The organism is Marinomonas phycocola (genome assembly GCF_047525455.1).
Classification (GTDB): domain Bacteria; phylum Pseudomonadota; class Gammaproteobacteria; order Pseudomonadales; family Marinomonadaceae; genus Marinomonas.
Window position 1 is genome coordinate 1 of the sequence record NZ_JBLIXL010000017.1, and the last position, 57,671, is coordinate 57,671.

At 40.0% G+C, this 57,671-nt stretch carries 50 protein-coding genes and 2 pseudogenes (1 of these 52 running past the window's edge); 34 read left to right on the top strand and 18 right to left on the bottom strand.

The annotated features are described in order from the left end of the window. The 5 genes and pseudogenes from tnpB to ACMUMJ_RS12165 all read right to left on the bottom strand — a co-directional run. Positions 1–138, bottom strand: a 138-nt coding sequence (tnpB, locus tag ACMUMJ_RS12145) for an IS66 family insertion sequence element accessory protein TnpB (protein ID WP_414679179.1), incomplete at its 3' end; no start/stop codon positions are given. A 518-nt stretch (positions 139–656) separates the two neighbouring features. Then, on the bottom strand, positions 657–1,268 hold the full coding sequence (locus tag ACMUMJ_RS12150) for a DUF8309 domain-containing protein (RefSeq protein WP_414679116.1): 612 nt from the start codon (positions 1,266–1,268) through the stop codon (positions 657–659). A gap of 54 nt (positions 1,269–1,322) precedes the next feature. Next, the gene (locus tag ACMUMJ_RS12155; RefSeq protein WP_414679117.1) at positions 1,323–1,793 is read right to left on the bottom strand and encodes a hypothetical protein; all 471 of its coding nucleotides are present in this window, start codon (positions 1,791–1,793) and stop codon (positions 1,323–1,325) included. Between the two features lie 372 nt (positions 1,794–2,165). Then, positions 2,166–2,855 (bottom strand): Imm43 family immunity protein, encoded by a 690-nt coding sequence (locus ACMUMJ_RS12160; RefSeq protein ID WP_414679118.1) that lies wholly within the window; start codon positions 2,853–2,855, stop codon positions 2,166–2,168. Further along, positions 2,855–3,112: pseudogene (locus tag ACMUMJ_RS12165) on the bottom strand (AHH domain-containing protein); the annotation flags it as partial. The gene ACMUMJ_RS12160 and the pseudogene ACMUMJ_RS12165, both read right to left, overlap by 1 nt. A gap of 402 nt (positions 3,113–3,514) precedes the next feature. On the opposite strand from ACMUMJ_RS12165, the gene ACMUMJ_RS12170 reads away from it, so the two are divergent. Beyond that, positions 3,515–4,027 carry a hypothetical protein gene (locus ACMUMJ_RS12170; protein WP_414679119.1) on the top strand — a complete coding sequence of 171 codons (513 nt, stop codon included), beginning with the start codon at positions 3,515–3,517 and terminating at the stop codon, positions 4,025–4,027. Positions 4,028–4,033: 6 nt separating this feature from the next. Continuing rightward, entirely contained in the window at positions 4,034–4,429 is a 396-nt protein-coding gene (locus ACMUMJ_RS12175) for a hypothetical protein (protein WP_414679120.1), read from the top strand. A gap of 82 nt (positions 4,430–4,511) precedes the next feature. Here the strand turns inward: ACMUMJ_RS12175 and ACMUMJ_RS12180 are convergent. Further along, positions 4,512–4,682: pseudogene (locus ACMUMJ_RS12180) on the bottom strand (transposase); the annotation flags it as partial. 99 nt (positions 4,683–4,781) lie between these two features. After that, positions 4,782–8,726: an ATP-binding protein gene (locus ACMUMJ_RS12185; protein WP_414679121.1), complete on the bottom strand. Its 3,945-nt coding sequence runs from the start codon at positions 8,724–8,726 to the stop codon at positions 4,782–4,784. 260 nt (positions 8,727–8,986) lie between these two features. On the opposite strand from ACMUMJ_RS12185, the gene ACMUMJ_RS12190 reads away from it, so the two are divergent. The 5 genes from ACMUMJ_RS12190 to ACMUMJ_RS12210 all read left to right on the top strand — a co-directional run bounded on the left by ACMUMJ_RS12190 (position 8,987) and on the right by ACMUMJ_RS12210 (position 13,595). Continuing rightward, entirely contained in the window at positions 8,987–10,537 is a 1,551-nt protein-coding gene (locus ACMUMJ_RS12190; RefSeq protein ID WP_414679122.1) for a response regulator, read from the top strand. Between the two features lie 511 nt (positions 10,538–11,048). Further along, entirely contained in the window at positions 11,049–11,795 is a 747-nt protein-coding gene (locus ACMUMJ_RS12195) for a carbon-nitrogen hydrolase family protein (protein ID WP_414679123.1), read from the top strand. A 129-nt stretch (positions 11,796–11,924) separates the two neighbouring features. Further along, complete coding sequence (locus ACMUMJ_RS12200) at positions 11,925–12,524, top strand: LysE family translocator (RefSeq protein ID WP_414679124.1); 600 nt, start codon at positions 11,925–11,927, stop codon at positions 12,522–12,524. A gap of 205 nt (positions 12,525–12,729) precedes the next feature. Next, the gene (locus ACMUMJ_RS12205) at positions 12,730–12,852 is read left to right on the top strand and encodes a hypothetical protein (RefSeq protein ID WP_414679125.1); all 123 of its coding nucleotides are present in this window, start codon (positions 12,730–12,732) and stop codon (positions 12,850–12,852) included. A 227-nt stretch (positions 12,853–13,079) separates the two neighbouring features. Further along, on the top strand, positions 13,080–13,595 hold the full coding sequence (locus tag ACMUMJ_RS12210) for a P-loop NTPase family protein (protein WP_414679126.1): 516 nt from the start codon (positions 13,080–13,082) through the stop codon (positions 13,593–13,595). A gap of 172 nt (positions 13,596–13,767) precedes the next feature. On the opposite strand, the gene ACMUMJ_RS12215 is transcribed toward ACMUMJ_RS12210, so the two are convergent. The 3 genes from ACMUMJ_RS12215 to ACMUMJ_RS12225 form a co-directional block, all read right to left on the bottom strand. Next, entirely contained in the window at positions 13,768–13,977 is a 210-nt protein-coding gene (locus ACMUMJ_RS12215; protein WP_414679127.1) for a hypothetical protein, read from the bottom strand. A 354-nt stretch (positions 13,978–14,331) separates the two neighbouring features. Beyond that, entirely contained in the window at positions 14,332–15,579 is a 1,248-nt protein-coding gene (locus tag ACMUMJ_RS12220; RefSeq protein WP_414679128.1) for a glycosyltransferase, read from the bottom strand. Between the two features lie 83 nt (positions 15,580–15,662). Continuing rightward, positions 15,663–16,424 carry an FCD domain-containing protein gene (locus ACMUMJ_RS12225; protein ID WP_414679129.1) on the bottom strand — a complete coding sequence of 254 codons (762 nt, stop codon included), beginning with the start codon at positions 16,422–16,424 and terminating at the stop codon, positions 15,663–15,665. A 380-nt stretch (positions 16,425–16,804) separates the two neighbouring features. On the opposite strand from ACMUMJ_RS12225, the gene fabV reads away from it, so the two are divergent. Both fabV and ACMUMJ_RS12235 read left to right on the top strand, forming a co-directional pair. After that, complete coding sequence (gene fabV / locus ACMUMJ_RS12230) at positions 16,805–18,007, top strand: enoyl-ACP reductase FabV (RefSeq protein ID WP_414679130.1); 1,203 nt, start codon at positions 16,805–16,807, stop codon at positions 18,005–18,007. A 132-nt stretch (positions 18,008–18,139) separates the two neighbouring features. Then, positions 18,140–18,748 carry a hypothetical protein gene (locus ACMUMJ_RS12235; protein WP_414679131.1) on the top strand — a complete coding sequence of 203 codons (609 nt, stop codon included), beginning with the start codon at positions 18,140–18,142 and terminating at the stop codon, positions 18,746–18,748. A 78-nt stretch (positions 18,749–18,826) separates the two neighbouring features. On the opposite strand, the gene ACMUMJ_RS12240 is transcribed toward ACMUMJ_RS12235, so the two are convergent. After that, positions 18,827–20,506: a methyl-accepting chemotaxis protein gene (locus ACMUMJ_RS12240; RefSeq protein ID WP_414679132.1), complete on the bottom strand. Its 1,680-nt coding sequence runs from the start codon at positions 20,504–20,506 to the stop codon at positions 18,827–18,829. A gap of 266 nt (positions 20,507–20,772) precedes the next feature. Next, positions 20,773–21,672, bottom strand: coding sequence for a LysR substrate-binding domain-containing protein (locus ACMUMJ_RS12245; RefSeq protein WP_414679133.1), 900 nt, complete (start codon positions 21,670–21,672; stop codon positions 20,773–20,775). 163 nt (positions 21,673–21,835) lie between these two features. Here ACMUMJ_RS12245 and ACMUMJ_RS12250 point away from each other — a divergent pair, with 163 nt between their 5' ends. The 3 genes from ACMUMJ_RS12250 to ACMUMJ_RS12260 all read left to right on the top strand — a co-directional run bounded on the left by ACMUMJ_RS12250 (position 21,836) and on the right by ACMUMJ_RS12260 (position 24,012). Further along, positions 21,836–22,276, top strand: a complete 441-nt coding sequence (locus ACMUMJ_RS12250; protein WP_414679134.1) for a DoxX family protein — start codon at positions 21,836–21,838, stop codon at positions 22,274–22,276. Positions 22,277–22,338: 62 nt separating this feature from the next. Further along, positions 22,339–23,292, top strand: a complete 954-nt coding sequence (locus ACMUMJ_RS12255) for a glutathione S-transferase family protein (protein ID WP_414679135.1) — start codon at positions 22,339–22,341, stop codon at positions 23,290–23,292. A 9-nt stretch (positions 23,293–23,301) separates the two neighbouring features. Beyond that, positions 23,302–24,012 (top strand): pirin family protein, encoded by a 711-nt coding sequence (locus ACMUMJ_RS12260; RefSeq protein WP_414679136.1) that lies wholly within the window; start codon positions 23,302–23,304, stop codon positions 24,010–24,012. A gap of 413 nt (positions 24,013–24,425) precedes the next feature. Here the strand turns inward: ACMUMJ_RS12260 and ACMUMJ_RS12265 are convergent, their stop codons facing one another. The 4 genes from ACMUMJ_RS12265 to ACMUMJ_RS12280 all read right to left on the bottom strand — a co-directional run bounded on the left by ACMUMJ_RS12265 (position 24,426) and on the right by ACMUMJ_RS12280 (position 30,444). Continuing rightward, entirely contained in the window at positions 24,426–27,206 is a 2,781-nt protein-coding gene (locus ACMUMJ_RS12265; RefSeq protein ID WP_414679137.1) for an insulinase family protein, read from the bottom strand. Between the two features lie 306 nt (positions 27,207–27,512). After that, positions 27,513–28,274 (bottom strand): YciK family oxidoreductase, encoded by a 762-nt coding sequence (locus tag ACMUMJ_RS12270; RefSeq protein WP_414679138.1) that lies wholly within the window; start codon positions 28,272–28,274, stop codon positions 27,513–27,515. 38 nt (positions 28,275–28,312) lie between these two features. After that, the gene (gene ubiG, locus ACMUMJ_RS12275; protein WP_414679139.1) at positions 28,313–29,035 is read right to left on the bottom strand and encodes a bifunctional 2-polyprenyl-6-hydroxyphenol methylase/3-demethylubiquinol 3-O-methyltransferase UbiG; all 723 of its coding nucleotides are present in this window, start codon (positions 29,033–29,035) and stop codon (positions 28,313–28,315) included. A 62-nt stretch (positions 29,036–29,097) separates the two neighbouring features. Continuing rightward, complete coding sequence (locus ACMUMJ_RS12280; RefSeq protein ID WP_414679140.1) at positions 29,098–30,444, bottom strand: TRZ/ATZ family hydrolase; 1,347 nt, start codon at positions 30,442–30,444, stop codon at positions 29,098–29,100. Positions 30,445–30,726: 282 nt separating this feature from the next. On the opposite strand from ACMUMJ_RS12280, the gene gyrA reads away from it, so the two are divergent. From gyrA to rpsA, 6 genes are all read left to right on the top strand, one after another. Continuing rightward, positions 30,727–33,417 (top strand): DNA gyrase subunit A, encoded by a 2,691-nt coding sequence (gene gyrA / locus ACMUMJ_RS12285; protein ID WP_414679141.1) that lies wholly within the window; start codon positions 30,727–30,729, stop codon positions 33,415–33,417. Between the two features lie 71 nt (positions 33,418–33,488). Next, the gene (gene serC, locus ACMUMJ_RS12290) at positions 33,489–34,568 is read left to right on the top strand and encodes a 3-phosphoserine/phosphohydroxythreonine transaminase (RefSeq protein ID WP_414679142.1); all 1,080 of its coding nucleotides are present in this window, start codon (positions 33,489–33,491) and stop codon (positions 34,566–34,568) included. Positions 34,569–34,574: 6 nt separating this feature from the next. Next, positions 34,575–35,696 (top strand): prephenate dehydratase, encoded by a 1,122-nt coding sequence (pheA, locus tag ACMUMJ_RS12295; protein ID WP_414679143.1) that lies wholly within the window; start codon positions 34,575–34,577, stop codon positions 35,694–35,696. 61 nt (positions 35,697–35,757) lie between these two features. Continuing rightward, the gene (locus tag ACMUMJ_RS12300; protein WP_414679144.1) at positions 35,758–37,986 is read left to right on the top strand and encodes a carboxyvinyltransferase; all 2,229 of its coding nucleotides are present in this window, start codon (positions 35,758–35,760) and stop codon (positions 37,984–37,986) included. Positions 37,987–38,005: 19 nt separating this feature from the next. Further along, positions 38,006–38,689 (top strand): (d)CMP kinase, encoded by a 684-nt coding sequence (gene cmk, locus ACMUMJ_RS12305; protein WP_414679145.1) that lies wholly within the window; start codon positions 38,006–38,008, stop codon positions 38,687–38,689. 230 nt (positions 38,690–38,919) lie between these two features. Continuing rightward, entirely contained in the window at positions 38,920–40,602 is a 1,683-nt protein-coding gene (rpsA, locus tag ACMUMJ_RS12310) for a 30S ribosomal protein S1 (RefSeq protein ID WP_414679146.1), read from the top strand. Positions 40,603–40,777: 175 nt separating this feature from the next. Here the strand turns inward: rpsA and ACMUMJ_RS12315 are convergent, their stop codons facing one another. Further along, positions 40,778–41,020, bottom strand: coding sequence for a hypothetical protein (locus tag ACMUMJ_RS12315; RefSeq protein WP_414679147.1), 243 nt, complete (start codon positions 41,018–41,020; stop codon positions 40,778–40,780). 19 nt (positions 41,021–41,039) lie between these two features. Further along, complete coding sequence (tsaA, locus tag ACMUMJ_RS12320; protein WP_414679148.1) at positions 41,040–41,768, bottom strand: tRNA (N6-threonylcarbamoyladenosine(37)-N6)-methyltransferase TrmO; 729 nt, start codon at positions 41,766–41,768, stop codon at positions 41,040–41,042. A 119-nt stretch (positions 41,769–41,887) separates the two neighbouring features. On the opposite strand from tsaA, the gene ACMUMJ_RS12325 reads away from it, so the two are divergent. From ACMUMJ_RS12325 to aguB, 16 genes are all read left to right on the top strand, one after another. Then, positions 41,888–43,147 (top strand): glutamate-5-semialdehyde dehydrogenase, encoded by a 1,260-nt coding sequence (locus ACMUMJ_RS12325; RefSeq protein ID WP_414679149.1) that lies wholly within the window; start codon positions 41,888–41,890, stop codon positions 43,145–43,147. Between the two features lie 36 nt (positions 43,148–43,183). After that, complete coding sequence (gene nadD, locus ACMUMJ_RS12330) at positions 43,184–43,846, top strand: nicotinate-nucleotide adenylyltransferase (RefSeq protein WP_414679150.1); 663 nt, start codon at positions 43,184–43,186, stop codon at positions 43,844–43,846. Between the two features lie 14 nt (positions 43,847–43,860). After that, complete coding sequence (rsfS, locus tag ACMUMJ_RS12335; RefSeq protein ID WP_414679151.1) at positions 43,861–44,214, top strand: ribosome silencing factor; 354 nt, start codon at positions 43,861–43,863, stop codon at positions 44,212–44,214. A gap of 12 nt (positions 44,215–44,226) precedes the next feature. Further along, positions 44,227–44,694: a 23S rRNA (pseudouridine(1915)-N(3))-methyltransferase RlmH gene (gene rlmH, locus ACMUMJ_RS12340; RefSeq protein WP_414679152.1), complete on the top strand. Its 468-nt coding sequence runs from the start codon at positions 44,227–44,229 to the stop codon at positions 44,692–44,694. Further along, positions 44,658–46,583, top strand: coding sequence for a penicillin-binding protein 2 (gene mrdA / locus ACMUMJ_RS12345; protein ID WP_414679153.1), 1,926 nt, complete (start codon positions 44,658–44,660; stop codon positions 46,581–46,583). The genes rlmH and mrdA overlap by 37 nt, the downstream gene beginning before the upstream one ends. A 23-nt stretch (positions 46,584–46,606) precedes the next feature. Next, entirely contained in the window at positions 46,607–47,701 is a 1,095-nt protein-coding gene (gene rodA / locus ACMUMJ_RS12350; protein WP_414679180.1) for a rod shape-determining protein RodA, read from the top strand. A 2-nt stretch (positions 47,702–47,703) separates the two neighbouring features. Beyond that, positions 47,704–48,768, top strand: a complete 1,065-nt coding sequence (gene mltB / locus ACMUMJ_RS12355; protein ID WP_414679154.1) for a lytic murein transglycosylase B — start codon at positions 47,704–47,706, stop codon at positions 48,766–48,768. Beyond that, the gene (locus ACMUMJ_RS12360; RefSeq protein WP_414679155.1) at positions 48,765–49,661 is read left to right on the top strand and encodes a septal ring lytic transglycosylase RlpA family protein; all 897 of its coding nucleotides are present in this window, start codon (positions 48,765–48,767) and stop codon (positions 49,659–49,661) included. The genes mltB and ACMUMJ_RS12360 overlap by 4 nt, the downstream gene beginning before the upstream one ends. 78 nt (positions 49,662–49,739) lie before the next feature. Continuing rightward, positions 49,740–50,888: a D-alanyl-D-alanine carboxypeptidase family protein gene (locus tag ACMUMJ_RS12365; protein ID WP_414679156.1), complete on the top strand. Its 1,149-nt coding sequence runs from the start codon at positions 49,740–49,742 to the stop codon at positions 50,886–50,888. A gap of 37 nt (positions 50,889–50,925) precedes the next feature. Further along, positions 50,926–51,240 (top strand): YbeD family protein, encoded by a 315-nt coding sequence (locus ACMUMJ_RS12370; protein WP_414679157.1) that lies wholly within the window; start codon positions 50,926–50,928, stop codon positions 51,238–51,240. Further along, complete coding sequence (lipB, locus tag ACMUMJ_RS12375; RefSeq protein WP_414679159.1) at positions 51,240–51,884, top strand: lipoyl(octanoyl) transferase LipB; 645 nt, start codon at positions 51,240–51,242, stop codon at positions 51,882–51,884. Before ACMUMJ_RS12370 ends, lipB begins: the two co-directional genes overlap by 1 nt. Position 51,885: 1 nt before the next feature. Continuing rightward, positions 51,886–52,845, top strand: coding sequence for a lipoyl synthase (gene lipA, locus ACMUMJ_RS12380; protein ID WP_414679160.1), 960 nt, complete (start codon positions 51,886–51,888; stop codon positions 52,843–52,845). Positions 52,846–52,982: 137 nt separating this feature from the next. Then, positions 52,983–53,834: a polyamine aminopropyltransferase gene (gene speE / locus ACMUMJ_RS12385; RefSeq protein WP_414679161.1), complete on the top strand. Its 852-nt coding sequence runs from the start codon at positions 52,983–52,985 to the stop codon at positions 53,832–53,834. Between the two features lie 124 nt (positions 53,835–53,958). Then, positions 53,959–55,854, top strand: a complete 1,896-nt coding sequence (gene speA / locus ACMUMJ_RS12390; RefSeq protein ID WP_414679162.1) for a biosynthetic arginine decarboxylase — start codon at positions 53,959–53,961, stop codon at positions 55,852–55,854. 22 nt (positions 55,855–55,876) lie between these two features. Next, positions 55,877–56,920, top strand: coding sequence for an agmatine deiminase family protein (locus tag ACMUMJ_RS12395; RefSeq protein ID WP_414679163.1), 1,044 nt, complete (start codon positions 55,877–55,879; stop codon positions 56,918–56,920). 2 nt (positions 56,921–56,922) lie between these two features. Next, positions 56,923–57,671: the 5' portion of an N-carbamoylputrescine amidase gene (gene aguB, locus ACMUMJ_RS12400; protein WP_414679164.1), read on the top strand. The gene runs 142 nt beyond the window's last position; only the first 749 of its 891 coding nucleotides appear in the window; it begins with the start codon at positions 56,923–56,925; the stop codon falls past the right edge of the window.

Consider the following 57,671-nt stretch of genomic DNA (forward strand, 5'->3'; position numbering starts at 1 on the left):
AAAGACAAAGAGATGTTCAGAACAAGGCTCCAACGCCAGATCATAAGCCACTACCTCACATAAGCCATTAATGGCTTTACGCATATCGGTTGGACCACAAATCAAGGTAATAGAAACTTGGGGTGAGGATGTAAACATAGAGTGATGATTCCTTAGACTAAAGAAATTATCACTCTATGTGAATCGAAATTTGATTGTTATGTGTGGTTTGCTGGACGCTTACCATTATCAACCTGTCCGTCCTCATATTTTGGCCTATTTTTTGGATCAGAATACGGAATTTTCTCTTCCTTATCCTTCGAACACCCAGCCAACCCCAACGGGTCCACCCAATCCTCAGAGTTATGTAATAAGCTTGGGGTCTGTGGTACTTGTCTGTACATAGGCTACTGTGTTGGCCTATTTGGGTCTATTAACCCTGAATTCAACCGCAAGCGTTCTGACCTCGATTGTTTTGGTTTTTTACTTTAAAGTAACTCTGGCTCCTTTTATTTGTATCGGTGGCGATTATAATATTGGCCCGATTCTATATCGAGTATTTGTCCGTAAATGTGTCATTATTCAGGTATGACACGTAAGAAAGACCGCTCACCTGCACCTGAAGTCACATCGTTAATGGGAGCAAAAGGTGTCATACTCATTATAATTTCAAAACATTATTCATATTTAGGCACACCTATATCCCACATTTCCTGAACTGTCTTAAGTGAATAGGGATCACTTCCATGAAACCAAATTTCTTTCAAAGGATCTATCGGCTTTTTATACTCAAGTGAAAGTAATAATCGACGAACAAATTCATATCCAGTGTTATATCCAGTTAGCTCACATTTATTATAAAATTGACTATCTGATGTGATATTTCTTTCTATTATTTTATTACCCATTATACCTTGATCACCTTCATTTGGATCTATTTCAACAATATTATAAATCAATTCCTCATCTTTCATAAAAACACCATACTGGCCTTTATCCTTACTTATAAACCTTGTCGGAATTACAATATTTTTATTGTTTTCAATATTTTTATTTTTAATACGTCCGACAGAAGTCTGTTTAAAAAAACTATTAAGCATCATTGTAACTATTAACGGATTTTCATTATTTAAATTATAATAATTATTACTCGTACAAAAATCTTTCTTACTTACAACACTAAAAAAGGCAGCGTAAGGCTTAGCCAACAATTGACTTATTATATATAAATCATTTTTCAATTTGATTGAGTGCAAATCGCCTTCTTTCCACGAAAATCTTTTGATCATTGTTATCCATATCCCTTACTGGTATTACTTTCAGTATTGGTTGTAAATTCGCGATTAAATTACAGCATTAAGCCATTCTTGGAATACATCTTCTAAATTATCAAACTCATCCGTTAATTTTCCTTGTTCATCGTCCCACTCGTAAATTTTTCCTGATTCCTTTCCTATTGCATAAACTCCAATACCTGCTTGATACATAAATGGGATTGACTTTTCTGGAAATAAAGGCTTCTGACCTTCAGCCCAAGTATTAAATTGTGCTAACCCTTCTACTACTTCTACTCCCTCTATAAACTTAGGTTCATTCAATGAAGAAATTTTAAAGGTACTTGAAAACAAATCTATGCGGTCAAAAGTAGTGTAAATATCTCCGATGCTTTTAAGAAAGCAGACTTCATCGGTATTGTTAACCGCTTTTTTGAATAAAACGGAATGCTCACCTGAGTCATGTGCAATTTCAAAACGATCATCAAACTCAGAAACGTTTCCTCGTCTATTATGGTTAATCCAATTTAATAATTTCATTGTCCATTTCCATTCAGATGGTTATTTTTCAGTTGAGACCGATTTAAGGAAGGTTGCCAGAAGATCCGGCTTGCGTTCCATTGTGATGATACTTTCTGACATGACCAGCATGACCACTACGTAACGGCCTAACATTATCAGCCACGGCAAGAGTATTATAAAAAATGAGCAGTATTAACATAGTTTAGAGCAAAAAATGTTCGATTGGTGGCATGGAATCATGCTCCCGAATAGACTTTATTGTTAAAAACATCTTTAGTGCGCAAATATCGAACAAATCACTTCAGTTTTAGACTATCAATAGCATTTATAATGCGCTAGCGGTGAATGCGGCCCCATTTATTCTAGTTGAAGTTGGCTGCGCGTCCTTTTTTAAGGTAAGTTTTTCTTTACTTTGGGGAGTAAGCTTTCTAATGAAACTTTATAATCTGTGCAATACTCTTCAAAAGCCTCATTCAAAGGGATAATTTTAATACCTTTAAAGTTTTTTTCTTCGATGTCCTCTTTTAATCTTTTACTAATAATTATTAAAATACTTAAACCATAAACTCTCCCAGATAATTCAAAGCAATCATATTTGTTCGCATTTTCCGTTAACACTATAGAACCTGTAGGTATGATCTCTTTTCGTTTACCTATTTTATATTTTGACTTTTCAACATCATAAAAAATTCTATCCTTATTCTTCTGAACTCCTTTTTCCCAAGTTCCTCGATCGAATGCAAAATAGTTAAATTTGTAGTCACTTTGTTTGCCTGCCATCCAGACTCTAAGATTTTTTTTATAATTAGGGGCCAAATTATATTCATTTATTAGTAAATAAAGTTCTTCTGATATGATGTGACCTTGGTCATGATAATAGTCACAGTCTAATTCTTCATTTTTATTGAAATTCCAATAAATTTCATCGTTTATAATTTCTTTTACATCATACGGGAAGGAAATTTTTGAACTACATATAGGTAGTTTATCTCCTTTAATAATGTCTAGTAATCCATTTATATGAGTGGGTTGATATGGGTTTTTAAAATCATTCATTAATACAAAAAAGTCATTTTTCATTAGTTCAACCTTACTTTACAATTTTTTGAAACTCGTCCATTCCAAATATTATTTTTAAGCTGAATTTGTTCGTTCCTAACAGCATTCCTAGCTTCTTTTTTATTCAATGATCCCTCGTCATAATCGTTTCTGATTTGACTTAATCTCTTTTGTACATCTGTAGAATAATTATTATGATTAGAACTGTGATAAACAGGCATTCCTTTACCAATTCCATCCTTAAACACACTTTCACTTTCCGGCATCAAAATACCATTTTCTACACTATCTCTGCGGCCCCTATGCCTATTTCGTTAAAAAAAGTGTCATTTTTGTCCCAAACTTCTACTGGGATAACATGATAATCTGTCTCCAGTTGTTGCCCCCATACTACGGTTCAGTTTCCCGCTATTCAACCTCAGCGGGTCCACCCAATCCTCAGGATTATGCACATACGCTTCCTCGCCATGCCTATGGGGTCGGTGTTGAAATACTGACAACTATCAGAATAATACAAGACACCCATTAACTTAGTAGCTATGATCTGATTCCTATATTTAGGTAAATTATAAGCGATAGACCCCTACAGAATCATTAAGCCATTACATACACAGATTGACAATAAAAGGTCACCTTGTGCTAAGATTAATAAATAAGTACATCAAGGTTAAGGCTTAGAAATGGATGAACAAATTAAGATAAATTTTAAGGACTTTTATGCTTTAGTGTTATGGGATCCAAAGCTTGTAAACTATGAAAATCCAAAGGGTATAAGCGCTAGCTTTTTCTTTAAGTGCTTGTATCAATTATCTAAGAGCAGTAACCGACCAGAAACAAAAACGTTACTGGAAAAGATCACTAAAGAACTAACTATTTTGGTTGATGCCATGCAAATAGAACGCACAGCTATTAAACAAAAGTTACCCAATGCTTGTATTCTAAATAATCCATTAACAACTAAGCCTAAAACAGTAGTCATTAATAGTGAAGACAGCTTATGCAAATCTAATGCATTATTACTCCGCACTATTGTTACATTTGATAATTTACTGCATTTAATTTATCAATCTTATTTATTGAATTGTGCTAAACAAAAGGAATATTACAAGTTAAGGCGACATTGGGGTAGACGCATTCGCTTTATACTTGAAACAGGCTTTTTTGAACTTCGACAGCTACATAAAGAATGGTGATTTTGTATGACGGCAACCCTACACCCTTTAGTGAAACAAAGTGATTACATTAAGTTAGAAGACGGTTCTTTTTCTCTTCCTGCAACGGACGATTATTTGCTTTTAGACGGCGCGTTTTGTGATGACCCGCAGCAAGGTGCATTAGATTACAATCGTGCTTTGATTAAATACTTAAAACGCAAAGCCAATAACAATTTTGGACAACAAAGATACAAACGGATTTTTACACAGTACGCAGATAATCGTAGAATAAAAAAAGTCATGGCCGTGTTGTCAGCGGCTCGAAGCCACAACGAAAGAGAGCAGGCCAAGCTATATAAAGAAAGCGGGGTCGACAGTATGCTAACCCGCCTAGAATCAATTTTATTCTTTTACATCCCTATTGAATACCTCGAATCTTAAAGATACCTTGGAGAAGTTACTTCCATTTGAGATCGGATAACATACCTAAATTCAGATAATAAGTACGACACCGCAAAATAGGCATAGACGTGATTTCATACATCGCATCCTCCATAGCAGAATTGTTCATGGTGTACCAATATTGCATGCAGTGAATACAGAGCATGGTTAATAGCGGGTAGGGCCTTTTGCCATTTACGGCTTTGGGGTAAAAAGGCTCAACCGCCTCTTCAAGCTGATGCCAAGACATCAACTCATGCGATAAAGGAAGGTCAAATGATAATCACATCTCATAACAACACCCTCAGTACTGCCACCATTAGCAGGTTGAGGGTGTTTTTTGAGTGTGAGTTTACGCAGGGTTGAGATCTGAATTCACTTTTTGTACTAAAGTGAGTGCCGTTTCAAAATTGTATTCTTCAATGGCCTCGGTAATCAGTGTCCATTGAGGGTTTGGCCCAGATAAAGCGATGAGTTTGTCTAAGCTGTTTAGCGCATCAGAATCATATTCTTCTAGCAATTGTATCAATTGCTCTAATGTGTCTTGTAACTCTGGGCTATTAACCAGAGGTTCTGCACTGACTTCTTGTTGTGTGTTTTCTTTGGGTTGCAGTGCTTTAATAGCACTGATAAAAGGTTCCAGTATGTGTGCTAGTTGAGTAAGGTCGGGCTGTTTATGTTGTTCTAAATGAGATTCTACTATTTGGGCTGCATGCTGAATGTTTTTAGCGCCAATGTTGGCGGCAACGCCTTTTAATGTATGTGCTAGACGTTCTGCTTCTTTCCATTGATTGCTTGCAATGCCAGTTTGTAACAGGGCGATGCAATCTTGTTGGGAGTCAGCAAACTTAAACAGCAATTTTCGATATAAGGTTTTATTCCCTTGCAGGCGGTTTATGCTCTCTTCGAAGGCTAAGCCGGGTATGGTGTGCAACAAACCATCGTCTTCTTCTGCGGCTGTTTCGTTGAAACCCTCAATAGGGCCATCGGTTATTGAGATAGGAGAGGATGACGCATCTGTAATGACCCAGTGTGAGAGCTTGGCGTGCAATTGTTCAGCCAAAATAGGTTTGGATATGTGGTCATTCATACCGGCTTGAAGGCACTGATCTTTGTCGGATTGCATGACATTGGCTGTCATTGCAATGATCGGGATAGATTGCCACAGCGGGTTTTGACGAATGGTTTTTGTCGATTCGTAGCCATCCATTATGGGCATTTGCAGATCCATCAAAATGGCATCATACGGGCCGTTTTCCATTGCTCGAATGGCTTCAACGCCATTACCCGCAATGTCTGCACTTATTTTGATGAAGTTCAGCATCTCCATGGCAACCTGTTGATTGATTTCATTGTCTTCCACGAGTAAGACATGCGCTCCGTGATAAGGTGGTTTTTCCTCATCTTGTGGATGGACAGAATGCACAGGAATGTCCAATGACAATGCTGTGTGAATTGCTTGTTGTAATGTGGTGGGGATGGTCGGGTTTTGCAGGAATGCATCCCAGTTGAGACCGCCAGTTACGTTATCCGGATGATCTTCAGGTAACGAACCTGTTGCAATAATAACGGCTCGATTTGCAGGGGGTTCTTGACTGTAACGTATCAAATCAGAGTGTTGCGCGTCAGCTAGATTCAGTATTAGCAATGCTGGACAAGAGTCGAGCAACGGCAGGAGCGCTTGCGTTGTATCGACTTGGGTTACAGACATGCCAAGTTGTTGTAAGTAGCGAGTTTGTAGTTGTGCTATTTTACTGTTGTGTTCGAGCAACACGACTTGCCCCGGCAGTTTTTTTGATAGATCTGGTAGCGCAACCGATTCGGATTGTTCATCTTTCCCTAGGCGAATGTTGAAGAAGAAACAGCTGCCTTTGCCTGATTCACTTTCTACGCCAATGGCACCGCCCATTAGCTCGGTGAGGTGTTTGCTAATGGTCAGCCCCAACCCTGTCCCACCGAATTTACGAGATGTGGAACCGTCGGCTTGAGAGAACGCTTGAAACAAACGTCCTTGCTGCTCTTCGGTGAGGCCAATGCCAGTATCTGTAATTGCAAATTTCAGCCAATGGTAATCGTCGTCTACGTCTTGTGTTGTGATGGTTAAGCAAACCTCACCTTCTTTGGTAAATTTGATGGCGTTATTCACAAGATTGATTAGAATTTGCCCCAAGCGCAATGAATCCCCAATGGCATAGTGAGGCAGATCCGACGGCAAATCGACGATTAAATCTAAGCCTTTATTCGCGGCGTTCATGGAGGTAATCATCGTTAAATTTTCAATGACCTCCTGAATACGAAACGGTGCGTCTTCTACATCCATTTTACCAGCTTCAATTTTTGAGAAGTCCAGTATGTCATTAAGAATGCTCAAGAGTAGATGAGAAGAGGTTGAAATTTTCGTGAAATAATCTCGTAATTTGGCATTCATTTCCGTTTTTAATGCTAAATGGCTCAAGCCAATGATGGCGTTCATCGGTGTACGTATTTCATGGCTCATATTCGCTAAAAACTCGGATTTAGATTGAGCGGCGCTTTCTGCCAGCTCTTTTGCTTCGTTTAGCTTGATTTCAAATCGGCGTTGTTCGGTCAAATCGATCATACCGATTACGCTAAGGTCTTCGAAAAACGTAGAATGAATTTGGAAAAGTCGTATTGTTCCTGTGCGACATACGAAATTGACTTCTATCGGTGGAGCCGCTTCTTCTTGTTCACTGTTGGAAAGAAGATACTGCTGCTTTACTAAGGTAAGAATTAAGTGCCGATAATCTTCGTCAGGCATTAACAGTCTAGCAAGTTGTTTCATATTCGATGCGTCTTGGATGGTGTAGCCTATCAAATGCTCAAATTGGGTATTCAGTGACAAAATATCCAATGTCTGAACATTTACGACCATCATTGAAATTGGAGATAGCCTGAGGATTTGCTGGGTCTGCAACTCTTGCCTTTCTGCTTGTTGTTTTGCGGTAACAAACTCTTCAGTACGTAGCTTAACCTTCAACTCCAGCGTTTCGTTAGCTTGAATCAGCTTATTTGTTGCTGAATCTAGGTTTATCCGCATGGTCTCATGAGAGCTAAACAGTTGTTGGATTTCAAAAATAGGGCTTTCCATCCCTTTTCGCGCGGATAAATCCATTCGTGCAATACGTTTGCTGTGGCCTAATAATTGCCTGAGTGGCCTAACAAATTTTTCGGCCATCTGGACAGTAACTAAAGTGGATAACAATAAGACTAGAACTAGTATGCCGATTAGCTGATAAGTACGCGAGCTGGTATTGGGTGAGAAGTCTGCAATGGGGGCCATTACCGCAGACCAAATTGTATTGGAGCCTATTTGAAAAGGTGTAAATTTGGCGGCCCAATCGCCTTGCTCTTCACTGTAACGAATAATGTCATTGGCTTTTTTGCCTGTCGCGGCCCAGTCCTGAGTAATGTTTAATAATGCACCTTCCAAGGATTCATCAATCGATTGAAGGATCAACTTCGATAGATCTCTTGACTGTGTTAGGCTGCTGGCTGGCAATCCCAACATAGTGAGGTCGTCTGTTAAGACCATGGTTTGTCCTTGCTTACCAAACGTTTGCGAAGAGGTAAAAGCAGATAAATTGTTAAGTTGGACGTCCAGAGCAAGAATTGCGTCTCGACCATCTTTAAGGCGCCAGCGTATCGACGCCGTGATACCTGGCGCTTGAGCGGTAAAAAAAATATAAGGTGCAGTCCAGTGTATTTGATTTTCAGGCATGGCGAGTGCACCTTTAAACCAAGGGCGTAAGGTTGGATCATAGTCATTCCGACCCCAACTACGTTCTGGTAGCTGATCTAAACTGTTCCATTTATTCCAGCGAGTAAACATTCCCCATTCAGGCAAATTTGTCATGCGAGTTGTCCAGTGACCGTTATCTTGCTTCATTAGGAACCATTCTGTGCCATCACTGGTGGCAAAGATAGCGCCTGAAATGATGTCTCGCTGCTTCAAAATTGGAGAGAAAAGGTGGTTAAGTTCGTCAATGTCTTCGGGGAGATAATTTTTATTGATAAGCCAATGTTCGCCTACTCGAAGTAGGTCTTCTACTTCATCAAATAGACCGTCCATTTTGAATTGTATTTGTTGGTTAACCAAATTGACTTGAGCACTCGATATTTCGTCGGCAGAGGGGTCAAGGATAAGGAGTTTGCTACCGAGAAAAAAAGTACTTAGACAAAGAGATAAAAGTATTAAGGTACGTAGGATTAAACTGGTGCGTATGGTGATGGTTCCGCGACGATCAAAATCTTGACTGGGAGTATTGTTCAGCTTCATGCTTGGCTCTCTCATATTAAGTATGACTGAGTGGCTATCCTTAGGTACCTAAAGAGGTTTTGTACTTGTAGATAGCAAAACTATTTTATTGTTCCGTTTACATATCTTAACATATACTTGTGTTATTAAATGGGCTTTGGATATTTTTTGTACTTTATAGGTATGACGTTCCTCTTATTTAGACGTCTTCAAAATACGCTGTCATACCATTTATTCCAGATGCTATACGGTAGTCTGAACAGAGAGACATGGGAGTTCTAATGGAGAAAATGGCGGGGAAAATTTGCCTAGTCGTGGATGATCAAGAAACAATGCGTCAGCTAGTCAGTCGGTCATTAAGGCAATTAGGCTGTGAACAGGTATTGGTGGCCTCTAATGGAGTAACGGCTTTGGGCATACTTGATAACCAGCATGTGGATATGATCATTTCAGATTGGAATATGCCCAATATGACAGGGGTTGATTTACTGAAAGCGGTTCGTGCTAACAGTGACACGGCGTCCATTCCTTTTTTAATGATGACAGCAGAAACCGACCGCCGCCGAGTGTCTGAAGTGATTTCATCCGGTGTGTCTGGCTTTTTGATAAAACCGTTTAACCTAAAATTGTTGCAACAAAAAATTGAACACAGTTTGTGTGTTGGTAATCCCGTATTAATGGCGGAGTTGGAGCGTTCTCAGGCAGAAGAGGTGGCTCCCAGCACAACAGGAAAAAAAGACGCTGCGACCTTGTTGGTTGTAGATGATACGCCCAGTAACCTAGATGTGATTGTGAATTTGTTTCGTAATGAATATCGAGTCAAAGTCGCCACATCAGGTGAGCAAGCACTAAAAATTTGTATGGGTGCGCCACCGGATTTGATTCTATTGGATGTGATGATGCCGGGCATGAATGGTTACGAAGTCTGTGAAAAACTGAATGAAAATCCAAAAACACAAGGTATTCCAGTCATTTTCCTTACGTCGAAAGGTGCGGCTACGGATCTAGCAAAAGGATTTGACGTCGGTGGAGTGGATTATGTGGTTAAACCTTCTGATCCAGTAGTCGTGCGAACTCGAGTTCGTAACCAATTGAAGCTTAAAGACGCTCGTGATGAACGTTCACAACAATTGGATTTAATGGTAGAGAACACACGCCTTAAGGAAGAAGTACAGTACCTTATGCGTCATGATTTAAAGACGCCTTTGGTTTCCATGTTGCACCATTTATCTGAAATGGCAGCGGATACAACGCTGGAAGAAGACAACCGAGACAGAGTTATTTTTGCGGAATCAGCGGCGTATAGAATGTTAGCGATGATCAATGGTTCTCAGGACATGCTGAAAATGGAAAAAGGCCAATATAAAACCAAAACACAGAAAGTTGATATCGGGCATTTATTATCAAAATTACAAAGAGAAATCGTAGGTATCTCTACCGAAAAATCCGTTACCGTCACAGTGCGTCACTCTGAGGCTGCATTAGTGACAGGAGAAGAGTTGCTTTGTTACACTTTATTAACTAATTTATTAAAAAATGCAATTGAAGCGGCACCTTCAATGACGGAGGTAAGTGTTGACACTAAGACAGTGAAAGACGAAGTAGTTGTGAAATTGAGCAATGTTGGTGGGGTTCCAAAAACAATTCAAAAGAACTTTTTCGATAAATACGTTACGGCAAACAAAGCTGGCGGCACAGGTTTAGGAACTTATTCTGCCAAGCTTATGGTGCAAGCGCAAGGAGGAACGATTCAGCTAGACTCCGCTGATACGGAATGTACGACAGTGTGTGTCCGTTTACCCAAATGGCAAAAAGAAGGCGTGTCTGCATAATAAAGCCTCTTTACGGTAGTGGATATAACTGGTGTATTAGTACTAGGCGCATCAACACTAGAACTTGGTTAACTTAACATTATAGGTGCTTGATGATGTAATGGTCTATTTTGAACAATTTAGACTGCCCATATTATTCTTCATTACAGGTGTTTGTGCCGTAATTTTGTTATCTAAGACAACGGCCAAACAGTTCGCAATAAACAAATTCTCAACGGTCGATTATCGTCATGATTATGCCGTTGTATGATCGCTTAGCCGTTAAACATCACCGTGAAAGGAGGTATATGAATCTCAAACAATTAGGTATAGATGATATTGAACAACTTAAAATTGGAGAGCATGTGTTTGAGAGTTTATTTATTGTAATGTACTGTATTGTCGTATATTGAAATGCAGGCAACATGATAACGCATTCAAAAAAACTGAATACATCAGGCCTGTTCGTCCCACTTAATTCTAGTCTATTAGATTGAGCTTTTAGCAACATGTTATGTTTTAAGGAGGAAACTTGAATACAGATGTCACTATAAGTTTGGCTCAAATTTCGGTCGTGAAAGGTGATTTGCAAGCAAACCTTGCTCATCATGTTACGGCAATTGAGCAATCATCTAAGAACAAAGCAGACATTGTGGTATTTCCTGAGTTATCACTGACGGGTTATGAACTCGAATTGGTTGCAGAATTGGCCGTTCATCCAACGGCTTCAAATTTTCAAGAACTCTCACTAGCGGCTGTTGAAAATGACATCATCGTTATAGCAGGGTGCCCTTTAAGCGTTCATGGCATCGCTAAGCCAACAATAGGTGCTGTAATTTGTTTTCTTGATGGCTCTGTTCAATTTTATTCAAAACAGTATCTACACTCTGGGGAAAATGAGTATTGTTCATTCGGCTCGGTTGGTTACCGTTTCAATGTAAAGGGGTATGAAATAGCATTGGCTATTTGTGCCGATTTTGCAGCTCCTGAGCATTCGAAGCAAGCTAGAGAGTCAGGCGCTGATATCTATATTGTAAGTGCGTTAATTTCTAATAATGGCTTTGATTTTGACGCTGGAATTTTATCTGGAATAGCATCTAGGTACGATTTTCCTGTCCTTTTGAGTAATCACATATCTGTCACTGGAGGCTGGGCAACTTGTGGTAAAAATTCAGTCTGGAATTCGACTGGTGAGCATGTTTTTAGCTCTGACTCCGTAGACAGTTGTTTGGTCTTATGTACGATTGCTGGCAACATGCTCGAAGTAACGAAAGTATAACAAGATGAGATGATGCCAATAACGAATTTTTAACTAAAGTGTCGTCTAATTGCCGTGTTATCCATTAGGATCAAGTTATGAATGTACGGGAGTTTCAGGATTTTAATTTAAGTTGTTTGGTTGAATTTAGTGATTGATTTACAAGGTTTTATATTAGCAATATTGCCAATAGCGCTTTCTCCTGGAGCCAGCTTTACTCTTGCGATATCGAGTGTTTCATCATCGGGTTTTCGAGGTGTGTTGAAGGTTATTGTAGGGACGGGGCTTGGTATTGTCGTTCACGGGATATTGGTTGGTTTAGGCGTTTCAAGTGTCATTGCAGAGAATGCGATGTTACTAAATGCCTTGACGTTGTGTGGTATCGCGTTTCTATTTTATCTTGGTGTTAAGCTTTTGGTATCGGGGTTTAATGCTCGTTCGGGGGCTTCCTTCGCAGTAAAAAAGATTGGTGTTAAAGACGCCTTTCTATTGAATATCTTCAATGTTAAAGCGTTATTGTTTTATCTCACTGTTGTGCCGATGTTTGCAGGTGCCGACTTTATACATTATCTATACCTTTCTTCGCTACATGTTTTTATCATGCTGGCATGGACAAGCGTGTGCAGTCTGTTGTTTATAATGGCACAAAAACAGTTAAGTTTTGCAAAGGTTAGTCTAGTTGTAAATGTTGCTGGTGGTGTGTGTCTGGTGTATTTAGCTTGCGTGTCTGCTTTTGCTTTCAATCGCTAATCGCTTTGTGAGTGAGATATGATGTGTAGGTAAGGACTATAGTGGCGTACTTAATTGAGTTTGAAGAATATAAAATGCATCGGACTCTCTTTCTCAGGCAGTGTCAGTGATGTATTCTCTGACACAATGGATATCACAGAACGTTCAGTTGTCAAACAATACAATCAGAGCAATAACGCTGTTGAATATTTAAAGTAGGCAAATCATGTCCAACATTGTTGAAGTAAGCCTCCCTACCAAAGCGTTGCCTGCGAGTTATCAGGAAGAAGGAGCATTTGCAGATTGTTATTATATGGATATTCCACGGGACGTTACGTTAGAGGAGTGATTTAAAGGTTTTTTCAGATCGTCATGTAAGACACTAGCGGTTGAAATTAATGCATTCAGCCACTAGGATAGAGGTATGAAAATACATCTTACACATCAGACAGCTCGAATTATTATCATTCCATAGGAATGGTGGTGTTTTGATGTGCTTTTACTTTGTCAAACCCGCCCAAGAGGCGGGTTTTCTATTTCTGCTTCATGGGATTGGTTTTAATCAATGGAGGCAGTATGAAAAAAGTAGCGGTTTTTGGCAAACCAGGAAGTGGTAAATCTACGTTAAGTAAAGGACTATCATCTGTGACGGGAATACCGTTGTATTCGCTAGATTCAATTGTGTATAAAGCCAATGGAGAGAAGGTTGATCGAGCCATGTACGATAGTGCGCATGGAGAGATATTGTCCTCAGACAGTTGGATCATTGACGGCCTTGGCCCGATTGCATCATTCTACGAACGGCTCGATGCGTCTGATACCGTGATTTATATCGATTTACCTTATGCGGTTAGTTATTGGCTAGTGACAAAGCGTCTGTTAAAAAGCGTGTTTGTAAAGCCCGAAGGCTGGCCAGATGGCAGCTCAATGTTAAAAGGAACATTGGCCAGTTATAAAATGCTGAAACTGAGCCCAACTTTTTGGAATGATGATTTTCTACAAAAGCTAGAGAGTCTGTCGACAGACAAAACCTTGCATGTGATTCGATCTGTTTCTGAATTGAATTGTTTTATTGGGAGGTGTGGACGTTAAGGCGTTCAAATAGTGACAATGAAGCTTTGGGTAGTTTTGAAAGGTGGAAGGTGCGCGTTGATGTTTTTATTCTAGCGCTTTCACCTTGGTGGTAAAGTAAGCTGTTTTCTAAGTGGATATTCTTTTAGAAAATCTTACCGTACCTCTCTTTTGTATCGTATCTGTTCAGTATTTAGGCTTGTTGACCTTTTGGCGACATGTGAGTCAGAACATTTTTGATGTTAATAGTGAATTGTTTGATGGCACGGACAGCAAAAATAATTCCGTCACTGATTGCTTCTGCACGTTCAGCGTTGGCAATTGCTTTGGCTTTTTCAAATTCAGACATGTAGTTTGTATCGATGTTTTCTAATAATTGCACAAGTGTTTTTTCAGTGTTCATTAGTAGTACTCCTAGGTTTTAGGTTAAGAACGTTCTCTCTTTCAGTGGTGTTATAGTAGAAACACTGGGTGGATAAGACAAACGATTAATAATACCCTGATAGGTGAATAAAACTAATCTATAAGAAGTGGAAGCTAAATCTAGCTCACATAATTTACTCGCTTTTTTACGTCGCTCAAATCGCCAAACTAGGGTTAGGTGGATTTTGATATGATTAAGCATCATTTGTCTGAAAATACGAGTACGAATTTTATTTTTTTATAGAACGTCTTAAAACAAGTGGGGATGTGCAACTATAAAAACCACTGACTAGAATGTGAGAAAATGGCTTTATAGTCTGTAGAGATGAGTTTTTTATTGTGTATTTTCCGTGATGTGTTTGTTTTTCGCTTCAATCCATTGTGACATGTACTGTGTGCTTTTAAGGCTATGATGACGGAGCATCATGCTCATAAAATTTTGTTTTCGTATGCTTGATAGTTCGCTTTTGTGCTGTAGTAAGCGTTGGATGAAAGGAGCTTCAAGCTGTGTTATGTCGTATTTCTTCTGTAATATGGCCTCACCATTTTTTTGGCATTCTTGCCATTTCCCTTGATCTTGATATAACGCGATGGCGGCATTAGCAAAATCGATAGGGTTATCTATTATTTCACCGTTCCAAGGAAGGTTATCGTGCATCGCTTCTGCTCCAATTTCCGTAGTTATGCTGGGAGTGCCCATTTCCATGGCTTCAACCAATTTCCCTTTTATACCGGCTCCAAAGCGGAGGGGGGCAAGTAAAATTCTAGCTTGATGCATCATCGCTTTGGCGTCTTCTGCCCAACCCTTGATATGGAATCCTTGTTTTACATTATGAAGTTGTGTGGCTTTAGGGGGGGGGTAAGCGCCATAAATATGCATTTCTACGGTGGGTAACGCTTTACGTATGAGAGGCCAAATCTCGGTTTTGAGTTGCAAAACAGCGTCCCAATTAGGTGCGTGGCGGAAGTTTCCAATACTGATGAAATGTTGTCTTTCACTAAAGGTGAGACGTTGTTGACGATCCTCTTTGGTTGTCATATGAAGCATAAATGGCAGGGCATATAGCTGTGTTGCAGGGACGCTAAAGTGTGTTGTTAACAGTTCCACTTCTTTATCGGAAATCATTAAGGTTAAATCGCTACGGAATATGGAGGCAATTTCTCGAACAGTATGTTCATTATGCATGTCCAGAATATCAAATGTTTTGTTTTGTCTGATGGCTTGATGTCTGGCTTGACGTAGGCTGTGTAGGTCTTCGGTATTGAGTAAGCGTAGTGCATCAGGGCAATGTTTTTCAACTCTCCAACCAAATTGTTCTTCCATCATAAAACGGTCAAACATCACCATGTCAGGAGCGAGTTCTTGAATAAAGTCATCGAAGCTGCTGTTATTTAATTCAATCGCAACCGAGGTAATGCCAAGGATGTCTAAATTTATCATGTGCTCTGTTTTTTGCGCGGGGCTGGCGAAAGTGATTGACCAGTTTTGGGCGCGATAACTGGTTAATAATTGCATCATACGGCTACCCGCCGCAGAGGAATTTGGTTCTGGCCATACATAGCCAATAACAAGAATGTTCACAGTATGCTCTTTCGTTAATAGTGGTTATAAAAAGGGGGTATTTTGTGTTTTTCAGTACACATGGTTATGCGTTATGTTGTGAATTAACGAAGAAGATTGGCTTGTTGTAAGGCTCGTTGTCGGCGAGACTCTAGACGGCTTACTTCGAGTAAAATATTTTCAACGTAAGATAAATGCTGATGAATGGCGGCTTTGGCCTCTTGTGGATTGCTGTTCATAATGGCTTTGTAAATGGTGGTGTGTTGCTCCATAACTTTTCCACGCGCTTCGGAATGTTGAAATAAATACTCCAAATTGGATGAGATGCTTTGAGCCAGCATTTGAAATAAGGCTCTCATGGTGTGCAGCATGACGGAGTTATGAGCGCATTCGGCAATGGTGAGGTGAAACTCTGCATCAAGCTTGGATTCTGATGTTGGGTCTTTGAGTGTATTGGCTTCAACCAGTGCTTTGTAGGCTTTGGTTAATTTCCTCTTGTCTTCATCGGTACTGCGAATGGCTGCATAGTAAGTAGAAATGCCTTCAAGTGCGTCCCGAAATTCTAGTAAGTCATAGCGAAATTCAGGGTGAGTAGACATGGCTTGTAAAAGAGGGTCACGTAAATCACTGCCTAAATTGTCACTTATGTAATTCCCTCCGCCTTGCCTGCCGATCACCATTCCTTTTGCTTTTAAGTTTTGGATGGCCTCACGCAGTGAAGAGCGCGACACATCGAAGCGTTCTGCGAGCTCTCGTTCGGGGGGTAAGCGATCTCCAGGGTTTAATAGACCTTCTATCATCATGGTTTCCAACTCTTTGGTGATGAGGTCTGAAAGCTTTCCTTGGAATGGAAGTGTGCGAGACATACTGCTGCCTATTTTTTGATTGTATTGCATAAAATCATAATTGGTAAGACCACTAAGCTCAATACTTTTATCTTACCTTTTTGAGGAATTAAGCTTTGTTGCTCGCCGATAGGGTCTATTACTGTATAAAAGAGCTGATTGTCTTATTGGTTGAGTAACTCTGGCTTTTGATTGTATTGATAGTTGTGCTTTAGAAGGTGAGGTTTTATTTGCAAAAATACGCTTATTGAAGGACGAGATTTAGGTTTGAAAAGACAAATTGGGACATCTCCCTAGCACTATTGTATTATGAGCCACTAACTTGCACGCTTGGGAAATAAGGATACGTTATGTTTGCTTTTCAAGTGTGGGATTTACTCAACTAAACATGAGATTTTTATATGATAATACAGCCCAAAATCAGAGGTTTTATTTGCACGACAACGCATCCAACTGGATGCGATTTGAATGTGAAAGCGCAAATCGAGCAAACAAAACAAAAAGGAGTAATCGAAAACGGCCCTAAAAAAGTGCTCGTGATTGGTTCATCAAGTGGTTATGGTTTGTCTTCACGAATTGCGGCTGCTTTTGGCTCTGGTGCTGCGACATTAGGTGTTTTCTTTGAAAAGCCTGCAACTGAAAAGAAAACGGGGACTGCGGGTTGGTATAATGCGGCGGCTTTTGATAAATATGCCCATGAAGCTGGCTTGTATGCAAAAAGCGTTAACGGTGATGCCTTTTCAAATGAAGCCCGTGAAAAAGTAATCGAGTTAATTAAAGAAGATCTAGGTCAAATTGATATGGTCGTTTATTCGTTGGCTTCGCCAGTACGAAAATTACCTGAAACTGGAGAGGTCGTCCGCTCCGTATTAAAGCCTATTGGAGAAGCATACCGCTCCACTGCCATCGACACGAACAAAAATGTCATTATTGATGCAGAAATTGAACCCGCTACAGAAGAAGAAATCGAAGCAACTAAAGTGGTTATGGGTGGCGAAGATTGGGAACTTTGGATGTCGGCACTTCAATCTGCGGGTGTTTTAGCGGATGGTGCACGCACCGTGGCGTATTCTTACATTGGCTCAGACATTACTTGGCCTATCTATTGGCATGGTGCGTTGGGTAAAGCCAAAGAAGATTTGGATCGCGCGGCGTCTGAAATTCATGCTGAACTGTCTAAAACAGGTGGCAGTGCCAATGTTGCGGTATTGAAATCAGTCGTTACACAAGCGTCATCGGCTATTCCAGTTATGCCTTTGTACTTGGCGATGGTTTTCAAAATCATGCGAGAGCAGGGTGTTCATGAAGGGTGTATGGATCAAATTAACCGTATGTTCTCTGAGCGCTTGTTTAATAACTTGTCTCCAGAAACGTTAACAGACGAATCCAATCGTTTTCGGTTAGATGACTTGGAATTGCGTGATGATATTCAAGCCGCATGTCGTGATTTATGGCCTCAAGTGACAACTGAAAACTTGTTTGAAATGACAGACTATCAGTTGTACAAAGACGAATTTCTGAAACTGTTTGGTTTCGGTGTTGATGGTGTTGATTATCAAGCGGATGTGAGCCCTGAAGTTGAGTTCGATGTTATTACTTTATAACGCAGAGATAAATATTTTGTTTTGATGCTGTAGAGCGAAGAAAAAGGAGCCAGTGATGATCACTTGCTCCTTTTTTATTGTTGAAAGATAACTTACTATTCTAAATGTTGTGTTTTTTTGGATGAAAGTAAAATGAGTCGATGGTTCTACTGTCATAAAGGTTCTTTTATCAACACTTGTTTTGTTTTTGGTATGGTCGCATCTCCTTATGCTTTTCCTCAGAAGGTCATTGTAAGGGACGTCGATGTTATTTATGGTAGTGAGGTGGTGAGTGGCAAGCATCAAATTGTCATTGCTTCTCCTCCTGAAGTATCCATAGTACCTGCTGAGAAGAAAAAGGAATTTACACTAGGGCCAAATGTTGTCGTTGGCTCTAAAACAAACGGTCGGTTTTATCTAGAAGAATCCGAGATTGCTGAACGAGAGCAAAAAATCTATAGAGAAGTAAATCGTAGAACAAAAGATGCTCCTTTTACTGTTCTGTTTACAGGCAATATTCCTGCTGAGATTCAAGCTAAGCGTTTACAGTTAATGCCAGAAATTGGTGTGTTTGGAAATCAATTGGATAAAATTAATAAAGACAGAGCGGCTAATCAAACAGAAGAAAAAGCGGCAGAGGATGATCCCGTTATTCCTGAAAATGTTCCTGGTGTACAAATTCTTGGTAGCGATGATCCGACGAAGGGCGACACCGAAGATCAAAATGAGGATGCGTTACTGGAAAAACTGATAGGTGGCTGAATCTCATAATACACAAGATTTGGTGACTCAAGTTTTTGACGTCTCTTGTCTGTATCATACGTACCTGTTGTCTGGTCGTTAAATAATTTTAAATTGGTTGATGAGGTTTCTTAAGCTTACGGATAATGCAGCAATCTCTGCCGTTGCTTGGCTGACCATAGAAACCCCCATTGAATTTTCTTTTGCTGCATCATTCAAGCGAGTAATGGACATATTAACGTCTTCTGTTACCGCATTTTGTTGCTCTGCTGCGCTGGCAATTTGCAAATTCATGTTACTAATGCTGTTTATTGCGGAGTAGATTTCTTCAATGGATCCCTCTGCTTTGGTTGATAGTAGTACAGTAGCTTGTGTTCGTCTATGGCCTTCTTCCATTGCATTGCTTGATGATTTTGCTTCATCTTTAAGCCTATTGGTTGTGTGTTGTACTTCGGTGATGGAATCTTTAGTTCGACTTGCTAGTGTGCGTACTTCATCAGCGACAACGGCGAACCCTCTTCCTTGCTCTCCTGCACGAGCCGCTTCAATTGCGGCATTTAAAGCCAATAAATTGGTTTGTTCTGCGATACTTGTAATGACTTCTAAGATAGCGTCCACATTACTTGTTTCAGATTCTAAGTTTTCCACAGTGGATTTGATGTCTTCAAACTCATTCGCCAGTGTATTTACGGAGTTACTTGCTTGGTTTACTGTGTCTCGACCGATTAAAGCATGTTCTTTTGCTTGATTGGTAGTAAGTGATGTTTCTTGAGCGTTAGTGGCGACTTCTTGTATTGAACTGCTCATTTCATTCATGGTGACAGCAACATGTTCTAATTCTCTATTTTGAATGAGTATATTGCTGGCTGTTTGTGTGGTGATCGTGGTGACTTCGTGAGTAGATTTGGTTAATTGTTCTGACGCGGTAGCAATCTCATTAACCATGTCTAATAAGTTCTGAGTCATGATGCTCATTGCACTCAGTAATTGCCCTGTTTCATCTCTAGATTTAACTTCCACTTGAACCGTGAGATCTTTTTCAGAAAGACGTTTTGCTACAGCTGTTGCATAACGAAGAGGTTTGGTAATAGAGCGAGTAATCGTAATGCCCAAAATTAACCCTGTGATAACAGAAATAATACTAATCCAAAACATTTCATTAAGTGCTGCTTCTTCATGGTGTATGGCTGTTTCCAGGGCATGTTTAGTCATGTTTGCAATTTCTACTAATAATTCCTCTAAATGGTTATTTAGAAGGTGTTGTGCGCTTTCTAATTGAATGACGCTTTGAGCGTTAATAGATTCACCTTGAAGCAATTTTGCAATAATTACCTCTACTTGACCCTTGAATTTAATATGCTCATTTTCAATGCTATGCAATACTTTTTTTAAATGAATGAGTTCTTTTTCAAGCTCTTTTGAGATTGCGTGTGTCTTAGCAATGTCTAAAATGGCTTCACCTTGTTTTATCTCTAGATCAATCTCAATCGCAAGTTGTTTAATGGTGTTGGTTAAATCTGAAACCGATTCTTCGGAGCTGGTAATACCAGCAATTCGAAAAGCTTTCTCTAAGGCAATAGATTTTTCTAGCTGCTTAATGGTTATGTCTGAGATTAGAGCTGTCAGAGGGATGTCTTCTGAGTGAACCGTTTTTAACTCGTGTCCGATAGAAGATACTCTTAACATTCCAAATGTGGATGAAATTATAAGAAGAAGAATAATTACTCCAACAGCGCTGCCAATTTTTTGTCCGATTGGACGATCCTTGAAAAAGTCCATACAAAACCTTATTTCGAGAAGTTAAAGAATAATTGTTACGTCTAATTATGTTCAATTGTTAATTTATGTAAAGATAATGTTGGTGATTTTACGAGATAAGGTTTTATAAAAGTGACAAAAAAGGTAGGAAGATCAAAGAATATCATGCTTTAAATACGAAAAATAAAAAACTACACGAGATTACATAACTTTCTAAAAGAGAGATTAAAGCCGTATTAGATGTAAATAAGAGCTATTTTCAGTGCGCCTATTTTTTAAGGTGCTCTTTATCGTTTTTGAAATGCTTTTTCAAGAGAGTGTTTTAAATTCTGAAGCCCTTTTCCATGATTGACTATTTTCCATGCCATAAATAAATTTGCCATTTGAACATTTTCGGAAAATAGAAGGCTAACTAACTGTCCATTTTCAAGGTGTTGTTGAATTCGGTCTTTCGGAAGAAATCCAATGCCGATGCCTGCAACAAGAGCATCAATTTTTTGTGCAACAGAGGTGACAAAAAAATGTTGGCTGTTTTCAATCAAATTATTTGACCAAGGGATTTCGGATTTGGCTGAGTCATGCACAACAACGGTACGAAATTGACGAATATCTGCTTTGCTTAGTGGTTGTTTGTGCTGGAAAATAGGATGACTTGCGTTTGCTACAAGCAATTGATCCAGTTTGCCTATTTGTACAGCCTGGATACCTTGTTGATTTGGTATGGGGGCAGGTGCACCTATGACTAAATCAACGTCGTCTCGAATGAGTGCTTCCCATGCTCCGTTCATTACTTCTTCCCTAATGTCTATCTCAATAGAAGGGTGCTCACTTAAGAAGCGTGCAATGACCTCAAAGACGATTTTGTTGTCTAAAATTGAGTCGATTGCAATTCGAATCTTAGGTTCCCAACCATGAGCAATGGTTTGTGTCTGTTCCGTAATTTTACTGACAGCGCTTAGGACCTTGCGACCTTCTTCTAATAAATGTTGCCCTGCTGGTGTTAATACAGAGCGTCTTCCTTGCCGTACAAAAAGAGTAACGCCAATTTGTTCTTCCAGCTTTTGTACAATGTAAGAAAGGGCAGAAGGGACTTTATTTAGTTGCTCGGCCGCAGAGGCAAAGCTACCTCTCCTATCTATAGCGTCTAAAACAAGCAGCGACTCGAGTGTCAATGGTGCTGTATTCATGTTTATTCCTATGGTTGTTTTGCTGTTGATATAGACAGTGGAAGACAATTGTTCAAAAAAATTGAATGGTTTGTTCTAAAAGTAGAGGTTATTGAATGAAATTACAATACTTATAATGGCTTCATCTTAATTGAATTAACAACGATGTCTTAGGAGATAAGTTATGAATGCATCAATGGTAATGGCTATTTTGAAAACAGAAATCACTTCTTCTGCATTAATCCTACGTGTTATTGCAGGTGTTATTTTTGCCGCTCACGGATCTCAGAAATTATTTGCTTGGTTTGGTGGTTACGGCTTAGAAGGGACGGGTCAATGGATGGAGTCGATGGGGATTGCCCCAGGCTTTTTAATGGCATTGCTGGCTGGAAGTGCTGAATTTTTTGGCGGTATTATGTTGATTCTAGGGCTGTTAACACGCCCTTCTGCTTTGGTATTGGCCCTAACGATGTTGGTTGCAATTTTAACGGTACACATTAGCAATGGTTTATTTATGGCTAATAATGGTTATGAATTTGGTTTGGCTCTATTAGCGATGAGTGTTGCATTGGTTTTTCAAGGTGGCGGTCGTTATTCCGTGGATACGGTATTAAGTAATCGTTAGATTTTGTTGATTGTTATGTATTTACAGTGTGATTTTTCATTCTTCTTTATTTGGAGTTCGTCATGGGATTAATTGTTAAAGGTAAATGGGTTGATCAGTGGTACAGCACAAAAAATTCAAAAGGTAACTTTGAAAGGCAGGCAAGTCGTTTTAGGCATACTATTTCTTCTGAGGAAGGTCATCAGTATCCGCCAGAAAGTGGCCGATATCATCTGTATGTTTCTCTTGCTTGTCCTTGGGCTCACCGGACTCTTATATTCAGGGCGCTCAAAGGGCTAGAAGATGTTATTAGTGTCAGTGTTGTTAGGGCAGAGATGTTGGAAAATGGTTGGGAACTGGGTGATAAAGGGGATCCATTGTTTAATTTGGATTACGTTTATCAACTGTATCTTAAGGCCGCTCCTGATTATGAAGGGCGAGTGACGGTTCCTGTGCTTTGGGATAAGAAAACCAATACGATTGTAAACAATGAATCAAGTGACATTATTCGTATATTGAATACCGCTTTTAATGATGTAACGGGCAATCAAGATGATTATTACCCTTCGGCGCTTAGGGGCAAAATTGATGAGGTGAATGCACGAGTGTATGACACGATTAATAATGGTGTTTATCGTGCGGGTTTTGCAACCACTCAAGATGCTTATAATTTTGCCTATCATGAATTGTTTGAAAGTTTGGATTGGTTAGAATCGCTTTTATCAAAACAGCGTTATTTAGTTGGAGACACGTTAACCGAAGCAGATTGGCGTTTATTTACGACTTTGGTTCGCTTTGATGCGGTTTATCATGGCCATTTCAAATGCAACCGAAATCAATTGAAGGATTTCTCGAATCTTAGTAATTATTTAAGAGAGTTGTTTCAGGTGGAAGGTGTTGCGGAAACCGTTGATCTGGAATACACCAAACGTCATTATTATGCGAGTCATAAAACAATCAACCCAACATTAATTGTTCCTCTAGGGCCACAACAGCGATTTGATTTGCCTCATAACCGGGCTAATAAATTTAACTAGGAGGTGAGTATGATAAAGCACATTCCTTTTCAGCAGTTAGGTAAAGCCAATCATGGTTGGCTTAAAGCAAATCATCACTTTAGTTTTGCTCATTATTATAACCCTAGCCGTATGAAATTCGGCGCATTACGGGTGATAAATGATGATTGGGTGGAACCTGGTAAGGGTTTTCCTCCTCATCCTCATAATAATATGGAAATTATCACTTTTGTTAGAAGCGGTTCCATAACGCATGAAGACAATGCGGGAAACAAAGGCGTCACTCAAAACGGTGAAGTGCAAGTAATGAGTGCTGGAACCGGTATTGTTCATTCAGAATATAATCTATCAAAAGACCCATTAACGCTTTATCAAATTTGGATCGAACCAAATAAAAAAAATGTTTCACCTAGGTGGGATTCAAAAACATTTCCAAGTGTGTTTAATGATAATGGATTAAGTCTATTGGTGTCTGGCTATCCAGAAGATAAAGAGAGTACGCTTTTTATTCATCAAGAGGCTCGTATTTTTGGTGGTAAAACGTCTAAAGGCTCCAGTTTTGAGCATAATGTTACTCATCAAGCGTACGTTTTAGCATCAAGCGGACGTTTTGAAATTACGGCTGGAGAGACAAGTATCCTTTTGAATAAAGGGGATGGCGCTGAGGTTACTGATCTGTCTACTATGCGAATTAATGTTATTGAAGAAAGTGAAATTTTGGTTATTGATGCACCCAAGTAAGGCCGCAATGAAGCGCTTGAATGTTGCTTAATAAACACGCCCTGTAATAATTTGATTTACAGGGCATGTTTTTAATTTTTAACGTGTTGGTGTCACATATCTGTCGCTATTTTCCAGCTAGAATCATCAGGTTTCAGAATAAAAAGATAAGTGCCAGTCGCGTCTATTCCAACTTTCTCTACTTGGGCGATGATACCTTCGTTAAGGCAATTTACCTGAAAGCTTTCCATCATTAAAGAGAGCAAAGTGGTTATTTGATTTACGTCAGGGATTGGTGTTTAGGGCAAGAGTTGATAGAAGATATTGAAGAAAAGGTACGCATGCTTCTTTTTGTATAAGCGGCGGTTAGGGGAAGTGATTCTTGAATGACACCTGAGTTGACTGCTCAGGTGTTATCTGGATGGCAATGTAGACTATAACGGAGTCCAGTTTTTAGAGTGCAGTTTCTCTGTATCCAATGGGTGGTTATGAATCACTATTCGAGTCGCGTTACCGTCTTGTATTTTATCTTTGTAGAATGCTTGAAATTCACCAATATCAATTGAGTTTAACGTTTCAATAAGCCGCTCTTTCCTTTGAAAGTCAGGGGCCAGTTTTGCAATCTCGCGCCAGTCTCTTCCGGTTGTTTCCTTTAAGCTTTTTGACTCTCTAACCAGGCTTTTCATAATGGTTGACTTGGCTTTATTGAAGTAATCCTCATGAAGGTTTTGAATTTCAATATGCTGGCTTTCAATGAACCTCTCAATGGCATTAACGATGTCTGTGTTACTGCGAGTGGGAGATTGAACAGTGAAAGCGAGGCTGGGTACGTTTTGCATAACAAAATTATGAGTGCTGACTATATAGCCAAATTGTTGTTTGGTTCTTAATGAACTGTAGAATTTATTGGAGAAAAGTTGATTGTTGATTGCAAATAGCATTTTGCTTTTTAGTTCATCGTCTAAAGTTAGTCCATTGGCTTCTCTAATTACATATAAAACAGATTGGTCTTCACTGCTTGCTTCAAATTGACGAGTGAGTCTATCTGCTTGGGAAAATGTCGCTGCTTCATTGTCAATACTTTCAAGAGTGTTTAGACGGGGCTTATTCATTGAAAGCAGTATTTGAGCAAAGTCATGGCTTTGTTGATTGGTGACATTGCCATTACTAAAAGCCACAAGATTGAAAGATTGAAATCTGGTGGCCATAAACTCAAGTAAGTCTTGAAAGTTAAGTGAGGGCAGTGCTGCTATCATTTCATCGATAGTCGTGCTTCCTTCGATTACAAGATCTGAAAGCTTTGATATGGCCAATTGATAGGGGGCTGTATTTATCTGATTTGAAAGGTCTTTGGTTAATTGTTGTTTGATTTCATTAAAGCGTTCCTCGGAGGGGGTGAACGCTAGGAATGCTTCTAAAAGCCATTTTAAGTAGTCAAACTGTTTGTTTGAGTAGCCGCTTGTATTGATCGTTACACCGTTAAGGTGCGGATAAATACGATAGCCTAGACCCGCAACATAAGGTAAGTAGGTTTGTTCGCTCATAGATTCGTCAAAAAGTCTTGTGAGTAAACGATTGAGTAAATAATGTTCAGCTGTGTCGGCGGCACCTTTAAAGCGGATGGCTAAAAAGTGGTTGCTTTCAGGTTTATCAAATCGGTTGTCGGAGCGATGCCAATAGGTAATTCCTGGCACTTGAAATATTAACCTTGGATGCTCATCGAATTCATTTATAGTGGATAAATCTTCCGGCAGGTAAGGGTTCGCTTCTGGCAAAGAGATTTGACCAATTTTCTTGGGTGCATTAAATAAATCCTTAAGGTAGTCATTGGGTTTAAAATTAGTGTATTTGCTTTGGTACCAGTGTTCGGTTTCCCAGATTAAAGGATGAGCAGACCAGTTTTGTGGGAAGTGCTCTTTAGTAATTAACTGAATAAACAGATTGTCGAATGTGAGGAATGACATCAACTCTTTAATGTCTGTTGTCTGTGCTACGCTGCTAATTTTAAAAGAGGAGATAACGTCTTCTACTGGGTAGCGTAAAAGGCGACTTGATAATATAGATGCCAGCCTAATTGGGTGAATGTAGTCATAATAGTTGAATGCTAGATGGCTTAGCGTTTTGCTCTCATCCAAATAAAGTGGTTGGATTGGGGTGTTTTTTAGCGTGTTTAAAGTGTGGGAGAAAGCACTTAAAACATCGTCTATTTGGATTATACCTTTGTCTGTCAGGCGCATACTAACGGTCAAAAACTGTTGCTTTGCGAATGGTGAGCCACTGCTGGCGCCTAAAGCATTAGCAAGCCCTTTGTGTTTTAAGTAAGAAAGTAGTGACCCTGCACCTTCATGGCCTAAAATGTAAGTTAAGTATTGACTGGGTTTGCTGTGGTATTTTGACAGCTGTGACGGTATTGGAAATAAAAATTGCAGTTTATGAATGTCTCCAATAGGTTGAATAAATTGTATGGATGGGGCGTTTTTTAATGTTAAAGGCTCGTCAGGAACGGTTTCGATTAAACCTGTCTTTACATCAGAATATTTTATGTTGCTAAAGTAGTGTGTTGCTAACTCTTCTAGCTCTGTTATTGATTGACTTGAAACTAAGGTTAACGCCATGTTATTGGCTTTGTAGTAGGTATCGAAGAGCCTTTTAAGTTGTACTTGAAGATCCAGGTTGGGGTGGTTTTTTAATGTTTCTAGGCTGCCAACACTGAAGTTGCTTTGTGGGTGCTTTGGATTGAGTAGTGTTTTAAATGCTTGGTTTGAGCGTCTAGAGTCATCATTGATTTTGGCAAGGTATTCAGAGTGAACGGCATTTTTTTCTCTGTCGGTAAATTCTTTGCTAAAAAGAGGGCTGATAAAAAACTGAGAGAATCGATCTAACGCACCCTGAAAAGCGTCTGCTTGAATGTCGAAATAGAAATTCGTCGTGTCGTTGCTTGTGTAGGCGTTGTTTGATCCACCACCTTCGGTAATAAAGGCTTGGTAGGATGCTGCATCAGGGTATTTTTCAGTACCTAAAAAAAGCATGTGTTCTAAAAAATGAGCGAGCCCTTCTTGTCCTTTTGGATCTTGATAAGAACCGACGTTCACAGAGAGTGATGCGGCTGATTTCTCTGCTTTGGGGTCTGATACTAAAAGAACGAGTAAGCCGTTTTTTAAGGTAATGCTTTTATAGTGGTTTTTGTCATTTATACTTTGATTTATTTTAGTCATTTGAGTGTGTTTTGTGGGTGAGGGGGGGTTAGCGAATGCAGTATTTTGGTTGATGATATAAAGCGTAAATATAAATAAAATGATGGGGGTAAATATGTAAAAATTTTTCATGGTTTTAGAGTACAGCAATGAAGAATGTCTGTGTAGCTCTTTAAGTGGTTATTTTTACAGAATAAATAGCATGTTCTTAAAAAGTAATGATAAAAGATGAGTTTTCCAACTAAATCATAGGCAAGGTTTTTTTGGAGATAAAGAACATAAAAAGAATGCGCTCTGTTAATGTTCTTTATCTTAAAAAGGTCAGTTTTATGAGGAGACCTGACGAGCGGGTTGAGCGTCGATTGACTGGCCATTAATGTCTTTACTGTCCTCTCCCATTAGATAAAGGTAAAGAGGCATCAAGTCATCAGGAGCCATTACGGATGCTGGGTTTTCTGCTGGAAAAGCCCTTGCTCTCATGTTGGTTCGTGTCGCTCCAGGGTTAATGGCGTTTACTCGAACATTTGACGTATTTTCTAATTCGTCGGCAAGTAGTTGCATCATGGCTTCTGTAGCAAACTTAGATATGGCGTACGCTCCCCAATAAGCACGTGCTTTTCTACCCACACTGGATGTAGTAAAAACAATGGATGCCTCAGGCGCTTCCAGCAATAAGGGCATGAGTGTTTGAGTCATTAAAAATTGGCTGCTTACATTGACTCTCATCACTTGATCAAATGTACTGGGTTCGTAGTTTGATAGCCCTGTACGATCACCTAAAATGCTGGCGTTGAATAGAATACCATCAACTCGGCCAAATTCCGCTTGAATTGTATTGGCAATTTCAATGTAATCGTGTTCGGCTGCAGTGTCTAAATTAAGGGGGACGATTGCTGCCTGAGGGTATCCGTGAGATTCTATTTCATCGTATACATCTTCAAGCTTTTTTGTGGTGCGACCTAATAAAATGACGGTAGCGCCATGAGCCGCATAATGTAAGGCCGCTGAGCGTCCGATGCCATCTCCTGCACCAGTTACAAGAATAACCTTATCGTTTAATAAGTCATTAGGTGCTTGATAATCGAGCATAAATATTCCTTACTCTTTAAAAATTCGAACGAATAATATTATTTATTTCTTAATGGTTTACGTGTTCTCATAAGGTAATTTACGGAAACGTCTTTTTCGTTAAGTTTATAGATTTTAGTTAAAGGGTTGTAGGTCATACCAATGAGGTTTTCGACCTCTAAACCTGATTTCCTTGCGTAGTTGTTTAGTTCGGCTGGTTGAATGAATTTGGCGTAATCATGAGTGCCTTTAGGTAATAAATTAAGTACATATTCGGCGCCAATAACCGCAAATAAGTAAGCTTTTGGATTACGATTAATTGTTGAAAAGAACACAAAACCACCAGGTTTTACGAGTTTCATGCAGGCCGCAACGATGGAGTCTGGATCGGGAACGTGCTCAAGCATTTCTAGACAAGTTACTACGTCGTATTGTTCTGTCTCGCGATCTGCAATTTCTTCTGCTGTTATGCGTTCGTAGTCTACATCGAGTTGGCTTTCCAGAAGGTGTAAGCGAGCAACGCCTAAAGGGGCTTCACCCATATCTATGCCTTTTACATTTGCACCAAGTTGAGCCATCGCCTCAGATAAAATTCCACCACCACAGCCAACATCAATGACTTTTTTGTCTTTAAGTTGAGCGGATTCATTGATGTAATTCACTCTTAAGGGATTGATTTCATGTAATGGTTTGAATTCACTTTCTTTGTCCCACCAGCGGCTTGCTAGTGCTTCAAACTTAGCGATTTCATTTAAATCTACATTTTGTGTTTCTGTGGTCATGATTAAATACCTAATAAGAAAGCTAAAAACTCAAATGTTTTTATTCGACAAAGGGTCTTAAACTAATCGCCGACTGGATTTGGATAACGGATTTTCTGATGCCACATGCTGACATTTTCTTTTAATGCATCACAGTCGATGGTTGTAAGTTCTTTTTTGTTTAATAGTAATTTTCCTGCGACCCAGACATGCGTGATTTGGTCTCTTGTTGCCGTGTAAATAAGTTGTGATATTGGGCTGTAGATTGGCATATTAGCAAATTCACTTAATGCTGTGGCGCATAGATCTGCTGCTTTACCAATCTCAATTGAGCCTGTTTTTTGGTCTATTTTTAGTGCTTTTGCGCCTTCTATTGTTGCCATTTTAAGTGTATTTTCAGCACTCAACGCGGTGGCGTCTTGTGCAACGGCCTTTGATAGAAGTGATGCGGTGCGCATTTCTCCTAGCATGTCTAGGTCATTGTTGCTGGCGGCACCGTCTGTTCCAAGAGCGACGGTTATGCCAGACTGCATTAAGGAGTTTACTGGGCAGAAGCCGCTAGCTAATTTTAAATTGGATTCGGGGCAGTGGAGCACGTTTACGTTGTTTTTAGCAATTAACTCAACTTCAAACTCAGTTAATTGAGTCATGTGTACGGCTTGTAAACGGCTGTTCAATAGGCTTACTCGTTCAAGTCGTGCTAAGGGTCTGCAAAAATATTGTGCTAAGGAGTCTTTTATCTCGTCCTCTGTTTCGTGCACATGCATTTGAACCATGCAGTCTAAATCTTGTGAGTGCATGGCTACCTTTTCAAGATCTTTGTCAGAAAGAGCATACGGCGAGTGAGGCCCAAGAGCTCCCGTTACCAATGGTGAGTCTTTAAATTTATGGTGAGTGTCAATTGCTCGTTGGAGATAGTCATCCGTGGTCTTTGCCCATGCAGTAGGCATGGATAAAATGGTTGGGCAAAGTTGAGCTCGAATGCCTGTTCTTATGGCGACTTCTCCAACGTCGTCTGAAAAAAAATAATTGTCACTAAATGTGGTGGTTCCACTTTTAATCATTTCAGCAATGGCCAATTCTGAGCCTGTTGTAGTGAAGCCCGAAGAAAGCCATTTGAATTCGTTTGGCCAGATGTGTTCTTGTAGCCAAGTCATTAGAGGTAAATCATCTGCAAAGCCTCTAAATAAAGTCATGGCAGCGTGTCCGTGAGTGTTAATAAACCCCGGTGTTAGTATTTGGTTTTCGAGAATGAAATGGTCATTGCTTTGGTACTGTGTTTGAACGTCACTAGTTGGAATGATATCCAATATGGTGCTGTCGTTTATAATAACGCTATGGTTGGTTAGAAGTCCTTGATGGGACGCTGTTGCGATCCACTCTGGAGAAATGATCGTGTCGACCCAAATGGTTTTAAGTTGGTTGCTCATGGCGCGCCCTTATAAAGATTTTTTAATTATAGCGTTTCAAGAATGTTCTACCAAGTTACTCAGGCTTTTTCTTGATATTAATGTTTTTTTGTTTGAGCGATATGTTGCAAGTATCAGAATATGGTATGAAAAACACTCTTAGTATGAGTGGCGGTATTTTTAGCGGAAAACATAGGGGGATATATGGGAGTTCTGTCGAGGCTTGTGATACAATGCCGCGCTTATAAAAAAAGATATTCATTGGGTTTGTAAAATCCCACGTCATAAGGATCGGTTGTACCTATGGGTGAATTAGCCAAAGAAATTATTCCTGTTAGCATCGAAAATGAATTAAAAAGCTCATACCTTGATTATGCAATGAGCGTTATTGTTGGTCGAGCTCTGCCTGATGCAAGAGATGGTCTGAAGCCCGTGCATCGTCGCGTTCTTTTTGCGATGAATGAACTGAAAAACGATTGGAATAAACCTTATAAAAAATCAGCACGTATTGTTGGTGATGTAATTGGTAAGTACCACCCACACGGTGATACGGCTGTTTACGACACTATCGTACGTATGGCTCAGCCATTTTCTATGCGATATACCTTGATCGATGGCCAAGGTAACTTTGGCTCGGTTGATGGAGATAATGCAGCCGCAATGCGTTATACCGAAATCCGTATGGAAAAAATATCACATCATTTATTGATGGATTTGGAAAAAGAAACGGTAAATTTCGTGCCTAACTACGATGGTACCGAGTTTATGCCTGAAGTTTTACCAGCAAGAGTTCCTGGGCTTCTGGTCAATGGCTCTGCCGGTATTGCAGTAGGTATGGCGACAAATATACCTCCTCATAATTTGGGTGAAGTCATTGATGGTTGTTTGGCGGTGGTTGACAATCCTGAGATTTCGATCGATGAGTTGATGGAATTTGTGCCAGGTCCCGATTTTCCTACAGCGGCTTTCATCAATGGTCGTGCAGGTATTGTTGAAGCGTATAAAACAGGTCGTGGCCGTATTTATATGCGTGCTCGTCATCATATTGAAGATATGGATAAAGCGAATCGTCAAGCCATCGTCTTTACTGAAATTCCATACCAGCTTAACAAATCAAAAGTGATTGAAAAAATTGCTGAGTTGGTTAAAGAGAAGAAGCTAGAAGGTATTAGTGAGTTACGTGACGAGTCTGATAAAGATGGTATGCGTATTGTTATTGAGTTAAGGCGTGGTGAAAATGCTGACGTTATTGTGAATAATTTATTTACTCAAACTCAATTGCAGTCAGTGTTTGGTATTAACATGGTCGCTCTGGTTGAGGGACGTCCTCAACTGCTTAATTTAAAGCAAATTCTTGAATGTTTTGTTAAACATCGTCGTGAAGTTGTTACACGCCGTACTATTTTTGAATTACGTAAAGCGCGTGAACGTGGTCATATCTTAGAAGGTCTGGCTGTTGCCCTGGTTAATATTGATCGGGTTATTGAGTTAATTAGAACCTCTCCAACGTCTGCTGAAGCAAAAGACAAGTTGATTACGGAAAGTTGGCAGCCGGGTGATGTAGTGGCCATGCTTGAAAGAGCGGGTGCGGATGCGTGTCGTCCTGATAATTTGGACTCCCAATACGGGTTTAATGATGGAAGTTACCATTTATCTCCTGACCAAGCGCAGGCTATCCTCGATTTACGTTTACATCGTTTAACGGGCTTAGAGCACGATAAGTTGCTTAATGAATACAAGGCGTTAATTGAAGTAATTGGTGAGCTGCTGAATATTTTGGCGAATCCAACGCGTTTGATGGAAGTAATTCGTGATGAGATGGTTGCGGTAAAAGAAGAATTTAACGATGTAAGACGTACAGAGATTGTAACGTCGAGACAAGATTTAACCATTGCGGATTTGATCGAAGAAGCGCCAATGGTGGTGACAATTTCTGATACGGGCTATGCTAAGTCGCAGCCATTGGTGGAGTATCAGGCTCAGCGCCGAGGTGGCCGCGGTAAGTCGTCCGCGAGTATGAAAGATGAAGATTATATCAATCATCTTTTGGTTACGAGTAGTCATGACACCATTATGCTGTTCAGTAACTTCGGTAAAGTATATTGGTTAAAGGTGTTTGAAATTCCGGTTGCTAGTCGTAATGCAAAAGGTCGTCCAATAGTTAATTTGCTGCCTTTAAGTGAGGGTGAGTCTATTTCTGCGTTGCTACCTTTAATTGTGCCAACTAAGGATGATGCTGAAGAGAGTGATGAGTCTGCTGGACAGACAGATGATGTTGCTTCTAGTAATTATATCTTTATGGCGACAGCGAATGGAACGGTTAAGAAAACAGCTCTTGGGAACTTTGCTCGTCCTCGTTCAACGGGTTTGATTGCTTTGAGTCTAGATGAAACGGATGAATTAGTCGGTGTTTCTATCACTAACGGCGAAAATGACATTATGTTGGTGTCTTCTGCTGGGAAAACGATTCGTTTTAAAGAAACGGATGTTCGCCCGATGGGAAGAACGGCTGCGGGTGTTCGTGGTATTAAACTTGCTAATGAAGCGAAAGTGGTTTCCTTGATTGTTCCAGAAGTTGGTATGAGTGTCTTGACGGCTTGTGAGAATGGATTTGGTAAGCGCACAGCGATTGATGAATTTCCTGTTTATGGGCGTGGCGGTCAAGGTGTTATTGGTATTCAGGTATCGGATAGAAATGGTCCGGTGGTTGGTGCTAAGCAGGTTGATGACAGTGACGAAATTATTTTAATTACTGATCAAGGTACACTGGTTAGAACAAGGGTTTCAGAAGTTTCTTGTCAGGGGAGAAATACGCAAGGTGTTACTTTGATACGCTTAACCAAAGGCGAGCATCTTGTTGGTCTTGAGCGAGTGGTTGAAGATGAAGATATAGATGACGTAGAAAATGTTGATGATGTTGTCGTCACTGAGGGAGAGGGTGCTGCTCCTGAGGTAAATGAATTGCCTGAAAATAATGATACAAAAGGCGAATAAACTTTAAAATGCGGTCGCTAAGGCCGCATTTTTTATTGATTTGAAGCTCTGATTAAGAGGTGTTTGTTGGAATGAGTCGAGTTTATAACTTTTGTTCTGGCCCAGCTGCGTTGCCTGAAGAAGTGTTGTTGAAAGCGCAGGGAGAAATGTTGGATTGGCATGGTACTGGGGTATCTGTCATGGAGATGAGTCATCGTAGTGACGAGTTTGTCTCTATTCTTCGTTCAGCAAAAGAGCGTTTATCAAGACTTCTAAATATCAGTGATGAATACGAAATTTTATTTGCTCAAGGTGGAGCCTCGACTTTGTTTTCTCAGATTCCAGCTAATTTAATGGTTGGTTTTGACCGCTCTTGTTACCTTGATACCGGTGTTTGGTCTGTAAAGGCTATTAAAGAGGCAAAAAAATATGGAGATGTGAGTATTGTAGCATCTTCAAAAGAGGATGGTTATACCTACTCTCCGGCTCTTAAAGATTGGGTGATAGATGAGTCTGCTGCTTATTTGCATATAACGCCTAATGAAACTATTGGTGGTGTTGAGTTTGTGGACCTTCCAGAAACAAGCCTGCCGATCATTGCGGATCTTTCGTCTACTATATTGTCTCGTGAGATCGATGTAAGTAAGTTCGGGATGATTTATGCAGGTGCGCAAAAAAATGTTGGTCCTGCTGGCGTTGTAATTTGTATTATTCGAAAAGATTTGTTGGCTCGTAGCCAAAGTTCATTACCGACTACTTGGAATTTTGCCAATTTAGCTGCCAATGATTCTATGATTAATACACCACCTACTTTTGCTATTTACCTTGCTGATTTGGTTTTTGAGTGGCTAGAAAAGCAGGGTGGGGTTACCGCAATGGAGGCTGTCAATATTCAAAAAGCAGAGCTTTTATACAAAACAATTGATAAAAGCCAATTCTATTCCAATCCAATTCATCCTGACTCTCGTTCTAGAATGAATGTTCCTTTTGTGCTGGTGGATAAGTCTCTTGAAAAAGCGTTCTTAATGGAGTCTGAGTCGGCGGGCTTGAAAACTTTAGCTGGTCATCGCTCTGTTGGTGGAATGAGAGCGAGTATTTATAATGCCATGCCTCTTAAAGGGGTTCAGGCACTGGTTGACTTTATGTTGTCATTTGAAAAGCGCTACGGATAATCTAACATGGTTGATAAAAATAAAGACGTACCTGTCACTTTGCCCTTATTGCGTGATCGAATTGACGCAATAGATAATGAAATCCAGCAGCTTATTAATGAACGAGCTCGATGTGCTCAAAAAGTTGCAGAAGTGAAGTTGGCTGATCAAGGGGGCGAAGCCGTTGTGTTTTATCGCCCTGAAAGAGAGGCTCAGGTTTTAAGGCGGGTAATGGAAAGAAATACAGGCCCACTCGGTAATGAAGAGATGGCCCGAATTTTTAGGCAAGTGATGTCATCTTGTTTGGCTTTGGAGAAGCCAATGAGAATTGCTTTTTTAGGTCCCGAAGGCACGTATACTCAACAAGCTTCGATTAAGCATTTTGGTAAATCCATTGTAAGTGCGCCTATGGCAGCAATTGATGAGGTGTTTAGAGAGGTTGAGTCTGGTTCAGCAAATTATGGTGTTGTTCCAGTAGAAAATTCCACAGAAGGGGTGGTAAATCATACTCTTGACAGTTTTAGGGATTCGAAGCTGAAAATCTGTGGAGAGGTTGAGGAGCGCATTCATCATCATTTATTGGTTGCTCCTTCGGTAAATCCAGATGAAGTTACTCATATTTATTCGCATCAGCAATCATTGGCTCAATGTCGAGCGTGGTTGGATCGTTATTGGCCTCATGCAGAAAGGGTTTCCATTAATTCGAATGCAGAAGCGGCAAAAATGGTGTCTGAGTCGGCTCAGAATGGACGTGCTATAGCTGCTATTGCGGGTGAAATTGCGTGCGAGTTGTACGGTTTAACAAAAGTGTCTTCTAATATTGAAGATAGGCCAGATAACACGACACGCTTTTTGATTATTGGGCATCAGTTGGTTCCTGCAAGTGGAAAAGATAAGACCTCCCTCCTTATTGGCGCCAAGAATGAAGCGGGCGCATTGTACAGCTTGCTTGAGCCTTTCAAAAGATTGGGGGTCAGTATGACTCGATTGGAAACCCGACCCTCATTGATGAGTAAGTGGGGGTATATTTTTTATATCGATTTTGAAGGGCATTATAAAGACGAAACTTCTCAGGTGTTGATTAAAGAACTTCAAGCGTGTGCATCAGAAGTTAAAGTTTTAGGTTCTTACCCTATTGCTGTGTTGTAGGTGTGAATTTAGTCTGTTGTTCGTTTTTTGTTTTAATTAACGTTGTTGGTTGGGGGTTGCGTTGTCGTTACCAGAAGAGTTAAAGGTTTCAAATAATTTTGGTAATGTCCTAATTATTGGTTTAGGAATGATTGGCGGCTCTGTTGCCAAGGCTTTGAAAGACCGAGGTTTGGCGACATTATATGGCTCCGATCGACGAGAAACGGAGCTGTCTTTAGGTGTTTCAACAGGTGTTATTGATTTTGCTGTTGAGTTAACACCGGATGTGATTGAAAAAATGGATGTTATTTTGCTGGCTACTCCTGTGCGGGCCATGGAGCATGTATTGGAGGTGATTGCCCCAATGTTGAGATCAAACACATTGGTTACTGATGTGGGTTCAACTAAGGCAAGTGTTATAGAGTCAGCGAAGCGTATTTTTGGATCTGTTCCTGCTAATTTTATTCCTGGTCATCCTATTGCGGGTGCGGAAAAAAGCGGTGTTTTAGCTGCAAACCCACATTTGTTTGAGAATCACAAGGTTATTGTTACTCCTTTGGTGGCGAGTGATCTGGAGTTGCTTGATCGGCTGCATTTGTTTTGGTCTTCTATTGGTGCTGAAGTTGTCAGTATGGATGTGGATCATCATGATTTAGTGTTGGCTGGCTCAAGTCATCTACCTCACCTTCTTGCTTACACCTTGGTTGATTCGTTAGCAAATAGCGAGCTGAGGCAGGATGTATTTCGTTTTGCAGCGGGTGGTTTTAGGGACTTTACTCGGATTGCTTCCAGTGACCCTGTAATGTGGAGGGATGTTTTTCTCGTAAATAAAGACGCCACCTTAGTTGTATTAAATGAGTTCATGGGGCGCCTTGATCAAATGAAAGAAGCGATTGAAGCCTCGGATAGTGCTTCAATGTTTGGTGTATTTACTAGGGCTAAGTCTGCTAGAGATCACTTCATGCGTTTGCTTGAGGAAAGGGCGGCTGGAAATGAAATCAATGTTAAGTCAATATCCATATCATTCCCAGTAATGGGATCTGTTAAAGGGAGGGTGTCTTTATCTGGTGATAAGTCGTTGTCTCACAGGGCTATTGCGATGGCTGCGCTTTCAGAGGGGGTCAGTGTATTAAGCAACTTGGATATTGGCTCTAATGCAAAGTTAACAGTTCAAGCCTTTAGGGATATGGGGGTTGTGATAGAAGAATATGGTGAGGGGCAGTTACGAATTCATGGAGTAGGTTTGCGTGGTTTAAAAGCGCCGATTGCTCCTATTAATGTGGGTAACTCTTCTACGACGTTATATATTTTGTTACCGGTTTTGGCGGGGCAAGACTTTGAGGTTTCTTTAATCGGTGAGGGAGACTTATTAAACTTACCGTTAAGTGATGTTTTGCCTGTGCTGAGGTCAATGGGGGCGGATGTGTCTTCATCTGCTTCGTCAGGTTTACCTGTGCATATTAAGCCTGATCAGATTCCGAAGTCTGATATTGTGATTCAGGGTTCTTATTCTCAAGCAAAAATGGCGGCTATTTTGGCTGGTTGTTATTCTACTGGTGATGTGAGTTTTGGCTTGTCTGTATTTAATCGAAATCATACGGAAAACTTAATGGCGGCGTTTGGTTGTAAGTTGACTGAAAAGGATCGTGCATTTGATTACCCTGAGGATAGGTGTCTTAAGTCTGCTGATATTACTTTGCCTGCAGATGTTACAAAGACGGCATGGCTTATTTTGTTAGCGACTATTTTGCCAGGTTCTAGGTTAGAGATTGAAAATATTCTTGTAAATAGTACAAGGACAGGGTACTTGTCTGTTTTGAAGAGATCGGGTGCTAATATAATGACGTTGTCGTCGTTTAGTTGTGTTCCTGAAGTATCTGAGAGTGTCCTTGTGCAATTTTCTTCTTTATCATCGTTTTTGATAAGTGAAGAAGAGGCATTTTTGATTCGTGAAGAATTGGTTTTTGTGTGTGTTGCCGCTGTTTTTGCAAAAGGAAAAAGCCGAGTAAATGGATTAAGTAAATTGCCATTTGAGTGTGAAGAAAGATTAAGAAGCCTAATTGATTCTTTGATGAAATTAAATGTTACCTGCTCGATTGGTAATGATTATATTGAAATCGAAGGTTCGACACCTCAGGGAGGTGAGTTGGATTGTGCGGGTGACTATTTATTGGCTATGGCGCAAATGGCGTTAGGGGCAAGAAGTTCAGAGGTAGTTAAGGTTCAAGATTGTTTTGGGTTGTTTGAAGAATTTAGCGAGTTTGAGCGTGTTACTGAGTCATTGGGTATTCCATGTTTAATAACTCAGTAGTTTTTAAAGAGGAAGTAGTATGATAAATCAATCTCCTGTTATCGCAATTGATGGACCTAGTGGTGCAGGCAAAGGTACTGTAAGCCAGTTGTTGGCAGATAAGTTAGGGTGGCATCTTTTAGATAGTGGGGCTTTGTATCGTTTATTGGCGCTTGCTGTCTCTCATCATGATATGTCTATTGAAGATCATGAGACGCTTCAGGTTCTAGCTGAACATTTAGATATTCAATTTTTACAAGATTCAGAAGGTAAGTTAGATATTGTTTTAGAAGGTGAGGTGGTTACCCAAGCTATCCGAACGGAAGACGTTGGTAATCGGGCGTCAGTTTTGGCATCCATTCCTTCTGTGAGAGAGGGGTTGTTGCTTCGGCAAAGGGTGTTTGCTCAAGATCCTGGTCTGATAGCAGATGGTCGTGATATGGGAACTGTTGTGTTTCCTGATGCGACAGTCAAGATCTTTCTCACTGCATCGGCTGAAGAAAGAGCCAAACGACGCTTTTTGCAATTGCAAGAGAAGGGTGGGGATGTTAACCTTCAAGATTTGGTGGCTTCTATTAAAGAAAGAGACGAGCGTGATGCTAATAGAGCCATCGCGCCTCTTGTGCCTGCGAGCGAGGCGACTGTTATAGATAGCACCTCAATGCCTATTGAAGAAGTGGTGGACATTATTCTAAAAGAAGTGTCGAAAAAGGGTGTTGTGTAAATTAAGACGACTTATTATATAGATAGCTGGATATTGACTTGAGTGGGAACTCCTATTTATGGCGAATGCGGCTATATTATTTTTGTGGTGTCATGATAATTAGGCTCTACAAGTAAAGTTTCAGTCAAAATAGAGACCAGCCAAATCTATTTTGCATCATCATAAAATTACCCCGTATGGGCTGGTAATACGGTTAAAGTGCGCTTGCGTACTAATTTAAAGGAAACACAATGACTCAAAGCTTCGCTGAACTGTTTGAAGAAAGCCTGTTAACCGTAGAAATGGCTCCAGGCTCGATTGTTACTGGTATTATCGTTGATATCGATAGTGAGTGGGTAACTGTTCATGCAGGTCTAAAATCTGAAGGTGTTATTCCTCGCGTTCAATTTCTTTCCGAAAGCGGTGAATTCACTTTAAAAGTCGGCGACGAAGTAAAAGTTGCTCTTGATGCTGTTGAAGATGGTTTCGGTGAGACTAAATTGTCTCGTGAAAAAGCGAAACGTGCTGAAACTTGGGAAGTACTTGAAAAAGCATACGAAAACAGCGAAATCGTTGTTGGTGTTATTAATGGTAAGGTCAAAGGTGGCTTCACTGTTGATATTGCGAATATCCGTGCTTTCTTGCCAGGTTCTTTGGTTGACGTTCGCCCGATCCGTGATACTTCACACCTTGAAGGTGTAGATCTAGAGTTTAAACTTATTAAACTTGACCAAAAACGTAACAACGTTGTTGTTTCTCGTCGTGCAGTTATGGAAGCAACTAACAGTGCAGAGCGTGAAACGCTTCTAGCTTCTCTAGAAGAAGGTCAAGAAGTTAAAGGTATCGTTAAGAACCTTACTGATTACGGTGCATTCGTTGATCTTGGCGGTGTTGATGGTCTTCTACATATCACTGATATGGCTTGGAAGCGTATCAAGCACCCAAGCGAAATCATTGCTGTTGGTGATGAAATCGACGTTAAAGTTCTTAAGTTTGACCGCGAGCGTAACCGTGTATCTCTAGGGCTTAAGCAATTGGGTGAAGATCCATGGGTTGCAATTAAAGCTCGTTACCCAGAAGGTACTAAAGTAACAGCTAAGGTTACTAACCTTACTGATTACGGCTGTTTTGCTGAGCTTGAAGAAGGTGTTGAAGGTCTGGTTCACGTATCTGAAATGGATTGGACGAACAAGAACATTCACCCATCTAAAGTTGTTCAAATTGGTGATGAAGTAGAAGTAATGATCCTAGATATCGATGAAGAACGTCGTCGTATTTCTCTAGGTGTTAAGCAATGTACTCCTAATCCATGGGAAGAATTCGCTACTTCTTACAACAAAGGCGACAAAATCTCTGGCGCAATCAAATCTATTACTGATTTTGGTGTGTTCATTGGTCTTGAAGGCGGTATTGATGGTCTGGTTCACCTATCTGATCTTTCTTGGGACGAGACAGGTGAAGAAGCTGTTCGTCAATATAAGAAAGGCGATAATCTTGAAACAGTTGTATTATCTATTGATGCTGAACGTGAGCGTATTTCTTTGGGTGTTAAGCAATTGGAAGAAGATCCATTTGTTGGTTTCGCCGCTGAAAACGACAAAGGCGCTATCGTAGAAGGTACTGTTAAAGAAGTTGATGCTAAAGGTGCTGTAATTGTTCTTGCAGGCGGTGTTGAGGCAACAATTAAAGTTTCTGAATTGAGCCGTGAGCGCATTGAAGATGCTACATCTGTATTGAAAGAAGGCGATAAAATCGAAGCCGCGATCATTAATCTTGATCGTAAAGCGCGTACTGTTGCTCTTTCTATTAAGCAGAAAGATGCTACTGAAGAAAAAGCTGCTCTTAAATCTCATTCTGAGAAACAACAAGCGGAAACAAGTGGTCCAACTACAATTGGTGACTTGATCAAAGCTCAACTAGAAAATCAAAATTAAGATTTTTTAATGAAAGCAAAATGCGGGCCTAGTGTTCGCATTTTTTTTGCTTGGAATGTTCAAGAAAACTCCTTTTTAGGTTGACAATAAAACTATGCACAGAATGTGTGGATAACTTTGGTATAGGGCGAAAAAAACCTTATAGAATTGATAACTGTTTGATATTTAATTGTTTTTATTTTAGTTGATTAAAGAATTGAGCAATATCTTCTTCTGTCCATTCTTTTTTTTGTAACAATTCTTTTAGGGTGCTGTTTTCTGCGATTGTTTGGGCGTTTTTTTGAAACTTGGCATAGTGGTAGTCTTTTATGAGCTCTTCGTCTCTTTTTGATTTGTAGATAGGGTTGTGATCCTGAGTATTTTCATTGAGCTTATTTACGTCTTGGTATGCTTTTAAGAATGCTTTTTTGGAAATCATATGGTTCCTTTTTAATTGTTTAGGAGATGGTTTCAAGTTTGAGTACTTCAAAGTAAGTCGGGTTGGCTTGCCATCTAATATTTATATCCCACAGTTGAAAACCATGCTCTTTTCCTTTCTTGTTGTGCAAATATGAAGGTCTTGGGTCCTGTGATAAGATTTCTGATATTAGTTGACTGATGTTTCTATTTGTCTTGTTCTGGTAGTCTTGGCATTGGGTTGTTGCTAAGGGAGAAAAAGTTACTTTTCTTTTTTGTGATGGTTTTGGCGCAAACCCGTTTTTTGCATTAGTAATAGAGTCAGAATAGGGTAGGTAGGGTTTGATATCAATAACAGGTGTACCATCCAGTAAATCGCCGCCGTGTAATTCAATAAATACTTTTTTGCCTTCTTGATAAATTCTCCCAAGCTTTACGGCAGATAGCCCTATTGGGTTTGGTCTATAGGTTGCTCGTGTAGAAAAAATGCCAACCTTACTTTGTCCTCCAAGTCTTGGGGGGCGAATTTTTGCTTTCCAGTTTTCTTTTAGGCATTCGTGGAAAATAAATTGTATCCATATGTGAGAAAATTGATCTAATCCTTCTAGCGTATCTAATCTGTTAAATGGCGCTACCAACTCTAATGTCGAGGTTGCTTCATTGACGAGTCCTGGTTGTCGAGGTATGCCAAATTTTTGGGTGTAGCATGAGTGAATGATGCCAATGGTGTTAAATGTGTAGCTAGGATGAAAGGTCAAAGAAAACCTCATGTAAATGCTTAAAGGGGTTAAAGAAAGTGTAAAGCTTTATGTTAGTATAGTGCCATTAAAGTGAACACTAAATAGGATTGCTTTAACGTTTAATTTAATTGTTAAGTTGAGAGTCTGGTATGTCTATAAAAATGTATATGCAACAAGTGGGTCGACAAGCTCGTGACGCTTCTCGTATTTTGGCGCGTGCTTCTACTCAAGATAAAAGCGACGCGTTAATTGCAATGGCTATTGCGTTGGATAATGCTCGACCTCAACTTAAATTAGCGAATAAGAAAGATATAGATGCAGGTCTTGAAAAAGGTTTGAGTGCCGCGTTACTTGATCGACTTCTATTGGACGATGCGAAAATCTCGGGAATGATTGAAGGCTTGAGGCAAGTTGCTTCATTGACCGACCCTATTGGTGAAATAACCGATATGGTTTATCGCCCATCTGGTATTCAAATAGGTAAGATGCGGGTTCCTTTAGGTGTTATTGGCATTGTGTATGAGTCTCGTCCAAATGTGACGATTGATGCTGCAAGTCTATGTCTTAAGTCTGGCAATGCAACTATATTAAGGGGTGGCAGCGAAGCTTACTATTCAAATCAAGCTATTGCTGAGGCCATTGTTGTGGGGTTGAATGCTGTTGGGCTTCCTGAGCATGCTGTGCAGGTCATTAATACGACGGATCGAGAGGCAGTAGGTGAGCTTATCAGCATGGCTAATTTCGTTGACGTTATTGTTCCTCGCGGCGGAAAAGGGTTAATAGAAAGAATCTCTAAAGATGCTAAAGTGCCTGTTATTAAACACTTGGATGGTAATTGCCATGTATACATTGATGATGAGGCGGATATTGAAAAGTCCACACGTATTGCCCTAAATGCAAAAACAAGGCGATATGGTGTTTGTAATGCGATGGAATCTTTGCTTATACACAAGGATATTGCTGCTCGCGTTTTACCTGATTTGGTGAATGAATTTCTAGCTAAGGATGTGGAGTTAGTGGGGTGTTCAGAGTCTCAGCTTTATTCAGATAAGATTGCGGCGGCTTCAGAAGAAGATTGGTATGCCGAATATTTGTCGCCTAAACTGTCAATTAAATTGATGAGTGATATTGACGAAGCTATTCACCATATCAACCACTATGGCTCACATCATACTGATGCAATCGTTAGTCAGAATTATTCTAAAACTCGTATTTTCATGACTGAAGTAGACTCTGCATCCGTTATGGTAAATGCGTCTACCAGCTTTGCTGATGGTTTTGAGTATGGGTTTGGTGCAGAAATCGGTATCTCCACTGATAAAATACATACCCGCGGTCCAGTGGGATTATTGGGGCTGACCTGTCAAAAATTTGTCGTGCTGGGTGATGGTCATACTCGTGATAATTAATATTCTTTTTTACTACGGTATTAAAGGAGACTGAAAGTGTCTAAGGAAAGCGTATCGGCATCGAATAAGATGGTAGCTATTATGGGAGGGACGTTTAATCCTATCCATAATGGTCATTTGAGAGTCGCCGTGGAAGTGGCGGATTTACTGAACTTGGATCAGTTGAAATTAGTGCCTTGCTTTCGCCCTGCTCATAAAGCCATCTCTGGTATTTCAACTGCACAACGATTGAAGATGCTTGGACTTGCTGTGGCTTCTGATATACGTTTAGCTGTGGATAACCGAGAAATAAAGCGTGCAGAACCGAGCTTCACCATTGATACACTAAAAGAATTAAGATCTGAAGTTGGGGAAGACACATCCATTGTTATGGTTGTTGGCATGGACAGTTTTTGTACGTTACCTTCTTGGAAAAGTTGGTTAGACTTGACTTCTTATGTCCATATTGTTGTTGTTTCTAGACTCGGCTCTACGCCGTTTTTTACTGATGAACTAAAGAACTATTATGAAAAGTATCGTGCTTCAACGGTAGCTGAGTTACAATGCGCGCCCTCTGGGCGTATCTGGCTTGAAACGTTAGCACTGCTTGACATTTCATCTAGCATGATAAGAGAGTTAAGAGCTAAAAATAAGTCAATTGCTTATTTATTACCTGATTCTGTCCAAAACTACATTGATACAAATAAACTTTATTTATAGGAAAATACAATTACATGAGCGACCAAAATCACACAACTGATCAAATTCTTGCTTTGGCAATCGAATCTTTAGAAGATGTTAAAGGTGATAAGATTACTGTGCTAAATGTTCAGGCTCACACTGATATGATGGATTTCATGGTAATTTGTACTGGAACATCTAAGCGTCATGTTAATTCCTTGGGGCAAAATGTCGTAGAGCATGCAAAAAAGAATGGCTTACAGCCGCTAGGATTTGAAGGAAAAGGGATGGGGAGTGATTGGGTGTTGGTCGATTTACATGATGTTGTTGTTCACGTTATGACAGATGAAGCCCGCTCATTTTATGACTTAGAAAAACTGTGGAATATTACTCCTGAAGTTTTGTAGGTACGAATTAACATGCGTATTAGGCTCATAGCTGTTGGCTCAAAAATGCCAAAATGGATCCAAGAAGGTTTTTCAGACTATACAAAGCGTCTGCCGAAAGACTTTGCTTTAGAGCTTGTTGAGATCCCCATGTCATCCAGAGGGAAGAATACAGATATTGCAAAAGCAATTAGAAAAGAAGGGGATGCGATGTTAGATGCGATATCTTCTTCTGAAAAGGTGATTGCTATGGAGGTTTTGGGTAAAGAGTGGTCAACAGAGCAGTTGGCTGAACAGGCTGAGTCTTGGCGTATGGACGGAAGTAATTTGTGCTTATTAGTTGGTGGCCCTGATGGTCTTGATCCTCGATGCTCTGCTCGAGCAGATAAGTGTTGGTCTCTCTCTAAACTTACTCTTCCTCATCCTATTGTCCGTGTCATCCTTGCAGAGCAGGTTTACCGAGCTTGGACACTGATGAACAATCACCCTTACCATCGGTAGGTTGTGTTTTAATGGATCAACATCAAAAATACTTTCGTAATTACCGTCAAGAACAATCGCTAACGCAACGAAGAGTTATTTTTTCGGGTGTGCTTGTTTTAATTATGGTGGGTGTTTTAATTTCTCGTCTTTTCTATCTTCAGGTTGTTGAGTTTGATCGCTATCAAACTAAAGCGAATGATAATCGAGTCATGCTCATTCCTGAGCCCCCTTCTAGAGGGTTGGTCTATGATCGAAATGGGTTGGTATTAGCAGATAATAGACCTATTCACAGTTTAACTATTACACCTGAGCGTGTGAGGAACTTTCCAAGCTTACAAGCAGAGTTAGATGATATTCTTGAAATATCTGCTGAAGAATGGGATGCGTTTAATGATAAACGTAAATCTTATCGTCGTCCTTATCAATCTATTACTTTGAAACAGCAATTGACCGATTCTGAATGGGCAAAGCTTTCTGTTGATTTGTATAAATGGGATGGGGTGCAAGTCGAAGCGCAGTTAACTCGATATTATCCATATGGAGAAGCTTTTGCTCATGCTATTGGTTATGTTGGACGTATTACCGAAAAAGATTTAAAAAAAGTAAATCCTGATACTTATCAAGGTGCTCTTTATATAGGGAAGTCTGGAATTGAAGATTTTTATGAGGATGCTTTATTTGGTGTCCCTGGCTTGAGTAAGCTGGAAGTCAATGCACGCGGTAGAATTATGTCTGAAATAGAGCGTCAAAACCCTATTCCAGGTAAAGATATTCATCTTCACTTAGATGCTCGCTTACAGCAATATGCATTTGATGCGCTTGGTGATTACACTGGTTCTGTTATTGCTATTGATCCTAAAACAGGCGGTATCCTAGCATTAGTCAGTAAGCCTAGTTACGATCCAAATCTGTTTGTTCGTGGTATCTCATATAAAGATTACGATGTGCTGCGAAGTTCACCTAAATTACCTCTTTTTAACAGAGCGTTAAGGGGGGGGTATCCTCCTGCTTCTACGATAAAGCCGTTTATGGCGTTGGCTGGTTTAGAATCTGGGTTTGCAAGTTGGGACGAGCGGTTCTTTGCTCATGGTTATTACCAAATCAACCCAAATGGGCGACGCTATCGAGATTGGAAAAGGGAAGGGCATGGCTGGATAGATTTAGAGCGGTCACTTATTGAGTCTGTTGATACGTATTATTATCAATTAGCTCATAGAATGGGTGTTACTCCTATCCATGATTTTTTATCTAAATTTGGCTTTGGTGAGCCGACTATTTTAGATTTAAATGGGGCAAGTAATGGTTTGCTGCCGTCAAATGAATGGAAGAAAGCAAAGTATAGAGAACCTTGGTATCCAGGTGATTCTGTCAATATAGGTATTGGCCAGGGGTTCATGGTCGCAACACCGTTGCAAATTGCTTCTGCTACTTCAGCAATAGCAAACAGAGGTGTATGGCACCCACCTAGAATGGCAAAGCAAGTTGGAGGTTCTTCTCCTAACTTTCCTGAAGATGAATCTGGCCTTAAGACGATTCGATTAAAGGAACAGCAAAACTGGGAAAAAGTCATTAAGGCAATGGAAAAAGTAATCTCTGACCCAAAGGGAACGGCAAGACGGCTTCAAGGAACTCCGTACAAAATTGCTGGGAAAACGGGTACAGGTCAGGTTTTTAGTCTTCAAGAGGATGAGGAGTATGAGGCGGATAAATTAGAGAAACGTCTTCATGATCACGCGCTTTTTATTGGTTTTGCGCCCTCTCAAAAGCCTACCATTGCGATATTTTCTATTTTTGAAAATGGTGGTAGTAGCTCTAAACCTGCTGACTTAAGTAAAAAGCTGTTTGACGCTTATTTATTGGATGATTACCCTAAAAAGTACGATTATTTAAAAGGCGCTAATCTGTGAACGCTTCTTTGTATTCAAGAGTAATGTCTTTTACTAATGCTAGATTGTGGAAACTTACGCATATAGACGTACTTTTGATGGTTTCTCTTTTGCTCCTAATATCTGGAGGACTAGTGGTTCTTTATTCGGCGTCAGGCCAGAGAGACGATGTCATTGAGAGGCAAGTTGTGCGTTTGGCTTTGGGTTTTGGCCTTTGTATCGTATTGGCTCAATTGCCTCCTAAATACATGAGGCGGTTTTCACCAATGCTGTTTCTTTTTGCTGTCTCTTTATTGGCTGCCGTCTTATTCTTTGGGGTTGGGGCGAAAGGCGCTCAGCGGTGGCTAGAAATTCCTGGTGGGGTACGCTTTCAACCTTCTGAATTAATGAAAGTGATTATGCCGATGATGACTGCTTGGTATTTTTCTGATCGACATTTGCCTCCTCGGTTAAAGCACATAGTCATTGTTTTGGTTATTATAATGCTCCCAGTCTTAATGATTGCAAAACAACCCGATTTAGGAACATCATTGCTTGTGGCTGTATCTGGTTTGTTCGTTCTATTTTTAGCAGGTCTTCAGTGGCGTTATATTCTGGGGTCATTTGCGCTAGCTCCATTGGTTGGCTTTAGTTTGTGGCAAGTGATGCATCCGTATCAAAAGCAACGAGTATTAACGTTTCTTGACCCTGAAAGCGATCCTTTAGGCTCTGGTTGGAATATTATTCAATCTAAAACCGCTATCGGGTCTGGTGGGATTCATGGCAAAGGTTGGTTGGAAGGAACTCAGGCGCAATTAGATTTCTTACCTGAGAGCCATACTGATTTTATTATTGCTGTATTAGCGGAAGAGTTTGGGATGGTAGGTTGTATCACTCTGTTGGTAGGGTATTTACTTATCATTGCCCGTGGTTTGTATATATCAACAATGGCTGAAGATAATTATGCAAGATTATTAGCAGGCAGCTTAACATTAACATTTTTTGTTTATTTGTTTGTGAATATTGGTATGGTGTCAGGGATTTTGCCCGTGGTGGGTGTTCCTCTGCCGTTAATTAGTTATGGCGGAACCTCTATTATTACTATTATGGCAACGTTTGGAATCTTAATGTCTATACAGACCCACAAAAAAGCGAGATAGCAATGAAAACAGTATGGATAATGATTTTAGGTTTTTTAGTCGCTTCTTGTAGCTCTGTTGAAAATACGAGTAACGTTGTTTCTGATGAAATGAAACGAATTGCAGAGGAAAAGACACCTAATTCAATGTTAACTTTTATGAATAAGGAAGGCGTTAAATCTTTCATTAGTTATATGGGTGAAAAGCATCATTATGATGAAGATTTATTGATTAAAGAATTTAGTCAAATTACTCCGCGCCAACAAGTGATTAAAAAGTCTAATAATCAACCTGAAGTGATTACGCCTTACCATAAATATAAAGCACGCTTTCTAAATGAATCCAGAATTAAGTCAGGTGTGGCTTTCTTACAGGAAAATAAAATATGGCTAGATAGAGCTGAAAAAGAGTTTGGGGTTCCTGCGGAAATTATTGTTGCGATTGCAGGGGTTGAAACTTTCTATGGACGTATTACAGGAAATAAAGACGTTTTTACCTCTTTATCGACCTTGGCGTTTGATTACCCAAGGCGTGGAAAATATTTTCAAAGTGAGCTGGAAGCATTTTTGTTGTTGGCAAGAGAAAAAAATTGGCCAATTAGTGAGGTAAAAGGATCGTATAGTGGTGCTTTAGGGGTTGCTCAATTTATGCCATCTAATTATCGTAAACTGGCAATTGATTTTGATCGAGATGGTGAAATAGACCTTTGGGGATCTTCTGCTGATGCAATTGGAAGTATTGCTAATTATTTAAAACATAAGGGATGGAAGGCTCAGAGACCTATTCTAGATTCTGTGACTTTGCATCCATCTAAAGGATCGAGTCCTGAAATAATGTTGTGGTCTAATAAACAAAGAAAAACATTTCACTATCCTAATGAGTGGAAAAAAATAGGCGTGAATGCACCGTCTTCATTGCCGCAGTTGAAATCTGGTTTGATTCGTCTTAGAACGGCAGAAAATAAAGTCAGTTATTGGCTTGCTTACAACAATTTCTTTGCTCTGATGAGTTATAACCCAAGTAGACGTTATACTATGGCGGTTATTGATTTGTCTAAAGCCATATACGAAGGTAATGAAGTCCAATGAAACTTGTTTATGTCAGTCTGATGGTGCTTACTTTATCTGCTTGTACAAGTACAAATCATATTAATAAATCATCGGCGAAAAAAATTGAAGATCTTGACAAAGCATCTGGAGGTGGTCGGTACAGTATTTTACAAGACCATGCTCCGACAGGAGATATCAAGGTTGATCATTTACCCGACTTAGTTCCTATATGGGAGCCTAAGAGTCGAGGTGGTAACAAATCCTCTTATAAAGTGTGGGGGAAAACGTATCATGTTATGAACTCCGCCAAAGGTTATTCTGCTACTGGCACGGCGTCTTGGTATGGAAAAAAGTTCCATGGTCATAAAACGTCGAATGGAGAGGTATATGATATGTACGCTTTTTCCGCTGCTCACAAAAGCTTGCCTCTTCCAACCTATCTTAAAGTAACAAACCTAGATAACAATAGAAGCGTTATTGTTCGTGTGAATGATCGAGGTCCGTTCCATGGGAATCGATTAATCGATTTGTCCTATGCGGCGGCAGCTCGCCTTGATTACCATAAAAAAGGATTAGCGCGAGTTAAGATAGAAGCCATTACACCGAAGCAGAAGGAATCATATAGCCCGAAAAAAGCAACTTCATCTCCTGCTGTGTCTAAGCCGATAGTGACGAATAAAGTGACCTCGGCCAATAGTTTTACACATCTTCAAGTGGGAGCATTTAGTTCTCAAGAGTCTGCTAACACCTTAAAAAAACGCTTGATTCAGAAATTTGATACTCAAATTAGAGTCAGTGTAAAGAAAAAAGAGGGTAGCCTTTATAAAGTGTTCGCTGGCCCATATAAAACGATGAGCGATTTAGACGAGTGGGGGCGTAAAATACAGGGCGCGGGCTTTTCACAACCAATTAGAGTGTCCTTTTTGCCTTAGAGTTAGGATTAAGCTAGAGATTGCTTCCTTCGTTTAGTATCATTCACATTCATTTTCATTAAAAGATTTAAGCTGGTTATGAAATATTTAATTATACTTTTTACTGCTCTGTTGAGTTTGTACTCATTAACAGCAAGTGCTGCACCGTCTCTTATTCCTGCTCCACCTCAATTATCTGCAAGTAGCTACATTCTGATGGATGCATATACTGGTGATGTATTAGTTGAGCATAATTCACAGCAAGAGCTTCCTCCTGCAAGCTTAACGAAGCTGATGACAGCGTACATTGTTGAATATGAATTGGCGCGAGGTAATGTTTCCCTTAACGATAAGGTTAATATCAGTGAAAAAGCATGGCGTATGGAAGGCTCTCGTATGTTTATTAGAGAGGGGACACAAGTCTCTCTAGAGGACTTAATGAGAGGCATTGTGATTCAGTCAGGTAATGATGCCAGTGTTGCGGTAGCTGAACATGTGGCGGGCAGTGAATCGGCTTTTGCGGACTTAATGAATCAGCACGCACAGATTCTTGGAATGAAAAACAGTAATTTTGTGAATTCTACGGGTTTTCCTGCTGAAGGGCACGTATCAAGTGCCCATGACTTAGCGTTACTTTCAAGAGCCAAGATTCTTCAATTTCCTGATAATTACTCAATGTATTCAGAAAAGTATTTCACGTATAACAAAATCAAACAGCCTAATCGTAATAAACTGCTATGGAGAGATTCGACAGTTGATGGTTTGAAAACCGGCCATACAGAAGAAGCAGGATTCTGTTTAGCCGCGTCAGCTGTTCGTAACGGTACTCGATTAATTACCGTTGTGATGGGAACAAATAGTAGTGAAGCAAGAGCGACGGAAACTCAAAAATTACTCAACTATGGCTTCAGATATTTTGAGACACGTAAGCTGTATAGTCGTGGTCAGGTTGTTAATGAGACAAAAGTATGGGGCGGTGCTGGCGAATCAGTAAAAATTGGTTTTGCTGAAGACGTGCTTGTTACGATTCCTCGTCAGCAAACCGATGCGTTACCAGCAACTCTAGACTTAGAGCCTGTTATCGAAGCTCCGATAGCTGTTGGTGATGTTTTAGGAACAATTATTGTTGGTACGGAAGATAATGTTCTTTTGAAGAGAGAAGTCGTTGCTTTGGAGTCTGTAGAAGAAGGGGGCTTATTTAAACGTTTGTTAGATAAGATCAAACTTTTCTTCATGAATTTATTCTGATCCCTAATATTTTTAATAATTTAGTAAAGTAGATTTTATGGCATTAATTACTAAAAATGGTGATGTCGCCAAGGATAAAGACACATCAAAAGATGCACCGAAGATAATCTTTCCGTGTGAAAACTATATGGTGAAAGTCGTTGCACTTGAAAGTGAAGCGATCTTGATGACTATTTTGGATGTATTTAAAAAACATGCACCTGAAATAGACGAGAAAAACATCGGTATAAACCGATCAAGTAAAGGTAAGTTTATTAGTTTTACTTTTCGTATTGTTGCTGTCAATGAAGCACAGCTAGCTGGACTTCATAAAGATTTAGTCGCTATTGCTGACATTAAGATGGTTATGTAATGCAAAGCCCTCTTATTTGTCGTGATCTTGGCGTGGTGGATTACCAAGAATCATGGGAGAAAATGAAGTCTTTTACTCAGCTTCGAGATGCGAGTTATGCCGATGAGGTCTGGCTATTGCAACACCCTTGTGTATTTACACAAGGTCAAGCTGGAAAGGCGGAACACTTACTCGCCCCAGGAGACATTCCTGTTATTCCTGTCGATCGAGGTGGGCAGGTTACTTATCATGGGCCCGGACAGCTGATTGCATATGTTTTAATTGATTTGAAACGTTCCAAATTGGGTGTTAGAGAACTGGTCACTGTTCTAGAAAATACGGTGATTCAAACTCTTAGTGAAAATAACATTCATTCATACGCAAAAGCCGATGCACCGGGGGTTTATGTTGAAGAAAGAAAAATATCGTCTCTTGGTTTAAGAGTCAGAAGAGGTTGCTCTTTTCATGGGCTTGCATTAAATGTAGATATGGACCTGTCTCCGTTTGATCGAATAAACCCTTGTGGTTACAAAGGGTTAGAAATGATTGATATGGTGCGTTTGAACCCAAGCGTTACTTATGAAAAAGTTGTTATTCAGTTGGCAAATCAGCTATCTGAATTACTCGGTCACAAACATCCGACTATCCAAAAAGGGTGGAATTAACATGGCAACAGAAGTAAAACGCGTCATTAAAGGGGAAAAACTCCGTGGCGCTGAAAAAATGGCCCGTATTCCAGTTAAGGTCATTCCTACTGAAGAGATACCTCGTAAACCAGACTGGTTGCGAGTCAGAATGCCTGCATCACCAGAAATAGCGCGTATTAAAAAAACATTACGAGATCATAATCTTTCATCTGTGTGTGAAGAAGCAAATTGTCCAAACTTAGGGGAATGCTTTAGTAATGGTACGGCTACCTTTATGATTATGGGTGATATTTGTACTCGACGTTGTCCGTTTTGTGATGTTGCTCATGGTCGGCCGAATGCATTGAATCAAGATGAAGCAAGGGAATTAGGTGCAGCGATTCGTGATATGAAGCTTAAATATGTGGTTATTACGTCTGTTGATCGTGATGATTTACGTGATGGTGGTGCGCAGCATTTTGTTGATTGTATTATCGAAACACGTAAAGAAAGCCCATCGATTGAAATCGAAACGCTTGTTCCTGACTTTCGTGGTCGTATGGACGTTGCATTAGACATACTTCAAATTGCACCACCTGATGTATTTAATCATAATTTAGAGTCTATTCCGCGCTTGTATCGTCAAGTACGTCCAGGCTCTGATTATCAGTGGTCTCTTGATTTGTTGAAAAAATTTAAAGAGCGTTGCCCTGATGTTCCAACTAAATCTGGTTTAATGGTTGGTATGGGTGAAGAGTTTGATGAAATTGTAGACGTTATGAAAGATCTGCGTTCGCACGGTGTTGATATGTTAACGATTGGTCAATACTTGCAGCCTTCAAAACATCATTTCCCTATGGCTCGATTTGTTCCACCAGCAGAATTTGAGCGTTATGAAGAAGTTGCACAAGAACTTGGTTTCAAGCATGCCGCTTGTGGGCCTTTAGTTAGATCTTCTTACCATGCCGATAAACAGGCTCATGGTGAGCGTGTTTCATAACTTTAGTGCAGTTGTATAATATGAACGAGAAGGAGCGTTTGCTTCTTCTCGTTTTGTTTGTTTGAAGAGTAATGAAATTCATATAAAAAGCCATTACTGTAAACCAAACAGTGTTTGGGTATTCGGAGATTAGACACATGACAAATAAAAGAGTATTAGCAGAAACTTTGCATGCAGGTTATGGGCAGAGTTTTGAAGTTGATAATGTTTTTTTTGAATTAGATACGGATCATCAGCACCTTGTGATTTTTGAAAATAAACAATTCGGTCGTATTATGGCATTAGACGGCGTGATTCAGACGACAGAAAGAGATGAGTTTGTGTATCATGAAATGATGGCTCATGTGTCTATGTTTGCTCATGGCAAAGCGAAAAAAGTGTTGATCATTGGTGGTGGTGATGGTGGAATGCTGCGTGAAGTGTTACGTCATTCCAGTGTTGAGCAAGTGACTCAAGTTGAAATCGATCAAGCTGTGGTAGATATGTGTATCAAGTATTTACCTAATCATTCAGCAGGTGCTTATGATCATCCTAAGGCGAACGTTGTTATTGCTGACGGTGTTGATTTTGTTAATGAAACAAATGAAAAATACGATGTAATTATTTCGGACTGTACTGATCCAATTGGTCCTGGTGAAGTATTATTTAGCTCTCGTTTCTATGAGGGTTGTAAACGCTGTTTAAATGATGGTGGTGTGTTTGTTGCGCAAAATGGCGTAAGTTTCATGCAGTTAGATGAAGTGACGACAACATCTCAACGTTTACAACCTTACTTCCAAGACGTTCATTTCTATTCAGCAGCGGTGCCTACATACGTTGGTGGTATTATGACGTTTGCATGGGCAACGGATAATGAGGCGCTTCGTCAATTAACATCTACAGAGTTAAGAGCGCGCTTTGAAGTGTCTGGCATTAAAACTCGCTTCTATACTCCAGAATTGCATCAAGCGGCGTTCTCGTTACCTCAATATGTTTTGGATGCATTTTAACTCATTGTAGTTAAATTAATTCTACTTATATACCTCTAGTCTTTAAACGTTAAGACTAGGGGTTTTTTATCATTAAGAGATGGTTTTTATAACCGTTTTTTTATTTCTAGATTAAGGAGGCCATATGTCAAAGTGGTCTGTGAAAGACTCTATTGATTTGTATAATGTGGATCATTGGAGTGCAGGTTTTTTCTCGATAAATGAAAAAGGTCGGGCTGTAGCTTTACCTGATAGAGAAAGAAAAGTTGACCTGACTGAGCTTTCTAAAGCTCTGAAAGAGAAGAATATTCCTTTACCTACTTTGGTGCGTTTTCCGAATATACTACATTCTAGAATTGAAAAAATAACAGACTCTTTTCAGGATGCTATTCAGCATTATAAGTATCAAGGTCAGTATTCCATTGTTTACCCTATAAAAGTAAATCAACAACGTCGTGTAGTGGAAGAAATTACCAAGTGTCAGCCAGATCACCCTCTTTCTGTAGGACTAGAAGCGGGTAGTAAACCTGAATTGATGGCGGTTCTTGCTATGCATCAAAGCCCAAGTGGGATTATTGTATGCAATGGTTATAAGGATAAAGAGTTTATTCATCTTGCTTTGATGGCGGAAAAAATGGGCCATAAAGTCTTTCTTGTGGTTGAGAAGCTACATGAACTTGATTTGATTCTAAAAGAAGCGAAAAAAATTCGTATAAAGCCGAGGATTGGTATTCGAATTCGTTTGGCATCAACTTGTTCTACCCATTGGGGAAACAGTGGTGGTGAAAAATCAAAGTTTGGTTTGACGACTTCTCAATTAATGAGAGCGATTGATCGATTACGTGAGTTAGAAATGATCGATTGTTTAGAATTAATCCACTTCCATCTTGGTTCACAAATTACCCGTATTCGTGATATTCAAAATAGCTTAAAGGAGTGTGCTCGTTATTACTCTGAGCTGCATCAAATGAATGTGCCTATTAAGTGGGTTGATGTTGGTGGTGGTCTTGGTGTTGATTACGAAGGAACACGTTCGCAAAGCGCTTACTCTGCTAACTACAGTATCAGTGAATATGCCAACAACGTTGTTTTTGCGTTTCATAATATTTGTGAGCAACAGGATTTACCTCATCCTAATCTGATATCCGAATCGGGAAGAGCGGTTACTGCGCATCACGCAATGATGATTGCCAATGTATTTTCGTCAGGTGCAGAGTTATTAACCGTCAGTCAACCCGATGAAGGCAGTCAGCTGGAAATTCTTCGCTTATGGGATGTGCTCAAAGTGTTGGAGGCCGGTGGTAAAGACAAACGTTCTTTGGTTGAACTTTATCACGATCTTTCGGATGACTTTAATGATGCTTTATCTTTGTATACTCATGGGCAACTAAACCTTGAACAAAGAGCGTTAGCAGAAAATCTATTTTTGGCATCGTGCCGTTTATTGCTTCCAAGACTGGATAATCGTAATCGTGGGCATAGAGCGGTAATTGATGAGCTAAATGAAAGGCTAGCTGAAAAACTATTTGTAAACTTATCTGTTTTCCAATCTATGCCTGATGCATGGGGCATAGATCAAGTTTTCCCTGTAATACCTTTACAAGGGCTGGATCAAAAACCTTCTTTCAGAGGCAAAATTCAAGATGTTACTTGCGATTCTGATGGGTGTTTGTATCGTTATGTTGATGGGCAAGGTTTAGAGAGTTCGTTACCTTTACCGCCACCACCACCAGAAAATGAAGATTATTTAATGGGCTTTTTCTTAGTGGGTGCTTATCAAGAAACATTAGGGGATTTGCATAACTTATTTGGTGATACAAGCTCTGTGGATGTTTACTTAACGGACGATGGTTTTCAGATTGATCATGTGCTAATGGGAGACAGTGTTCAAGATGTGTTGCGATACGTTAGTTATAATGACCATGAACTTATAAAACGATATGTGGAAAAAATTCAGTCCAGTGAGCTTGATTCTCAGAATCAGGAGCAGTTTTTGGCTACATGTGAAAAAGTGCTGAAAGGCTACACTTACTTAATTTGATCGTTAATCGGGTATTGTTGTTATGAATTCTTTTAGAATGCCTGCGGAATGGGAGCAACACGCAAGAACCTGGGTCATTTGGCCTTGTCGTGATGTTATATGGGAAGGTCAGGTAGCGTTGGCGAAACAAAGTTATGAGGATGTTATTCGAGCTGTTGCTCGCTATGAGCCTGTTTGCGTTATTGTTAAGCCAGCGTTGTTAGAAGAGGTATCAGCACGCTTAGTTGATGTTGCGTCCAATGTCTCTATTTTTGTCAAAGAGGTTGATGATTCTTGGGCAAGGGATGTCATGCCTTTTTTTGCGATTAATAAAGACGGCAGCCTAAGAGCAATAGAATGGCAATTTAACGCATGGGGGGAAAAGTTCTCTCCTTATACCTACGATCAGGAAATTTCACAGCATGTTATTCAGCATTTAAAATCAAACTCTGACATTTCAACATCGACATCAATTGATATGATTTTAGAAGGGGGGAGTGTTCATTTTGATGGTGAGGGAACAGTGTTAACGACTAAGCAGTGCTTGCTCAATAAGAACAGAAACCCTCACTTATCTCAAAGCGATATTGAGAGTGTTCTGAAAAAACACTTTTCTGTTGAGTGTGTTGTTTGGCTTGAAGATGGTCTATTCGGCGATGTTGATACGGATGGGCATGTGGATGTGATTGCTGCATTTGCAAGTCCTGGTACGATTATAACGATGTCTACGGATGATGTTGCTCATCCAAACTATGCCATATACGCAAAAAATAAAGACATCCTTGAGAACACATTAGATGCAAGGGGGAGGCCGTTTAAGATTGTTGAGATTCCTCAGCCTACAACGCAAGTATGGAACGATGCGCCACTGCCTCTGTCTTATGTCAATTTCTATATTACGAATGGTGCCGTGATAGTACCTGTTTTTGATGATGAGAATGATGAGCTTGCGCTTACTGTTTTTAGGCGTACTTTTCCGAATCATGACATTGTACCTGTCTACGCATTGCCTATTTTTAGAGGTGGGGGCGGTATTCATTGTATAACGATGCAGCAGCCAGCTTTAACGAAACAATTGGAGGAATAAATATGGATTCTTTTGTTACCGTCGCATGCATTCAAATGTCTGTCGGTGAAAATAAGGCGGATAACCTGAGTAAAGCAGAAAGCAAAGTCCGAGAAGCAGCGTTAAATGGTGCGAACATTGTTTTGTTGCAAGAATTGTTTTCGGGGTTTTATTTTTGTATAGATCAAAAGCCTGAGTTTTTTGATTGGGCGGAATCGCTTAAAGAAAGTAGTGTTGTGGCGAAAATGTCTTTACTTGCTAAAGAATTAAATATTGTGTTGCCTGTTAGCTTTTTTGAACGAGACGGACAAACATTTTATAACTCATTAGTGGTGATAGATGCCGATGGAGCTGTATTGGATTTATATCGAAAGACTCATATTCCAGACGGTCCTGGTTATCAAGAGAAATATTATTTCACGCCAGGAAATACTGGCACTAAGGTGTGGGATACAAAATTTGGCCGAATTGGATGTGGCATTTGCTGGGATCAATGGTTTCCAGAATTAGCTCGCTCTTTAGCTCTGAATGGAGCAGAATTGATTTTCTACCCAACGGCAATTGGATCAGAGCCACCATACCCAGATATGGACAGCAAAGATCATTGGCAGCGTACTATGCAAGGGCATGCTGCAGCAAATATGACGCCGGTGATTGCGGCGAATCGAATCGGTAAGGAATATGGGGACGACAGTTTCATTGAATTCTATGGGTCATCGTTTATGACGAATGAAACAGGTGAAAAAATCGCTGAAGCAAGCCGTACAGAAGA

Coding starts and splice junctions, on each gene's coding strand:
- ACMUMJ_RS12370 (WP_414679157.1), top strand. CDS start 50,926: ATGGCATTAATTACTAAAAATGGTGATGTCGCCAAGGATAAAGACACA.
- ACMUMJ_RS12175 (WP_414679120.1), top strand. CDS start 4,034: ATGACGGCAACCCTACACCCTTTAGTGAAACAAAGTGATTACATTAAG.
- ACMUMJ_RS12240 (WP_414679132.1), bottom strand. CDS start 20,506: ATGGACTTTTTCAAGGATCGTCCAATCGGACAAAAAATTGGCAGCGCT.
- ACMUMJ_RS12325 (WP_414679149.1), top strand. CDS start 41,888: ATGTCTATAAAAATGTATATGCAACAAGTGGGTCGACAAGCTCGTGAC.
- rsfS (WP_414679151.1), top strand. CDS start 43,861: ATGAGCGACCAAAATCACACAACTGATCAAATTCTTGCTTTGGCAATC.
- lipA (WP_414679160.1), top strand. CDS start 51,886: ATGGCAACAGAAGTAAAACGCGTCATTAAAGGGGAAAAACTCCGTGGC.
- ACMUMJ_RS12155 (WP_414679117.1), bottom strand. CDS start 1,793: ATGAAATTATTAAATTGGATTAACCATAATAGACGAGGAAACGTTTCT.
- ACMUMJ_RS12235 (WP_414679131.1), top strand. CDS start 18,140: ATGAGTCGATGGTTCTACTGTCATAAAGGTTCTTTTATCAACACTTGT.
- speA (WP_414679162.1), top strand. CDS start 53,959: ATGTCAAAGTGGTCTGTGAAAGACTCTATTGATTTGTATAATGTGGAT.
- ACMUMJ_RS12365 (WP_414679156.1), top strand. CDS start 49,740: ATGAAATATTTAATTATACTTTTTACTGCTCTGTTGAGTTTGTACTCA.
- speE (WP_414679161.1), top strand. CDS start 52,983: ATGACAAATAAAAGAGTATTAGCAGAAACTTTGCATGCAGGTTATGGG.
- cmk (WP_414679145.1), top strand. CDS start 38,006: ATGATAAATCAATCTCCTGTTATCGCAATTGATGGACCTAGTGGTGCA.
- rpsA (WP_414679146.1), top strand. CDS start 38,920: ATGACTCAAAGCTTCGCTGAACTGTTTGAAGAAAGCCTGTTAACCGTA.
- ACMUMJ_RS12205 (WP_414679125.1), top strand. CDS start 12,730: ATGTCCAACATTGTTGAAGTAAGCCTCCCTACCAAAGCGTTGCCTGCG.
- ACMUMJ_RS12315 (WP_414679147.1), bottom strand. CDS start 41,020: ATGATTTCCAAAAAAGCATTCTTAAAAGCATACCAAGACGTAAATAAG.
- fabV (WP_414679130.1), top strand. CDS start 16,805: ATGATAATACAGCCCAAAATCAGAGGTTTTATTTGCACGACAACGCAT.
- rlmH (WP_414679152.1), top strand. CDS start 44,227: ATGCGTATTAGGCTCATAGCTGTTGGCTCAAAAATGCCAAAATGGATC.
- lipB (WP_414679159.1), top strand. CDS start 51,240: ATGCAAAGCCCTCTTATTTGTCGTGATCTTGGCGTGGTGGATTACCAA.
- ACMUMJ_RS12160 (WP_414679118.1), bottom strand. CDS start 2,855: ATGAAAAATGACTTTTTTGTATTAATGAATGATTTTAAAAACCCATAT.
- serC (WP_414679142.1), top strand. CDS start 33,489: ATGAGTCGAGTTTATAACTTTTGTTCTGGCCCAGCTGCGTTGCCTGAA.
- ACMUMJ_RS12360 (WP_414679155.1), top strand. CDS start 48,765: ATGAAACTTGTTTATGTCAGTCTGATGGTGCTTACTTTATCTGCTTGT.
- ACMUMJ_RS12225 (WP_414679129.1), bottom strand. CDS start 16,424: ATGTCTCGCACACTTCCATTCCAAGGAAAGCTTTCAGACCTCATCACC.
- ubiG (WP_414679139.1), bottom strand. CDS start 29,035: ATGACCACAGAAACACAAAATGTAGATTTAAATGAAATCGCTAAGTTT.
- ACMUMJ_RS12170 (WP_414679119.1), top strand. CDS start 3,515: ATGGATGAACAAATTAAGATAAATTTTAAGGACTTTTATGCTTTAGTG.
- rodA (WP_414679180.1), top strand. CDS start 46,607: ATGTCTTTTACTAATGCTAGATTGTGGAAACTTACGCATATAGACGTA.
- pheA (WP_414679143.1), top strand. CDS start 34,575: ATGGTTGATAAAAATAAAGACGTACCTGTCACTTTGCCCTTATTGCGT.
- ACMUMJ_RS12265 (WP_414679137.1), bottom strand. CDS start 27,206: ATGACTAAAATAAATCAAAGTATAAATGACAAAAACCACTATAAAAGC.
- ACMUMJ_RS12245 (WP_414679133.1), bottom strand. CDS start 21,672: ATGAATACAGCACCATTGACACTCGAGTCGCTGCTTGTTTTAGACGCT.
- ACMUMJ_RS12210 (WP_414679126.1), top strand. CDS start 13,080: ATGAAAAAAGTAGCGGTTTTTGGCAAACCAGGAAGTGGTAAATCTACG.
- ACMUMJ_RS12185 (WP_414679121.1), bottom strand. CDS start 8,726: ATGAAGCTGAACAATACTCCCAGTCAAGATTTTGATCGTCGCGGAACC.
- ACMUMJ_RS12260 (WP_414679136.1), top strand. CDS start 23,302: ATGATAAAGCACATTCCTTTTCAGCAGTTAGGTAAAGCCAATCATGGT.
- tsaA (WP_414679148.1), bottom strand. CDS start 41,768: ATGAGGTTTTCTTTGACCTTTCATCCTAGCTACACATTTAACACCATT.
- ACMUMJ_RS12250 (WP_414679134.1), top strand. CDS start 21,836: ATGAATGCATCAATGGTAATGGCTATTTTGAAAACAGAAATCACTTCT.
- ACMUMJ_RS12190 (WP_414679122.1), top strand. CDS start 8,987: ATGGAGAAAATGGCGGGGAAAATTTGCCTAGTCGTGGATGATCAAGAA.
- ACMUMJ_RS12150 (WP_414679116.1), bottom strand. CDS start 1,268: ATGATCAAAAGATTTTCGTGGAAAGAAGGCGATTTGCACTCAATCAAA.
- ACMUMJ_RS12255 (WP_414679135.1), top strand. CDS start 22,339: ATGGGATTAATTGTTAAAGGTAAATGGGTTGATCAGTGGTACAGCACA.
- ACMUMJ_RS12215 (WP_414679127.1), bottom strand. CDS start 13,977: ATGAACACTGAAAAAACACTTGTGCAATTATTAGAAAACATCGATACA.
- gyrA (WP_414679141.1), top strand. CDS start 30,727: ATGGGTGAATTAGCCAAAGAAATTATTCCTGTTAGCATCGAAAATGAA.
- ACMUMJ_RS12280 (WP_414679140.1), bottom strand. CDS start 30,444: ATGAGCAACCAACTTAAAACCATTTGGGTCGACACGATCATTTCTCCA.
- ACMUMJ_RS12270 (WP_414679138.1), bottom strand. CDS start 28,274: ATGCTCGATTATCAAGCACCTAATGACTTATTAAACGATAAGGTTATT.
- mltB (WP_414679154.1), top strand. CDS start 47,704: ATGAAAACAGTATGGATAATGATTTTAGGTTTTTTAGTCGCTTCTTGT.
- ACMUMJ_RS12395 (WP_414679163.1), top strand. CDS start 55,877: ATGAATTCTTTTAGAATGCCTGCGGAATGGGAGCAACACGCAAGAACC.